Annotated in this window: 41 protein-coding genes, 7 pseudogenes and 1 riboswitch; of the genes and pseudogenes, 19 read left to right on the top strand and 29 right to left on the bottom strand. The window is 38.2% G+C overall.

The window, feature by feature from the left end; translation table 11 throughout:
* Positions 1-357: 357 nt before the first annotated feature.
* From M44_RS27465 to M44_RS02560, 5 genes are all read right to left on the bottom strand, one after another.
* A complete protein-coding gene (locus M44_RS27465; protein WP_010170640.1) occupies positions 358-591 on the bottom strand; it encodes a hypothetical protein in 234 nt (77 codons plus the stop codon).
* Between the two features lie 374 nt (positions 592-965).
* Positions 966-2519: a glutamine-hydrolyzing GMP synthase gene (gene guaA, locus M44_RS02575; RefSeq protein WP_010170639.1), complete on the bottom strand. Its 1554-nt coding sequence runs from the start codon at positions 2517-2519 to the stop codon at positions 966-968.
* A gap of 114 nt (positions 2520-2633) precedes the next feature.
* Positions 2634-2735, bottom strand: a riboswitch (purine riboswitch).
* 32 nt (positions 2736-2767) lie between these two features.
* Positions 2768-4972 carry a DUF4129 domain-containing transglutaminase family protein gene (locus M44_RS02570; RefSeq protein ID WP_010170638.1) on the bottom strand — a complete coding sequence of 735 codons (2205 nt, stop codon included), beginning with the start codon at positions 4970-4972 and terminating at the stop codon, positions 2768-2770.
* On the bottom strand, positions 4969-6186 hold the full coding sequence (locus tag M44_RS02565; protein WP_010170637.1) for a DUF58 domain-containing protein: 1218 nt from the start codon (positions 6184-6186) through the stop codon (positions 4969-4971). The genes M44_RS02570 and M44_RS02565 overlap by 4 nt, the downstream gene beginning before the upstream one ends.
* A complete protein-coding gene (locus M44_RS02560) occupies positions 6186-7136 on the bottom strand; it encodes an AAA family ATPase (RefSeq protein ID WP_010170636.1) in 951 nt (316 codons plus the stop codon). The genes M44_RS02565 and M44_RS02560 overlap by 1 nt, the downstream gene beginning before the upstream one ends.
* A 417-nt stretch (positions 7137-7553) precedes the next feature.
* Between M44_RS02560 and M44_RS02555 the strand changes: the two are divergent.
* A pseudogene (locus tag M44_RS02555) lies at positions 7554-8036 on the top strand (GyrI-like domain-containing protein); the annotation flags it as partial.
* 306 nt (positions 8037-8342) lie between these two features.
* Here the strand turns inward: M44_RS02555 and nadE are convergent.
* A complete protein-coding gene (gene nadE / locus M44_RS02550; RefSeq protein WP_010170634.1) occupies positions 8343-9167 on the bottom strand; it encodes an ammonia-dependent NAD(+) synthetase in 825 nt (274 codons plus the stop codon).
* Between the two features lie 201 nt (positions 9168-9368).
* On the opposite strand from nadE, the pseudogene M44_RS29745 reads away from it, so the two are divergent.
* Positions 9369-10593 (top strand): annotated as a pseudogene (locus M44_RS29745) (MFS transporter).
* 12 nt (positions 10594-10605) lie between these two features.
* Here the strand turns inward: M44_RS29745 and M44_RS02540 are convergent.
* The 3 genes and pseudogenes from M44_RS02540 to M44_RS02530 form a co-directional block, all read right to left on the bottom strand.
* Positions 10606-11796 (bottom strand): alanyl-tRNA editing protein, encoded by a 1191-nt coding sequence (locus M44_RS02540; RefSeq protein ID WP_010170633.1) that lies wholly within the window; start codon positions 11794-11796, stop codon positions 10606-10608.
* 199 nt (positions 11797-11995) lie between these two features.
* Positions 11996-12870 (bottom strand): annotated as a pseudogene (locus tag M44_RS19800) (DUF5692 family protein).
* Between the two features lie 156 nt (positions 12871-13026).
* A complete protein-coding gene (locus M44_RS02530) occupies positions 13027-13848 on the bottom strand; it encodes a hypothetical protein (RefSeq protein ID WP_010170630.1) in 822 nt (273 codons plus the stop codon).
* 172 nt (positions 13849-14020) lie between these two features.
* On the opposite strand from M44_RS02530, the gene M44_RS02525 reads away from it, so the two are divergent.
* On the top strand, positions 14021-14614 hold the full coding sequence (locus M44_RS02525) for a TetR/AcrR family transcriptional regulator (protein ID WP_010170629.1): 594 nt from the start codon (positions 14021-14023) through the stop codon (positions 14612-14614).
* A gap of 86 nt (positions 14615-14700) precedes the next feature.
* Here the strand turns inward: M44_RS02525 and M44_RS02520 are convergent, their stop codons facing one another.
* Together M44_RS02520 and M44_RS02515 are read right to left on the bottom strand one after the other, a co-directional pair.
* Complete coding sequence (locus tag M44_RS02520; protein WP_010170628.1) at positions 14701-15711, bottom strand: NADP-dependent oxidoreductase; 1011 nt, start codon at positions 15709-15711, stop codon at positions 14701-14703.
* Between the two features lie 256 nt (positions 15712-15967).
* The gene (locus M44_RS02515) at positions 15968-16225 is read right to left on the bottom strand and encodes a hypothetical protein (protein ID WP_010170627.1); all 258 of its coding nucleotides are present in this window, start codon (positions 16223-16225) and stop codon (positions 15968-15970) included.
* Between the two features lie 540 nt (positions 16226-16765).
* Here M44_RS02515 and M44_RS19790 point away from each other — a divergent pair.
* Entirely contained in the window at positions 16766-17113 is a 348-nt protein-coding gene (locus M44_RS19790; RefSeq protein ID WP_010170624.1) for a sporulation protein, read from the top strand.
* Positions 17097-17378: a YkvA family protein gene (locus M44_RS02500; RefSeq protein WP_010170622.1), complete on the top strand. Its 282-nt coding sequence runs from the start codon at positions 17097-17099 to the stop codon at positions 17376-17378. Before M44_RS19790 ends, M44_RS02500 begins: the two co-directional genes overlap by 17 nt.
* A 109-nt stretch (positions 17379-17487) precedes the next feature.
* On the opposite strand, the gene M44_RS02495 is transcribed toward M44_RS02500, so the two are convergent.
* From M44_RS02495 to M44_RS02480, 4 genes are all read right to left on the bottom strand, one after another.
* Positions 17488-18456: a calcium/sodium antiporter gene (locus M44_RS02495; protein ID WP_010170620.1), complete on the bottom strand. Its 969-nt coding sequence runs from the start codon at positions 18454-18456 to the stop codon at positions 17488-17490.
* Between the two features lie 48 nt (positions 18457-18504).
* The gene (locus M44_RS02490) at positions 18505-19539 is read right to left on the bottom strand and encodes an FUSC family protein (protein WP_272941168.1); all 1035 of its coding nucleotides are present in this window, start codon (positions 19537-19539) and stop codon (positions 18505-18507) included.
* Between the two features lie 162 nt (positions 19540-19701).
* Positions 19702-20163, bottom strand: coding sequence for a YcxB family protein (locus tag M44_RS02485; protein ID WP_010170618.1), 462 nt, complete (start codon positions 20161-20163; stop codon positions 19702-19704).
* Between the two features lie 24 nt (positions 20164-20187).
* Positions 20188-20490, bottom strand: a complete 303-nt coding sequence (locus M44_RS02480; RefSeq protein WP_010170617.1) for a nucleotide pyrophosphohydrolase — start codon at positions 20488-20490, stop codon at positions 20188-20190.
* A 384-nt stretch (positions 20491-20874) separates the two neighbouring features.
* Here M44_RS02480 and M44_RS02475 point away from each other — a divergent pair, with 384 nt between their 5' ends.
* Positions 20875-21741: an alpha/beta fold hydrolase gene (locus M44_RS02475; protein ID WP_010170616.1), complete on the top strand. Its 867-nt coding sequence runs from the start codon at positions 20875-20877 to the stop codon at positions 21739-21741.
* A gap of 396 nt (positions 21742-22137) precedes the next feature.
* Positions 22138-22238 (top strand): annotated as a pseudogene (locus M44_RS26705) (IS1595 family transposase); the annotation flags it as partial.
* Between the two features lie 229 nt (positions 22239-22467).
* On the opposite strand, the gene M44_RS19785 reads toward M44_RS26705, so the two are convergent.
* The 4 genes from M44_RS19785 to M44_RS02455 form a co-directional block, all read right to left on the bottom strand.
* Positions 22468-23241, bottom strand: a complete 774-nt coding sequence (locus tag M44_RS19785) for a CPBP family glutamic-type intramembrane protease (RefSeq protein ID WP_010170615.1) — start codon at positions 23239-23241, stop codon at positions 22468-22470.
* A gap of 101 nt (positions 23242-23342) precedes the next feature.
* Entirely contained in the window at positions 23343-24704 is a 1362-nt protein-coding gene (locus M44_RS02465; protein ID WP_010170614.1) for a S41 family peptidase, read from the bottom strand.
* Between the two features lie 64 nt (positions 24705-24768).
* Positions 24769-25716 (bottom strand): ABC transporter permease, encoded by a 948-nt coding sequence (locus M44_RS02460; protein WP_010170613.1) that lies wholly within the window; start codon positions 25714-25716, stop codon positions 24769-24771.
* Entirely contained in the window at positions 25709-26653 is a 945-nt protein-coding gene (locus M44_RS02455; protein ID WP_010170612.1) for an ABC transporter ATP-binding protein, read from the bottom strand. Before M44_RS02455 ends, M44_RS02460 begins: the two co-directional genes overlap by 8 nt.
* 229 nt (positions 26654-26882) lie before the next feature.
* Here M44_RS02455 and M44_RS02450 point away from each other — a divergent pair, with 229 nt between their 5' ends.
* The 9 genes and pseudogenes from M44_RS02450 to M44_RS19770 all read left to right on the top strand — a co-directional run bounded on the left by M44_RS02450 (position 26883) and on the right by M44_RS19770 (position 33845).
* On the top strand, positions 26883-28094 hold the full coding sequence (locus M44_RS02450; protein ID WP_010170610.1) for a sensor histidine kinase: 1212 nt from the start codon (positions 26883-26885) through the stop codon (positions 28092-28094).
* Positions 28069-28701 (top strand): response regulator, encoded by a 633-nt coding sequence (locus tag M44_RS02445; protein ID WP_010170607.1) that lies wholly within the window; start codon positions 28069-28071, stop codon positions 28699-28701. Before M44_RS02450 ends, M44_RS02445 begins: the two co-directional genes overlap by 26 nt.
* 186 nt (positions 28702-28887) lie before the next feature.
* Positions 28888-30324 carry an alpha/beta hydrolase family protein gene (locus M44_RS02440; protein ID WP_010170606.1) on the top strand — a complete coding sequence of 479 codons (1437 nt, stop codon included), beginning with the start codon at positions 28888-28890 and terminating at the stop codon, positions 30322-30324.
* A gap of 210 nt (positions 30325-30534) precedes the next feature.
* Positions 30535-30690 carry a hypothetical protein gene (locus tag M44_RS26700; protein ID WP_010170605.1) on the top strand — a complete coding sequence of 52 codons (156 nt, stop codon included), beginning with the start codon at positions 30535-30537 and terminating at the stop codon, positions 30688-30690.
* Between the two features lie 2 nt (positions 30691-30692).
* Positions 30693-31079: an alpha/beta fold hydrolase gene (locus M44_RS24600; protein WP_010170603.1), complete on the top strand. Its 387-nt coding sequence runs from the start codon at positions 30693-30695 to the stop codon at positions 31077-31079.
* A 20-nt stretch (positions 31080-31099) separates the two neighbouring features.
* The gene (locus tag M44_RS27730; RefSeq protein ID WP_237705187.1) at positions 31100-31531 is read left to right on the top strand and encodes a hypothetical protein; all 432 of its coding nucleotides are present in this window, start codon (positions 31100-31102) and stop codon (positions 31529-31531) included.
* 291 nt (positions 31532-31822) lie between these two features.
* The gene (locus M44_RS24590; protein ID WP_010170600.1) at positions 31823-32494 is read left to right on the top strand and encodes a cysteine hydrolase family protein; all 672 of its coding nucleotides are present in this window, start codon (positions 31823-31825) and stop codon (positions 32492-32494) included.
* A gap of 67 nt (positions 32495-32561) precedes the next feature.
* The gene (locus M44_RS25785) at positions 32562-32804 is read left to right on the top strand and encodes a 2TM domain-containing protein (protein ID WP_081447374.1); all 243 of its coding nucleotides are present in this window, start codon (positions 32562-32564) and stop codon (positions 32802-32804) included.
* Between the two features lie 434 nt (positions 32805-33238).
* Positions 33239-33845: pseudogene (locus tag M44_RS19770) on the top strand (GNAT family N-acetyltransferase).
* A gap of 349 nt (positions 33846-34194) precedes the next feature.
* On the opposite strand, the gene M44_RS02415 reads toward M44_RS19770, so the two are convergent.
* Complete coding sequence (locus M44_RS02415) at positions 34195-34833, bottom strand: response regulator transcription factor (protein WP_010170595.1); 639 nt, start codon at positions 34831-34833, stop codon at positions 34195-34197.
* A gap of 73 nt (positions 34834-34906) precedes the next feature.
* A complete protein-coding gene (locus M44_RS02410) occupies positions 34907-35893 on the bottom strand; it encodes a GAF domain-containing sensor histidine kinase (protein WP_010170594.1) in 987 nt (328 codons plus the stop codon).
* A gap of 215 nt (positions 35894-36108) precedes the next feature.
* Between M44_RS02410 and M44_RS25780 the strand changes: the two are divergent.
* A pseudogene (locus M44_RS25780) lies at positions 36109-37461 on the top strand (IS3 family transposase).
* Positions 37462-37494: 33 nt separating this feature from the next.
* Here the strand turns inward: M44_RS25780 and M44_RS02400 are convergent.
* From M44_RS02400 to M44_RS02365, 6 genes are all read right to left on the bottom strand, one after another.
* A complete protein-coding gene (locus M44_RS02400) occupies positions 37495-37917 on the bottom strand; it encodes a hypothetical protein (RefSeq protein WP_010170592.1) in 423 nt (140 codons plus the stop codon).
* Between the two features lie 58 nt (positions 37918-37975).
* A complete protein-coding gene (locus M44_RS02395; RefSeq protein WP_010170590.1) occupies positions 37976-38425 on the bottom strand; it encodes a hypothetical protein in 450 nt (149 codons plus the stop codon).
* An 84-nt stretch (positions 38426-38509) separates the two neighbouring features.
* Entirely contained in the window at positions 38510-39355 is an 846-nt protein-coding gene (locus M44_RS02390; RefSeq protein ID WP_010170587.1) for a hypothetical protein, read from the bottom strand.
* A gap of 1247 nt (positions 39356-40602) precedes the next feature.
* A complete protein-coding gene (locus M44_RS02375; RefSeq protein WP_010170580.1) occupies positions 40603-40803 on the bottom strand; it encodes a hypothetical protein in 201 nt (66 codons plus the stop codon).
* 601 nt (positions 40804-41404) lie between these two features.
* Entirely contained in the window at positions 41405-41647 is a 243-nt protein-coding gene (locus M44_RS19760; protein ID WP_010170578.1) for a type II toxin-antitoxin system PemK/MazF family toxin, read from the bottom strand.
* A complete protein-coding gene (locus M44_RS02365; protein WP_010170576.1) occupies positions 41637-41834 on the bottom strand; it encodes a DUF2281 domain-containing protein in 198 nt (65 codons plus the stop codon). Before M44_RS02365 ends, M44_RS19760 begins: the two co-directional genes overlap by 11 nt.
* 284 nt (positions 41835-42118) lie before the next feature.
* Here M44_RS02365 and M44_RS02360 point away from each other — a divergent pair, with 284 nt between their 5' ends.
* The gene (locus tag M44_RS02360; RefSeq protein ID WP_155814879.1) at positions 42119-42607 is read left to right on the top strand and encodes an RNA polymerase sigma factor; all 489 of its coding nucleotides are present in this window, start codon (positions 42119-42121) and stop codon (positions 42605-42607) included.
* Positions 42604-43497, top strand: coding sequence for a zf-HC2 domain-containing protein (locus M44_RS02355; RefSeq protein ID WP_010170572.1), 894 nt, complete (start codon positions 42604-42606; stop codon positions 43495-43497). The genes M44_RS02360 and M44_RS02355 overlap by 4 nt, the downstream gene beginning before the upstream one ends.
* A 374-nt stretch (positions 43498-43871) precedes the next feature.
* Here the strand turns inward: M44_RS02355 and groL are convergent.
* Positions 43872-45499: pseudogene (gene groL / locus M44_RS19755) on the bottom strand (chaperonin GroEL).
* 50 nt (positions 45500-45549) lie between these two features.
* Positions 45550-45837 (bottom strand): co-chaperone GroES, encoded by a 288-nt coding sequence (groES, locus tag M44_RS02345; RefSeq protein WP_010170566.1) that lies wholly within the window; start codon positions 45835-45837, stop codon positions 45550-45552.
* Between the last annotated feature and the right edge of the window lie 148 nt (positions 45838-45985).

Raw genomic sequence — 45985 nt, 5'->3', positions numbered from 1 at the left:
CCGCCTTAAACGATTTTAAAATCAGTTTAAAGCTTTTCTAATTATTATTTTCAGTGTTTAAATAAATCCTATTTCTCTATTTCTTGTCTGCTTAAAATTTCATTTTTCAACTCTTTAAATGTACTTTCAAAAAATTCCTTATTTATCGGCGCAATTAAGTCTATTAATCTTGTTTCATATTTAACTAAAATACTATCAATGTTTTTAGACAAATTATCAATAAAATTAGGGTTACTTCTAACTAAAATAGCTCCTTTAAAATATAATTTAAAGTTACGCCTAAGGTAATACTTCTAGTACCTGCGAACTGAGGCAAATAATACTTGTAATTTTCAATACTTTCTTGAGTTTGTGGACTCAATTGAACTCTAATTCGTAAATCTTTATCAGTAATTTCTTTTTAGGTTGTAGTTTGATTGTGTTGCCTTCCACCACTTTTTCCCATTGGCTTAAAGCTGAAACATCTTCCAATGCTTGAGAAATAATATTAGACTGTGTTAAACTATTTTCATTTTCTTGTTCATAAATTTCCTTTAAAATCTGAAAGTATTGTGCAGTTTCTCTAGATATTCTTGCTTGGAAATAATCCATTCCTTTGTCTCCTTTTTATTTTAGCGTACCATGGACATAAGAATATTACAATTCAAAATGAACTATCGTTGGTAACTTTACGGTAACCATCACGTTCAATTTATTCATTTTTAAATTACGTTATAATACGCAAATAACTTGAAACAGTTATATTTCCCCTTATATCTTCTTACAAAATTGTTTCAAAAAATAGGAAGTAGTCTTTTCTGATTCATTTATATTTTGGGGGTAAGGTACGAGACGTATAAAAATTGTAGGATTTATCTTGGTGGGGGTGGTGGGGGGTATTACTTTAAATCCAGCCTATTTCACACGTTTTATATTTCAATAAACCATGTAAAATAGGCTGTACCTTGTTAAATCAAGTTATGTCTTTATTCCCACTCAATGGTAGCAGGTGGCTTACTCGTAATGTCATACACAACGCGGTTAATGTGAGCAACCTCATTCACGATTCGCGTAGAGATGACCTGTAACACATCCCATGGAATACGAGCCCAGTCAGATGTCATACCGTCAATAGATGTAACGGCACGGATCGCAATCGTGTAATCATACGTTCTAGCATCTCCCATGACTCCAACACTTCTGATATCCGGTAGGACCGTAAAGTACTGCCAGATGTCACGGTCAAGCCCCGCCTTCTTAATCTCTTCACGTAAAATAGCGTCGGATTCTCGAACAATTTCAAGCTTTTCTTCTGAAATTGATCCAAGAACACGAATACCAAGTCCTGGACCTGGGAAAGGTTGACGCCAAACGATTTCATCAGGAATACCAAGCTCTGAACCTAACTTACGGACTTCATCTTTAAATAGCGTGTTTAATGGTTCAATCAACTGGAACTTCATATCTTCAGGCAGACCACCTACATTATGATGAGATTTAATTGTTTGAGCTGTGGCTGTTCCACTTTCAATGATGTCTGTATAAAGAGTACCTTGTGCAAGGTAGTCAATTCCTTCAAGCTTCGCTGCTTCATCATCAAATACGTAGATAAACTCATTTCCAATGATTTTACGCTTTTTCTCAGGATCGGATACGCCTTCAAGCTTAGAAAGGAAGCGGTCCTTTGCGTCTACTTTAATAACATTCATATTGAAGCCTTCAGAGAAGGTTTTCATTACACCTTCTGCTTCATCCTTACGAAGTAGGCCGTGGTCAACGAAAATACAAGTTAATTGATCACCAATCGCTTTGTGAATTAATACAGCTACAACTGAACTATCTACCCCGCCACTAAGAGCGCAAAGTACATTTTTATCGCCTACTAGGTTACGGATTTTCTCCATTTCCATTTCAATGAAGTTTTCCATAGACCAATCCGCTTTACATCCACACACTTCAAACACAAAGTTTTTCAGTAGAGCGTTTCCGTGCTCACTGTGCCGAACTTCTGGATGGAACTGAACCCCGTAGAACCCTTTTTCTTTATGGCTCATAGAAGTAATTGGACAAGAAGGGCTGATAGCATCAATCGTAAAGCCTTCCGGTGCTTCTGTTACAAGATCACCGTGACTCATCCACACCACTTGCTCCTTCGGAAGCTCGTGGAATAGCAAAGAGTTTTCTGTTTGTTGAATCCCTGCTTTTCCGTATTCCCTGTGACTAGCTCGCTCGACTTTTCCACCAAGCTGTACGGTCATAAGCTGCATACCATAGCAAATTCCTAGCACTGGAATTCCTAGATTAAAAATTTCAGGATCACATGCAAATGCTCCGTCGTCATATACACTATTCGGACCACCAGAGAAAATAATTCCCGTTGGATTTAAGTCCTTCACTTCTGATGCCGTCAGCGTGTGGGCATGTAGCTCACTATACACGCCGAACTCTCGAATTCTTCGCGTAATTAACTGATTGTACTGACTCCCAAAATCTAATACTAGAATAAAATCTTGATTCTTCCACTCTCTTTGCTCTACCATTTTGGACACCTCTCTTTGAAATTATTGACCTTATTACATTCTAAAAAAATCTTCAAAAAAACCAGAATCCACCCTTCTCTACAGAGAAAGGCAGAATTCTGGTTTGAATGTTACATACAAGAATTCTGCCTTCATAGTCAGGTCATTTACGGCGACCCGGTAGAGACTCTCGAACCTTATTATCGAGGATATACGAAGAACTTGTTAGGTATAATTTTGTCTCATTTTACCCCTTGTATGATAGTTGGTCAACCTCTCGTTCTATTAATTAAATTTTCCCACATTTTAAACAATTCATCATGATTGCCTTTTAAATCTTGGCCACCGTATAAGACTTGCTCGTATTGATCCGTTAAGCGAGCCATATCCCATGTCCCGAAGAAGCCGTCAATATATTTCGCGTACGCTCTTAGTGTTTGACCATCCTGAATATGTAGGCCATAACGCTCTAATTGCTTTAACAGAGAAAGATACGCTTTTTCAAACGCCTCTTTATTTTGGCGATTCCTTTTATACTGAAGCTTGTAAAAGATCGGTATCCAGCTACGTCGAGTCTTGACCATTGCAAAAATCAGCAGCGGCACTAGGATGGTCAAGCTGATAATCCATAACCAGTTTCGTTCAAAGAATAATCTTGCTTCGACTCGTAGTGGAAGGGTAGCGGTTTCTCCACTAGCCACTTCATCTTCTGGCATAACATCTTGGTTTCTATCTTGCTCTTCCACTTCATTAGGCTTCGTTTCTTCATTATTTGTAGTGGCAGAATCTTCTCTCGTGTCGTCATTTACGGCCGCTGATCCTGTGAAGCCAACGGTTGGTTCAAACATCACCCAACCAACTTCAGGAAAATAGGCTTCTACCCAGGAGTGTGCATGATCATTTTTCACATCATACAGTCTGACTCCATTTTCTAGTGATGAGTTATACTCCCCTTCTGTAAAACCCTTTACCCACCGAGACGGAATTCCAGCGGAGCGTAACAAGACGACCATAGAGGTAGAGTAGTTATCACAATAGCCTTGCAGAGACTCAAATAAAAATTGATCTACATAATCTTGCCCTTCTTCAGGTACAGGTACATCAGAGGTTTCATACACATAACCATTAAGCCTGAAATAATCTTCAATGGCATTCGCTTGATCCCACCAAGTTTCTTTCCCTTCTACAATACTCGCTGAAAGCTCTCTTACTCGTTCTGGGAGGGTATCTGGAAGCTGAGTGTATTGAGCGACAAACTCTTGTGATAAAGTTACCGATTCACTTGTTGCCGCCTGTAAGTCTGTTAGATTATAAACAGGTTCTCTGTACGACACTTCATACGAATCCACTGTCACCACCTCTTGATTTGGGGTGACTGGGGCAATTTTATCTTTTGGCAGCAAGTAATTAAACGCGATTTCATCTTGGTCAGGGATGGTAACAGATTCTGCACCGTACGGGTAGGCAATATGATTATATTTCAACACATTTTCAACCTTTTCTACTCTAGTTAAAGCCCCTTCATTAGGAGTCTCCCATTTAAACGGTATATCCTCTTCTTGCTCAAACGACAATAAAGAGGTTTCGCCGCTTGACTCCCACCCTTTACCAGTGTAGACTTCCTTCGTTTCCACCTTCCAGTAGTGCTCTTTTGTCACCTCTGCTGTGAAAACTAATGAAGCATCACCAATAAACGCTCCACCTAGCTGACTATCATTTTCACCGTACCCTACTTTCTTTACTCCAACGGGACCTTGTCCACTGTCTGGATTTAAGCTTTTTAAAAAAGGGACCGGATCTGGCCAAATAGGATCGGATTTTGGCGCTGCAAGAGCGAGAGATGAACTAAACACTACCATGAGAATCAGTGGTACAAGCCATCTGTTAAGAGATTGAAACGTAATCACAATTCCTTCTTTTCTTGACAGCTTTTGAAATGCTAGAATCCCTAGTAAAAGGAAACCTACTAGCAAAGTTCTCACAATAGGAAGAGCTCCGTCATACGTAGTGAAGGTATCTAAAACTCCAATATACACAACAGTCATGATAAAAAATAATAGCATACTACTTCGAATCATTAGCCAATATTGTATAAGATACGTCATCATCCATAAAAGCAGGAAGAATAATAGACTTCGGAAGCTAAAGCTTAAATCAGTTGCGTTCATCCCTACTAACAGCATGACGTTAGAAACTAGGTCTTCAATAAGACGAATGATCCAGTTCACTTCTGTATTATCTGCTTTAAAATAAAGAAGATACAGGCTTCCTACGACATACACGCTTTTCAACAGCCAAGAATACAGCAGCTTCACTTGGAAAACATGAAGCAACAGAGACATCCCCATAAAAATGACAAAATACTGAAGATTTGCCGTGTCTGTTAGCTCCCTTAGAGGCCTGAGCCACTCCCAAAGCAGAATAAAGGCAGCTCCGTATAGAAACCAAATTTTCCATTGTTTTAGACTATTCATGCTCGCTTCACCTCTAAAAATGCTTGTTCAAATCCATCCTCGTATACAACTTTTACTCGGATACCACGAGAGGAAGCAAAAGCTAGCATGTTTTTGTCTGCAGTAGACAAGCTTTGACTTCTCTTTTTCACAAGAAAAATAACAATGGACGGGTTATGTTTTGCGTACTTATAAAGGGCATCCACATCTCCACGACCAATCCGTGTGGTCAAAAATAGGATGGTTGCAGATTGCTGATAAACAACCCCTTCTTTCTCGAGGGCTTTCCCAAAGCTATGAATACTATCTCCTTCCACCTTTGCTAAATGGTAGAAAAGAGAATTTAAATGGTCCTGACCTTCTCGAATACCCGATAGAAAAGCTACCTTCCCTAGGGAAAGAAGTCCTACCTGAGCCCCTTTCTTGACGATCGCTCGAATAATAGAAGCGGTAAAGGAGACAAGCTCTTCAAATTGCTCAGAGGGACTACGGTCAAGGAGCACTAGAACATCGTGTGATTGCTTTTCTTCAAATTCCTTCGTCTTTAACTCATTCGTACGAGCAAACGTTTTCCAATGAATCCAAGAAAATCGGTCTCCACCTTGATAATCCCGAACTCCCGTCACCATTGTGGTGTCCTTTTGAAACTTGTTCTCAGTCTTAGCAGCGCCCTGGTCGTATTTGTTTTCAACAGGACGATACGGTATTTCCACAAATGATGGATACACAAGTACCTCATCCGTAACAGGAACAAAGCGTTCCTTTGAGAAAAGTCCGAATATGTCTCCCGTTTGGATGCGTATCCCTGCAAACACATGCTCCCCTCTGGCGATGGACTGAATGGTATATTCAAGTTGAATTTTCCGTTTGAACATAGGATAAATCACTGTTTTGACTACATCAGACGGAGAATGCTTAAACATGGACGGAGTCACCACATCTTCAATCAACAAATAAAAAAGCGGGAACGGAAACCTTCTTCGAATCGTTACTACGACCGTAAGCGGCTCTCCTGCCTTCCATGCTTTTGTCTTCAATTCTCTCGTCACGTCTAGAGAACTGAGTGGGTATAAAAAGAGTAACAGGGAATAGCCTGCAAATGGCAGAAAGCTATAAAATAAAAACCAACTCACAAATCCCCCTTGGAACATGGCATACGAGAATGTAATAACCATAAAGGCTAAAACTACAAAAAACTTACCAATAGCCTTTAACAGCAGAAACTGGTGCTTCATTACCTCACAACCTTTTGCACCGGAACCGGCATCGTAGCCACAATACGTGCAAGAATCTCTTCTGCTAGAATCCCTTCATAGCGTGCTTCTGGCTTCAATATCATACGGTGAGATAGAATAAACGGAGCTAAATATTGTACATCATCCGGTAAGACAAAGGATCTTCCTTTTAACAAAGCTAGTGCTTGTGAAGCTCTCATTAAAGCAATCGTTCCACGAGGACTCGCTCCTAAATAGACACTGTTATGCGTTCTTGTCTTATTCACAAGCTCTACCATATATTTCTTAATCGTCTCATCCACAAAGACTTCTCTTACTTCATCTTGAATCTCAATTAATTCCTCTACTGTCATAACACTTGTCAAATGTTCAATAGGAGGCGTACGCTGGGCGCGATTTAGTACTTCCATTTCTTCTAGAATATCTGGGTAACCCATCTTCATTTTTAATAGGAATCGGTCAAGCTGTGCTTCTGGTAATGGGTACGTTCCTTCGTATTCAATTGGATTTTGAGTCGCCATAACAAAAAAAGGAGACTCTAGACGTTTTGTTACTCCATCGATGGTGACGCTACCTTCCTCCATTGCCTCTAGTAAGGCAGACTGTGTTTTGGGTGATGTTCGATTGATTTCATCTGCTAGAATAATATTTCCCATGATGGGTCCGGGACGAAATTCAAATTGAAGTTCTTTTGGATTATAGATGGATACCCCAATTACATCTGAAGGTAGTAAGTCAGGAGTAAATTGAATTCGCTTAAATTCAGCACCAATCGACTTTGACAACGCCCGCACCATCATGGTCTTCCCCACGCCTGGAACGTCTTCTAATAGAACATGTCCTCCAGCAAGTAACGCGACTACGCTTAGCTCCGCTACTTCTTTCTTTCCAATCATTACTTTTTCTATATTTTCTATAACACGTTCAAGTTTTTGTTGTGTTGTATTCATCTCTTTCTCTTCCCCCCTACATTTCGTCAAAAAATGTGTATCATACAATAGTTCTAGAAAGATTTTAAAAATACCTTTTAAAATATTCTAAATTTTCATTCTGGAAAGTTTTATCAAGAAAATTTTTGCGTTACAAAAGCACACACCTCATAAGGTAAGTAGTTCAGTTTTTGTGAAGAAACATGATCTATCAACGTTTTATAAGAAATTAATAACAAAATATCATAACAAATTAGGGTGAAATTGCTAAATAATTATCAGTCAATTACGAGAAATATCAAGGATTTATACCATTATGTGATAAAATAAATTTAAAGATTAAGAAAATTCAGTTCTCCAACTAACAAAGAAGGTTAGAGTAGGAAGTAATTTAGTGGAAGAAATAAAAATTAATTTAGTTTAATTGAAATAAATTAAATAAAAGGGGCTACCAAAATGGAGTATCGGATTGAAAATCTTAATTTTGATTTAAAAGTTATAGGAAAAGGTAAAATAGTCAAAACAAATAGAGCCTTTAAAACAATTCCTACGCTTTGGAGCAGCGCTAAAAAAGATGGATTTATGCAACAATTGATTGATATGTCCTGGGACGCACAAAAATGCTCTCTTGAAAGTCTTTTGGGCGTTTGCGGAAAAGAAGCAGCCATTATTGGCGAAGGATTTACATACTTTATGGGTGTTAGATATGATGGAAAGGTACCAAGTGATATGGAAACGCTAATTATTACTCACCGCACATGGGCTGTCTTTCCAGGCATTAGGAATGCGTGGGAGCGATTATACACAGAATGGGTTCCAACCTCTGGATATGAACTTGCTGATATCCCATGTATCGAATGCTATTATCCACCAAAATATAGACCGAGAAATGAACTTTGGGTTCCTGTAATTGCAAAATGATTACATATTAAGAAATGATAACAAAGGTAGAGAAATAACACATTTAATAATGGCTCTGTTAAACAACGCTGTTGAATTCCGCCAAATGACTTCGCTTTCCGCGGGGCGTTGGTGGAGCCTCCTCGGCAAGCCTGCGGGGTCTCCACCAAACGCTATCTCCCGCAGGAGTCTTCGCCATTTAGCTCCAATCAACAGCTGGTAATCAGCAAAAATCAACATTATTCTTTAACAGAGCCTTAATAATAAAAAGCTTGGGATATCCCAAGCTTTTTTGTTGCGTTAATTGTATTGTTAATTTACTTCGATTTATTTCCAAAAATCATCAAAAATAGAGATCGGCATATGACGTTTGTGCTGTGTCTTTAGATAATGACCTTCAATGGTTTTAGCCGCTTCTGATAGAACTTCTTTGCCTTCTAAGTAATCATCGATTTGATCATATGTTACACCCAAGGCTACTTCGTCAGGTAGACCAGGTCGATTTTCTTCTAAGTCCGCAGTTGGTTTCTTTAAGTAGAGGTGCTCTGGTGCACCTAATTCTTTTAATAAATCTTTCCCTTGGCGCTTATTTAGTCGGAAGATTGGAACAAGATCCGCGCCACCGTCACCGTACTTTGTATAAAAGCCTGTTACGGCTTCCGCAGAATGATCTGTCCCAAGTACGACCGCCTGTCTCATCGCCGCAATACTATACTGAGCCTTCATTCGTTCGCGCGCTTTTTCATTTCCTTTTACAAAATCGCTTAGTTCTACCCCAATAGCCTCTAGTGTGGCTGCACTCGCATCGACAGCTGGTTTAATGTTAACCACTAGTACTTCACTTGGCTGGATAAACTCTATAGCATCCTGACAGTCATCTTCATCCGCTTGAACACCGTACGGCAAGCGAACAGCATAGAATTTAAATTCATCTGTATGATTCTCTTCGTTCATCTCGTTAATGGCCATTTGAGCCAGCTTCCCTGTAAGAGTTGAATCTTGGCCACCAGAGATTCCAAGAACAAATCCTTTTAAGAAAGAGTGTTTCTTCAGATAGGCTTTTAAGAAATCAACACTTTTTCGAATCTCTTCTTTTGGATTAATGGTTGGTTGGACCATCATTTCTTCAACAATTTGTTTTTGTAAGGACATTGTACTCTCTCCTTATATCTTGGAATATATGTATGTTTTAACTAGCTTCCCCAATGGGAGGATGTCTTATTATGTTAATCATATCACAAAGTGGAATTCGGAGTGTATTAGGAAAGGCGAAACATCCCAGTGATTCCCTTGAATAACACGGAAAGTAATTTGGAAACATACTTTCATCAACTATGGAAGAAGGATGTAACAGTGAGTAAGAAGAGACGCTTTGATTTAATTTCCGTTGCCTCTATTCCTTTAATTATGACCCTAGGAAATTCCATGTTAATCCCTGTGCTCCCAACGATTGAAAAAAAGCTTTCCATTTCTTCCTTTGAATCTAGCTTAGTTATTACAGTGTATTCTGTTGTCGCCATTATTCTAATCCCTATTGCAGGATACTTATCCGATCAGTACGGTCGAAAAAAAATCATCATTCCAAGCTTGTTCATCGCAGGGATTGGGGGGTTAGTATCAGGTTTTGCTTCCTGGCAGCTAACGGAACCGTTTTCTATTATTTTAATTGGGAGAGCCCTACAAGGAGTAGGCGCTGCGGGGGCTGCGCCTATCGTTCTGCCGCTGGTTGGGGATATGTACAAAAAAGAAAGTGAAGTGAGCGAGGGTCTTGGTCTCATTGAAACATCCAATACATTTGGAAAAGTCCTTAGTCCCATTCTAGGAGCAATACTTGCCAATTTGATTTGGTTTCTTCCTTTTTTCGCATTTCCGATTTTTTGCCTGCTTTCTATAGTACTTGTCATCTTTTTTGTTCACACACCTAAAAAGAAAAAATCTGAAAAGCAAACGGCAAAGGAATTTATAGGAAAAGTAAAAGATATCTTCCGGAAAGACGGTAAGTGGATCTCCGCTATTTTTATCATTGGTGGCATCCTCATGTTTATTTTTATTTGGCATTTTATTTTACTTATCTACCATGTTAGAGGAAGAGTACGGGGTAAGCAGCATTCTAAAGGGAGTGATTCTCGCCATCCCATTAGCCGCTCTCTGTATCACCTCTTTTGTGACAGGGAAACGGATCGAGCAAAACAAGATTGTCATGAAATGGGTAACGGTCGTTAGCTTACTGGTATTAACTCTTGGAGCAGGAGTAACCTCCTTCTTTGATGGCGTCTATTTTCTTGTATGCTCTTTACTCCTTACAGGAGTAGCGATTGGCGCTTCACTCCCATGCCTAGATGCCCTCATTACAGAAGGAATTGAAAAAGAAGAACGTGGAACCATTACTTCCTTGTATAGTAGCATGCGCTTTGTGGGGGTGGCATTAGGTCCGCCGGTCTTCTCTTACTTAATGGATAAGAGTCACTTTGTCATGTTTCTGGTTATTGCTGTACTTGCATTACTCTCCTTATGCGTGGCCTTTTTTCTGATTACACCTGAAACAAACAAATCCCCTAAGGGCCTCTTAAAAGCCTAGGGGATCTCTATTCTAGTCTAGTAATTCTTCAATTTGTATAAGAAACTCGGTTGGAGTCATAACCGCTTCTCCTCCACCTTGAACAAGGTATTCTTTTCCCCCACCTTTACCATTTATAAGGTGAAAAGCGAGTTTCGCTACACTTCTTATATCAACGGCTGGTTCACTGCCTTTCGCCATAACGAGTTGAAGTTTTTCATCATTTTGAACCGTTAATACCACTACCATCTGGTTATGATCCTCTGTAATGTTCTGCGCTAGGGTTTGCAGTTCTTTTATCGGACGATGGGTAAACGCGCCTTTTATATAAGCATAGGATTCCTTTGTAGCCGCATTCGCTACTAAATCCTTCAGTTCGAATGAAAGTAGCTGTTCCTTTAGGCTCTCTATCTCTTTCTCTTGATCCTTTTGATTGTGTAAAAGTTTTTCGGCAGCTTCAACCAGTTTTCCTTCTGGTGATTGAAGAGTACTCGTCAAATTCCTTATGGCTTCATGCTTCCCCTGTAATTGCTGCCTTACACGATCTCCACACACAAAATGGAGGCGAACATTGCCTCTATGCTTTTCCCAATCAAATACTTTAATAGTCCCTACCTCACTCGTTAAACGAGGGTGCGTTCCGCCGCACGCGTTGTAATCGAATTCAGGAATGATAACGAGGCGGATATCCTCTTCCACTGATATGTGCTTTCTTAATGGATAGTTTATTAGCTCTTCACGAGATACCCACTTCGTCTCAATTGGGCGTGCATCTTGAATGATCTTGTTCGCTAAATCTTCGGCTTGAAGAGCTTCTTCAGGGGTGAGGCTCGGTGTCTTTAGATCAATCGTCAAAAAGTCTGTTCCAAGATGAAAACTTACGGTTTCATATCCTAAGCTTTCCGCAAAAGCAGCCGATAAAATATGCTGTCCTGCATGCTGCTGCATATGGTCAAATCGTCTGTTCCAATCTAATTCTAACGTAACCTCACCCTCTGGAAGGGCTGTTTCAATATAGTGACGGATCTCTCCATCCTCCCTTTCCACTTGGGTGACGACCACACCATTCATGGTTCCCGTATCATGAGGCTGCCCTCCACCCGTTGGGTAAAAGATCGTTTCCTCTAGAACCACATAAAGCCCTATTTCATCCTTGTGCTGCTGAACAATATGAGTGTTACAGGTCCTCCTATATGAGTCTTCGTAATAAATCTTCCTCGTCATGCCTATTCCTCTCTCCTACAAGTAGTTACCGTAACTTTAGCACACGAAGGGCATTGAGGGACAGGGACTTTGTCTTGTTTATTAGCGAGAATTGCTATGAAGAAAAGTGAACGGGGTAGAACGGATTGAATGGATAGAGACAAAAACCCTAGAACAACTAGGGTTTTTCTTCTTACTTAAGAGTCTCACTTATGAAAGATTACACTGCAAGAAGATTTTCTTCTTGCACCTCCTTATAAGCTTTTGTTCCCACATAAATCTCATCCTTCAATGGGTTTAGCTTAAGCTTGCGAATTCGATAGAATTGATACGCAACAAGTGCCACATTCACAAGTAAAGACAATAAGCTCACGACAAAGAAAGCAGTCGGATTATGGGTAGTCGGAACAGGAGCTATCTGATCAGCAAATGATGGAACGGTCATGACGAACATAATCCATAACGCAAGAGTATGGGCACGATGTTGAAGCCATGCTCCTTTTTTTATAAAGAACGTTGGAATAGTACAGGCCAATAGTAACGCTAACCCGCAGTAGAAGGAATGGTCTGATATACAATTATACGTATACGCAAAATTCCACAAATCATATGCAATAATCCACGCCCAGATCATATCTGGCCAAATCATATCTTTTGAAGAATCCCTCGACACATAAATGCCCATCCATCCACAAATAGCAATAATATTTAGTAAACCGGCAACACCGTTCATAATATTCCACGGACCGGACATTACCCACAGATTATCGATATAGGCACCGTCCCAAGCCCCGTACATAAACACCTGGAAATCGCGGATACACGCTTCTAAAATATTTAAGACAAGAATCCCAGGTGGAAACAAAAGCACCCACTTTTCTTCGCAATTGAAGGGTAATACCTTATCAGCATAAATCCTAGACAGCCTGCTAAAGCGGAATACGTTTTAACCCAGTTAAACCAAGTACCCGTCCCGTATTCATTCCCTGGAGCAGCCGTTGTCGGCCAAACGAAGATGGTTAGTACCACCGGAACTACTAGAAATAGCGTAATACCTCCCCACTTCGTTGTTCGACTAAACTCATTAAACGCCATAAGAGCAAATAAGACGAAAAACCAAATGCCCCAACCAACAAAACCTGTTGACTCATATAACAAACCCATAACCCTTACCTCCCTTGATTTTAAAGATTGCTCAATAGTGAGCAAACAATCCTACACAAGAATAAAGGAAATCGAGAGACTATATTTCTATGCTGCTGATTTGATACGTCTGAAGCTATATTGCGCTTTGTCACTGTGAAGCTGCCACATATGCCAGAATACATAAGGAACAATTAAGATGAAGTTAATGATCCCCCAAACTTTTAACACCTCAGGATTGTACCAAGAGGAAGAATCCATCACGTTCGGGAAGATATCAAAGCATGCACGTAGTAAAAGATGTGCGGCTAATGTATAGACACGCGCTGTAATATAGAGCTCTGGGCGTTTCATTATAATGGGATATAATTCAGCCGCTAATAGAATACAAAGTGAGCTCGCAAAATAGGTTGGAGATTCAGCGAATACAAAGCATGCATTCCACGTTGTATAAAGGAAGTTCCAAGAAGCAGTCGTATAGGCAACTAAGTCTGCATGAGAATCCATAGTTATCTTCCAGAATTTCGGTGCGAACGGGATAGTTACACATAAAAGAAATCCAGTGGCTGCATTAAAATAGTTTCCAAGCGTAACATCCTTCATCGTAGCTTCTGCAATATTTAAAAATAGAATAGCGTAAAAGAACCACAAGAACTTTTCATTTTTAAGATAATCCCAGACTTTCCCTTTCTTGTCTTCATACACAGCAATCCGTGAAAACCCAACAATAATTGTTGGAATGATAACGCTTAATATTTTGACCCAGCGAAACCATCCCTCCACATTTCCCATCAACCAAAGTGGAAACGTTAGTAAAGAAGCAAGCCAAAAATAAGCTGCAAGCTTATAATGTTTTCGAAAAAAGACAATGATTCCCAGCAACAATAGGATATACATAGGCATAGTGATAACATGAGGCCAAATCGTCATAGCTTTCACCCTCTAATTTAGTTTTTAACACCAAACATACCGAACGTTCGTTATGTCTCTAGTATATTCCTGTCTACTAGGATAGTCAATGTGAATTATTTCACAATATATAGAGATTTTATGTCTTTTACTAGCTATGGTATTCTAAGAATACGTAAGGAGGATAAAACTCGTGGATGGAAAAGAAAAGATTCTTGCTGCAGCAAGAAAGGTAATTAGTAAGCATGGGTCAAACCGTGCGACAGTCCGAGCCATCGCAGAAGAGGCTGGACTGAGCACAGGTGCTATCTATCATTATTATAAAAACAAAGACGACATTCTCTATGATCTACTAGACGACAGTCTTTCTGATTCCACACGGATTGCTATAGGAATCCACCAACAGGAAGGAACCAAAACGAAAATTAAATTGGACGTTCTTCAGAAAACGGAGGAACGATTCTATAAAGAGGCTGAAAACCGACTACAATACCACTTCGCCCATGAAATCCTACTTGGCAACAAAGACTTACAAGGGAAATTTCAAGAAAAATATAAGGAATGGAACCTTCGAATAGAAGAAATTCTTGTGAATTTATATGGCCTTAAAGATACACGCCTAAATAAAGCCCTTACCTCCTGGTTACTAGGAGCCGTAGACGGCGTCATTTTACAGCATCTACTAGAAGTTAACGAAACAAGCGTCGATGACATGATGGAAGTTTTTCAATTACTCCTTGATAAGGGGTTGCCGCAGTTTGTGGCATTATTGAATGAGGAGGAGTGAGGATTAAGGGGACAGGGACCTTGTCTTATCTTTTAAAAAATGCCGCCCATCCATTCACTACCAAGGAATGGGCGGCTACATTTTTCTTAACGATCTGCCACTTTTACTAACAGCTTGCCTATATTATTGCCTTCAAACAGATCCAAAAAGGCATCTGGAATGTTCTCAAAACCTTCACGAATCGTTTCTCGGTGCGTTAACTTTCCTTCCTGCAGCCACTCTGCCAGCTGCTTCGCTCCTTCTTGGAAACGATCTGAGTAATTCCCCACCGTAAATCCTTGCATCAAGACACTTTTCTTAATGAGGAAGCCTTGCACGCGTGGACCAACATCCGCTTGTTCTAAATTGTACGCTGAAATCGCTCCGCAAACTGGAACACGAGCAAATCGGTTAAGCTGAGTGAACACTGCATCTGATATTTCACCACCGACGTTATCAAAGTACACATCCACTCCATTAGGACAGGTCTTCTCGATTTCAGTCTTCATATCTTCAGCCGTCTTGTAGTTGATCACTTCATCAAAGTGCAATACGTCCTTTAAGAAGGAAATCTTCTCTTCAGAGCCTGCTATTCCAACTACTCGATCCCCTTTGATTTTCGCAATTTGTCCAACGATAGAGCCAACCGCACCTGCTGCACCAGAGATGACAACAGTCTCTCCTTCTTTCGGCTTACCGATATCTAATAACCCAAAATACGCCGTCAGTCCCGTCATTCCAAGAACACCTAAGTGAGTGCTAATCGGTGCTAACTCTGGATCAATCTTTCGAACTTCCTGCTCGGTCGCCTTATAAAATGTTTGCCAGCCAAACCCACCAATGACGACATCTCCCACTTGATACTGCTCAGACTTAGATTCCACGACTTCACCAATGGATCCACCTTCAATAACTTTACCTAACTGGAACGGCTCAATGTACGATTTGCCTTCTCTCATTCTACCCCTCATGTACGGGTCTACCGATACATATAATGTTTTAAGTAAAATCTCCCCGTCTTTTACCTCTCCAATTTCTTGCTCCACAAATTGAAACGTACTCTCATCTGGCATCCCAGCAGGTCGACTCGCTAACACAATTTGTTGCGTTGTTTTCATTATTCTTACAGCTCCTTTATTGGATAAGTTCTATTCTCTTCAATCTCTATTGTGATGTAATTCCTAATCCGTTTCAAATGATTGGAACTAGGGGACAGGGACTTTGTCTTCTTTATAAACTTAGGAATATACTAGGTTCACAGTAAATAGGCTTCCCTCTTGAGTAGGGAAGCCTGGTTACTTTAACTTATGTTGTTTCATGATACTAACTCTCGACTGGAGGCCACTTCCACAAGGACAAAGTCCCTGTCCCCTATTAAGCGAAGAGGCCGAATACTGCGCCAATAATTCCAAAGATGAAAGCAAAAATAAACCATAGGATGGAGAGGATTACAATGATCCACCCAAGCCCTTTCCGACCTGTTTGGATGTAGTAAATACCTAATACGATGGGACCAAATAAAAATCCTAAAATCCCCCAAACCCAAGAATTCTTCTCGCGTTTTCTAGCGTCTACAAATAGATAGATAGCGATGATAACATTAATAATTAGACTGAGTGAAAATTCCAACACCTCATCTCCCTTCTGATTTGATTCATTTTTTTAGTATGCAACCATACCTCTTGATTACAAGTGGGAATTCTTAGGGGGGACAGGGACCTTGTCTTACAACATAAGACAAAGTCCCTGTCCCCTTGATTTCCCTTGATTTACACTCAAAATAAATACCAATTGACAACATATTAAAATGTGAATAAAATAAAGTTAATCAAATAGTTCGTTCTCCTAAAGGGGAGTAGCTTTTACAGCAAAGTCGTCATTCCAGGGGTAACCCTCGGCTTTGTTGACAACCATGGTTGTTAGCAAGACCTTTACCAAGCGGTAGGGGTCTTTCTTGATTCTAAGACCTTTGCCCATTCTGGCGGAGGTCTTTCTATTTGACCTAAACCTCATTATTCTAACCAGCTGGTTTACAGAATAATGAGGAGAGAAGCGTGAAAGAAATACGCTAAGCACTTTATTAGAGGAGAAGATCAAAATCATGCTATTTCAGAAAATAATGTCAATCTTCCATGTAGGTTCTGCAAGAATAGACCTGCTATTAGGTAAAATGTGTATTACCCAGGTGAGTGTGTCACAGGACATTTTTGTATAAAAGGTGGACTAGTTCATCAAGAAATTAAACGATTAGAAAGTGATCTGATTCAGATTGACCAACAAACGAAAGCCGAACAAGTCATTGGTCAGGTAACGATCTATACATCACAAACGATTAAACGTTCAGATCATAACGAAATACCGTTCCGTTTTACCCTGCCACAGGATGTAGGACCATCATCCGAACACTACTCGTATCGCTTTAAAACCAGAATGATTTGTCAACATGGGACCACAAGAAATGACCAAGATTTCATCCATATCGAACAAAAGGAAGGAGATTACTATGATAAAGCTCTTTAAACGACTAAAATTCATGACGAGAATCTCTAAGTTCCTACCGTTTTTAAAAGACTATTATCTATCAAAAGAAGTAACGGCAAAACAAAAAATCGTTCCCCTACTTCTTGTGGCTGGATATATTCTTCTGCCGATTGATATAATCCCTGACTTTTTATCTGTATTTGGAATTGTTGATGACTTGACGCTGCTTACGTTCTTGTTCCAGCGTGTGGTTGGCGGGGCACCTGCTTCTATTAGAGAAAAGTATGATCTTGAGAAAATGTAACGAAGTATTTACAAAATGAAGCTTTTGGATCGTGAGGCTTATATCACAGGAACGGCTCTCCTAAAGATGGCTGGAACCGTTCCCCAAAATCCACTACATGTAGACTCAATTAATTTCTGATAATAATATAAACCATATAGACAATATAGGAGAGTATTAGAACAATTCCTTCTCCCTTCCCTACCCTAAAGTTGGTTCTGGAGAAAACTAGTAACAAGACCGTCAGGAAGACCATTAATAGTATGTCAATAAATATTTTACCTGTTACAGCTAACGGAGAAATGACAGATGCCGCTCCTAATACAAACAAAATATTAAAGATATTACTTCCGACAATGTTTCCTATAGCGATCTCGCTCTCCCTTTTAAATGCAGCCGTAACAGAGGTGATGAGTTCTGGCAAGGATGTTCCAACCGCTACAATGGATAGGCCGACCAGCGTCTCACTCATCCCAAATGAAAGAGCAATTGTTGTTGCACTATTGACTACTAAATCCCCACCGAAGATAATGGCTGCTAGTCCACCAAGGGCTAGAAAGAGGCTCTTTCCCCATTTCACTGTTTCAGATTCTGATTCTGAAGACACCCTCTCACCTGTCATACTTTCTCTAGATTGTCTGGCTACTTCAAAAATATAGTAAAGAAAAATAGCAAAAATCAACAGAAGAATCAATCCATCGGCTCTCGTGACTAAATTTTGAGAAGCTCCTTGCAGAAGATTATCACTAATCAACACGTATAGAACTACACCTGCTAACAGGGTAAAAGGAATCTCTTTACGGATGGTGACATTTTCTACTTTTAACGGATTGATTAGAGCAGTTAATCCTACCACTAGTGTGATGTTAAAAATATTACTACCTACTACATTTCCTATGGCTACCCCTGCGTTTTGCTCAAGAGCAGCCAGGATACTGACGGTTGCCTCTGGTGAGCTAGTGCCAAAAGCAACAATCGTTAATCCAATTAATAGAGGTGACACTCGTAAACCACGTGCGATGTTAGAGGAACCGTCTACAAAAAAGTTCGCCCCAACTATTAGTAGTGCAAATCCTATGATTAAAAGTATGTATACCACTGTACCTCTCCTTTTCTGTATAGTACTCCTTTAAAAGCCTTCTATTGACTAGTATTGACCTTGAACGGTATTCCTTACTTCATTCCCTATATATTGATGGATGACCTTTTCTAGACGCTCCAAGTGAAAGGAATAATGAACGATGGACGAAGCAATGATAGTCTGACGGAGTTTCTGTTCTTTATCCTCTTCAGACTTTTCTAAAACGTTAGAATAAAACGCATCTTGATTATCTAATATTTTAAAACCAATCATGTTGTGATCTTCTTTGATGAGACCCAAATATTTTAATAGAAGATATTCATGATATTTTACTAACTCCTCAAGCTTCTCATCAAATAAGGTGGTTTCACTTTTTACCGGTTGACTTTGGAAATAGTGATCTTCAATGCATGCTAAAAGGTGATGAGCTTCCCGAAACGCCTTTATCATTTGTTTCAATACAATGAGCTCTCTTGCGTTTAATTTGGTGGACTTCCCTAACTTGGAACGTTCTTCATCTAACAGTTTGAATTGATCTTGCAGCTTCGTTAAGTCTGATTGAAATTTCTGATGAATGTCTTGATAAGAAGCTTCTCTCATTTCATCTGAAATAGCCGTTCTCATTAATAGAGACATATGTTGAAACGTTTTTTGAAGATCTTCAGTGAATTTCTTTTTATAATTTGGTGGAAAAATAGTGATATTGATCATGATAGCTGTAATCGTACCGATGAGAATGACAAGAAATCGTTCGATAGCAAATGAAACATCCTCACTCCCCGTCGCTCCCATGATCGCAATGACCGTTACAAGGGTTAAAGGTATAGTCGTTTCCATCTTGAGTTTAATACTAATGGATATCATTAAGATAATAACAAAACCAATAGTGATAGGATGTTCACCAAAGAAGTAAATAAAAAATAAAGAAATGGAGGCGCCCAGTGTGTTCGTGATAATTTGATCTAGCAATTGCTTCCATGTACGGTAAACGGAGGGTTGGATAGCTAATATGGCAGCTACACCTGCAAAAACCGCATGCTCCAAGTCAAATACCATACACATATAAATGGATAGCGTGACCGCTAACCCAGTTTTTAAAATTCTTGGACCAAAAGTTATAAGGATCTCTCCTTTCTGTTTAGTTAAGTTTATTTTACCTTATTACTAGAAGGAGATACTAAAAAAAGAATCAATGGACTCTTTCCATTGATATCTATATTTTCAACTTTACATTCAGATATTTTCTAAAACCTTCAACCTTGTCTATTTCCTGTTTAGGTAAATATAGGCCGAAACGGCACTGTTATAAATATAAAGGCTATGTTCATCTTCTTTTACTTCCACAACACCCGCCCAAGCCAATCTTGTTAATCCGTTCGCTGTTTCATCTACAAACCCTTCATCGTCTATTGTCAACCTATGCTGACCTAATAACCCCTCGTTATTTCCTTCTCTAAAAGCCTTTTTAACCGTACGAGTGATATGGTTATAGAAATATTTCGGGTAAAATAGCACCCACAATGCCCCTACAATAAAGAAGGGAAGGAATACTTCCAAAAACGGCTTATGTAATATAATCGAAAATACATAGGCAATAACAACAAAAAAGACCGGTGTAACATACCTCTGAATATTCAAGGCCTTCTTACCAGTTGCAGAGTTTTTAATATGAAATACATTGAACCTTAAATAATCTTCTTCCGTTAACGTGTAGGTTAGTTCCATTTGGTGGTTCCTCCGATTTGATCTTTACTTACCTGTTGCGACTGGGTATTTCAACGCATTCTTTTCCATTTTCTTAAAGGCTTCCTCTTCCAAATCTATATCCATCTTTTCGGCTAACTGCAAAAGATAGATGAGTACATCAGCCATTTCTTCTTTGATATTCTGATTGGACTCAGCAACGGCCTCTTCACTACTTCTCCACTGGAAATTTTCTAATAGTTCATTGGCTTCTAAAGAGATGGAAATTGCCAGATCTTTTTCATTGTGAGCAGAATTCCATCCCCGCTCATCTCGAAACTCGACGATTTTTTGGATTAGGTCTTTCATATTGATACCACCTAGTTCATATTTTTGGATAGATATAGTTTATTTTATCATTCGCCTCTATAAAGTAACTATAATTAATGGACTTACTGCAAAAAACACAAACCCCGTAGGAATAAATTCTAAGGTGTTCCGTTCAGGGAGGGAAAACCTTAAATCACATTAAAATTAACATATCAAATGGCACTAAATTCCTACAGTAAAAAACCCAGATCCAAGTAGATTCGAGTTTTTGCTTCAATTTGAACTCCTTGCTCCATTAAAGCCTGCCATTTTGGATAAAAAACACACCGGGATGCAGAGGAATTCAATCGTTCTAGAAATGACCAATCCTTTTTTGTCATATAGATAGATTGAGACTAATTTGAAAGTGTGGTGTGTGCCAAAGTGATTCGCTACAAACGAATGACCATAGATGGCGTAAGTGTATTCTATCGAGAAGCAGGGGATCCCACTTGTCCTACCATTGTCTTATTGCATGGTTTTCCCAGTTCCTCTCACATGTACCGCGATCTTATCCCATTGTTAGCCAAAGATTTTCATGTAATAGCACCCGATTATCCTGGGTACGGAAATAGCAGCATGCCCCTTGTAACCGAATTTTCTTATACGTTTCATCATCTCTCCCTTATCGTGGAAAAACTTCTCCATCAGCTTGGAGTTATGAGGTATATCCTCTATTTACAAGACTACGGAGGGCCTATTGGATTTAGAATAGCTGTGCGTAATCCTCATAAAATTCAAGGTCTAATCATTCAAAATGCTGTCGCTCATGAAGAAGGACTGGGAAAACCTTTTGACATATTTAAAGCTCTTTGGGCTGACAGAAATTCGAAAACGGAGGCCGCCTTTCTCGAGCTACTAACCCTTGATTTCACGAGAACACAATATGTAACAGGAGTATGCAATCCATTCGCTATTAGCCCCGACAGCTACTCCATGGACCAATTTTTCCTAGATCGTCCTGACAATAATCAAATTCAATTAGAACTTGCCTATGATTATCGAAAAAATGTTGAACAATATCCCCGCTGGCAACATTACTTACGGACCTTTCAACCGCCAATTCTTATCACTTGGGGAAAGAACGATTTTATCTTCACCCTACAAGGAGCGTATGCTTTTACAAGAGAAGTGCCATCAACTGAGACTCACTTTCTATGCGGAGGTCATTTTGTGTTAGAAGAAAAAGCGATTAAGATTGCTACACTTATTCGACACTTTGGTAGAAGAGTTGGCTTAATTTATGGATAGGGAAATCAGGGGGACAGGGACTTTGTCTTATATATAAACCTACTCACCTACTGGAGGTAGCATGGTAACAAAGACCTTTTATAAACATGGAGTGAAGTCTTTAAACTATTCACTCTCACTAACCTAGGAAGGATTAGGTGATATTGTACGAATTAAGGAACTAACATTTTTATGCATCAGGGTAATAAGACCAAGTCTCTTTCCCTTAATTCAGTGAAAAGATTAGCATAATAAAAAGTATGTCCTTTCTTGCATTGTTTGGTTGGGCGACTAAACAATACAAAAAAAGGCATACTTTTTTGTTTTTTATGAAAGGCACTTTTCTCATTGATTATGGCTAATTTGCCCCTTCCTGTAAGAGGTGATAAATATACTCTTTCAAGAGGCGGTTCCACAGTGCTTAAAGACATCTACACTACGTTTTTGGACAAACAAAAGACGAGCAAATTCAACTATTTAACCTTTTAAGAGAAGACTTTAACAACAATGAAGATGCTATAGCCACGAACGACAAGAAATTCGCTCAAACAATTTTTACGAAAAGATCCTTATGAAAATATGAAGACATCAGGATTTTGAGAGCCATCGCTTTCGTGATTTCGTTCTTTATTCATTCTAGAGATCGAATATTCTTAAAATAGTATCACTGGAACCATCCCTTTGATTCCCCTACATACGGAATACCATTCAAAAACGCCTACTCAAAAAAGAAGGCGTTACAGTGTATTAGAATATATGCATCCATATTATAAAATTTGCCACATGGTAAAAAACATGAGCGATCATAGCGTAAACAAGGCCTTTTTTCCAGAATAAATACCCAAAGAAAACTCCTAAAACTCCATTTAAAACAATGGCTCTAACCACAAGTACAGTTGTTAGCTCCCCGAAAAGACTGGCAGTTGCTGGTAAGTGCCCTATTCCAAATCCAACGCTAGCCACCATTATGCCTGCCCAATACATCCAGACTGGAATCTGAGGCGCAGTCTTTCTGAATAAGATACTTAAAAGCCAAATAATTAAAGTCATAAAGAATAAGCGAATGAAAATTTCCTCCCAGACACCACCATACAGGACGCTCATTAACAATGATTTCACCCATGATTCTGGAACGTTCATATCCTCTAATGAAGGAATCTGAAGAGAAAATACATATGTGTCCGCTAACGAAATAATCAATGACCCTACAGCCCCACCAAAAACCGCCGTCAAGATCGCACTTCGTGACCAGGAAAAAGAATATGTTTTATCAACTAGTGAACGAAAAAAAGGAACCTCTAACCCGACTCTTGGTAATAATGATAAACCAATGATACTAGCCAAAAAGGTTAATATAACCTGTTGTACTACGGTAATGACGTTTATAATAAATGGGGATGGTGCATTCTCTATGCCTTCTAACAATTCAGCTGTTGCAGATTCTTGCACCCATAAAAGCGCTAGAGTAGCCAAAAAACCTAAAAATGTAAAGAATAGTGATAATTTTAATTTTACTTTCATTAATTAACCTCTCCCAAATTCAATTTCTTATTCAATTATAGGATGTAATAGTCACACTGAATATTCACCACAGTCATACATGTAGTCACAATAATAATTCATTATTTAACAACTTGAATAGCTCGCTCTAGAACGGTGTCTAGTCCCTTCAGCACCGCTTCTTCTGTTAGAATTACCTTTTCATCTGGGAACAAGCCGATTTGCTCATATACGTTACCATCCGCAGCCGTATATTTCTCTGCACTTAAAGTTACAATCCAACCATTTGGAAGTATACTCATAATTATATCAGAGTGAACTCCCATCGTTGTTTCCCCGATGATTGTGACATGATTCATTTGATCGAACGCCATTGTAGCTACTTCAGCAGCACTACCGGTTACATTACTTGTCATCACTATAACTTTTTCAGCTTTGAGAGCGTGATCAGCAGGTGACATGTATATGTTAGTAGGTTCATTAAACTCGTCGTAATCACCTACACGAGTTTGCTTAGAAAAAACAAACACCTCTTCCTTTGCAAATAGCTCGGCAAATTGTAACGCAAAATAATCTGTTCCCCCAGGATTTAACCGTAAATCCACGATAATCGATGAAATGCCATCTAAATCTCTTTGCAGTTTAGTTAGCCCATCCTTAATGGCTTGTTTGTCTGTAGCATAAAAATCATTAACTCTTACATAATACAGGTCATCATTGATTGGAGCATACTCAATATGCTTGTTGATAATGCATTTCGTTTTTTGAGATAAATAGTTCTTACTATTTTTCTTGATTTTCTCTTGATTATCTAGATACAATTCGAAACCTGGTAACTTTTCACGTTTCGATCCTACCCCGCTTTGTAATCCAGTTAAAACATTCGTATGTCCGTCATTGAGCAGTTGAATCATTTCTTTAAAAGTAGCTAGAAGCTCTTCATCCGTTGTTTGCTCAGTAACCTTTGCTCTATATTCACTATATAAAGCATTCCAATCTACATTTGCTATTTTAAATAAACTATAGTTCTCTTCGAAGAGATTAAAAAACACCTCATAATTATGAACCGGATTCTTTGTAAAGGTTTTAATTTTAACATCAGGCAAATCTTCTATTCTTTCAAAATATTTCTTAAACCCGATTAAATCAATAACCACTCCGTCATGAAATGTGCCACTAGCGGTATCTGTCCAGAACAATAAATTTAAAAGCGGTGCACCATATAACTTCTCTATCACGATCTCCCCTGTATCATTTATGGTGCCAAACCCGAAAGGTAGTAAACTATCTTTCGTGTAGTTATAGACAATCACATCCTCATTGTCCATCTCCAAAATAATATGGTATCCGATTGATTTCCATACTTGCCTTTCAGTTTCGTCTATACTAGGTGGTCTACCGGTATTTATATACAAAACTAACGCTGTGCTTAGTGCTAACACGATAATTATACTCATACATATAATGATTATTATCTTTTGCATTTAACGTCCCTCCCACGTGACTAAGAAACGACTCTCGCACATATCATGAGAGAGTTACCAACGTCTAAGCCTCCACATCACGCTTCTGAAAGATTAAGCATGAGAGACTTAGTAAAAGTGCATAATATATGGCCAGGATAGTGATAGAGAATGGCAATGATGTCCCTTCAAACAAAGGTGTATTCGTCAAATACTGTGTTAAATCTGTGTTTGAAAATAAGAAATATTTACCCCAGTTTTGGTCCAATTCACTTAATAGCATAGCGATACTAGATCCCGTAAATAAAATAAATATTGATAACCCTATTGCTAAAGAGCTGCTCCTAAATATAGTAGATATCATAAAGGAAATTGTTACGATCATAACGAGCTGTATAGACTGTAATCCATATGTTTTTAACGCATATCCTACTATGTTCCCTTCTTGAACGACTCCATTCTGATCAACGTACAGAAATGGAGCAGCTGCACCTTCGAACCCAAACAATATGCCACCTAATACAAACGAAGTTGAGAATAGTAGAATCATTAATAGCACAGCAAACATGAGGGTACTAATATATTTTGAAACTATAATCTTCATTCTGATGAAGGGTCTAATGAGAAGCATTTTTACAGTTCCTGTTGAAAATTCCTCCGCCACAATACTCCCTGCTACAATAGCCGTAAACAATGTTACAAGTTGGATAAAATACAAACTCATTTGCAGAGATATACCCCAAACTGTAGCCGTCATTGGCATGCTGTTATGATCTAATCTATATTGACTTAATTGAATCTCTCTTTCCATATCTATAAGTGCTTCTGCTGGCAATGTGTTTCTGGCTGACTCTAAATCTACTTGTTGCATAGCAATTTGTTTTTGCAAATCTTGCTTCCAGTCTGTAGGATTAGAGACTACTTTTGTTACGACAATAGCCATTAAGACCCCAATAAGCAATATGGACAGCATCACCCACGTACTTATCTTTGAATACAGTTTCATATTTTCATTTCTTACTAGTTTAAACAATGCCATCACCTCTTGTAATTTCTAAAAATCTTTCTTCTAATGTCTTAACAACCGGTCGTATCCCATAAACTGGAACATCATATAGCGTCAACATTCGATTAATAATCGCAACTTCTTCATAGCTAACATCAATTTCTATCCCTTCATTTTGAACAACGACTTCATAATCCACTAGAGTTTTCTTAGCTTTAGACACATCTTGCACTAAAAATAAATATGGTTGGGACTTTTTAAATTTACGTATTTCTACCCCCTCGCCATCCAAATTTAGATCTTCTCTCGAAATATCTTGAATGGATATTAACGAGCCATTTTGGATGATTGCCACTCGGTCACACATAAGCTCCATTTCTGATAAAAGATGACTCGATACCAGAATGGAGATATCCTCTGTTTTTGCGATTGTTCGTAAATAGTCTCTCAGTTCACTAATACCTGCTGGATCAAGTCCGTTTGTTGGTTCATCTAATATAAGCAACGAAGGTTTGTGTAATAAAGCTTGCGCAACACCAAGTCTTTGCCTCATACCTAAGGAGTACGTTTTTACTTTGTCATGAATACGCTGTTCTAAGCCAACTAGCTTTACAACCTCATCAATTCGAGCCTTAGTAACTCCTTTATACATATTGGCAAAATGAACTAGATTTTTATAACCAGATAGATACTTATACATCTCTGGGTTTTCTACTATAGCTCCGACCTTTTTCATCGCCTCTTCAAAATGTGATTGTATACTTATTCCATCAATTAATATCTGGCCTGTTGAAAATTTCATAAGACCTACCATCATGCGAATCGTTGTGGTTTTCCCTGCACCGTTTGGACCTAAAAAACCGAACACTTCCCCTTTTGGTACTTCAAATGATAAATCGTGTATGATTGTTTTCCCCTTAATCGTTTTTGTTACATGTTTCAATTGCAAAACAAAGTTTGCCATGTGATCCCCTCACTTTCATTTGATGCTTACATCATAACCAGCAAATGGACATTTCAATAAGTAACCTCAGTCATAACATAAGTCATATATATCTCTCGTAGGAATATCACATCTAAGACCTATCCTACAAGATTAACCGTTTTTCAAAAAAATTTAGTTCCTGTCAATTGATTCGTCTGTTAAAATTATGAAGAAAATAATTCATTCTATTTCTAAAGGAAGGGACTACATGAATTCAATAAGAAAATGGATGTGGATTGATTACGTTTTATCATTCGTTCGACTGTTTTTCTATGCTACTGGTATCATTTACTTTATTAGTAACCCTGCAGAAATGGGGATGAACGAAACCTTATTCTTTTTATGGTTCTTCTTATGTATAGCGGCTCCTCACTTATTCTGGAATCCACGCTACATTCATGATGTCCTGTTTGCAATCACAGAATTTATTTTAATTGGGAGTTTTTACATATATTTTACATTCTTCTTAAAAACCCCAACTGGATTTACTCTCCTAATGATGTCGGCGCTTGTGATTGGATTCATCGCAAGAAAGCATACCCTCATATTTAGTCCGATTGTTTTAATTATGCTAACCGCTTGTGTAGTGTACTTAGATGGTGCTTTTGTTGATATCTTAAACAACTTATTTGTTTTAGTTATGCTTTTTACGTTTGGATATATGTTTAATCAATTACTGAGTACTCAAAGTGCGATGAAGAAACTATTAGAGGAGAATGAAAAACAAACAACCATCATACATACACAAAACAAAGCATTAGAACAATATGTAAGTAAAGTAGAAGAACTTACTTTAGAATCCGAGAGAAGCAGAATTGCCGGTGAATTGCACGATACGATTGGGCATATATTTACATCCGTAATAGTAGGGATGGATGCGGTCATATACTTAATTGACTCTTCACCGGAAACGGCAAAGAGTAGGTTGGAAAAGTTACGGAGCGCTGCCAAAACAAGTTTACAAGAGGTTCGGTCTCAAATTCACAATATGGCACGTGAGGAAGAACACGTATCTCTTTCTACTAAACTGAAGAATTTAACAACAGAATTCTCAGAGTATACGAATACTGACGTATCTATTCAGACGACAGGACAGGAATACCCTATCACTCGTTCCATTTCAATCATCCTCATTCGTTGTTTACAAGAGGCGTTAACAAATGCGAAAAGGCATGGTGAGGCAAATAAAATCATAGTAGTACTCCATTTTAATCCTTCAGAAGTACGCTTAAGTGTTCATGACAACGGAAAAGGACAGGAAGATTTGCAGTTTGGCTTCGGACTACAAACAATGAATGATCGATTATCGTTAGTGAACGGTGTATTAACTGTTAAATCAGACGAGAGGACAGGGACGCAGCTTACATGCATCGTCCCTATAAAGGAGGACGTTTATGAAAATAAAACTAATGTTAGTTGAAGATCAAGAATTAATTAGAGAAAGCTTAAATATTGTCTTAGGTATGGAAGAGGATTTTGATTTAATTGGGGCCGTAGTGAACGGTGAGGAAGCCATTAAAATTTGTGAAAAACAACTACCTAATGTCATATTAATGGATATTAATATGCCTATAATGGATGGAATTGAAGCAACAAAAGTGATAAAAAATAAATGGCCAAGTGTCCAAATTATTATCTTAACAACCTTTGAGGAAGTACAATATGTCAAAGCCGCTCTTAGTTATGGAGCTGAAGGATACTTATTAAAAGCCATACATCCAAAAGATTTGGCTGCCAGTATACGTCTCGTTCATCGCGGAGAAACATTAATTAATCAAGGTTTAGCTAAACAATTGTTAGCGAGTATTCCTCAAGAAAACAAAGAAGATTCTATATATACAAAATTCGGATTATCTGAACGTGAAGGGCAGATCCTTCAAGCCATTGCTAATGGTTTAAGTAATAAACAAATATCTCAGAAACTTTTTTTAACAGAGGGTACAGTGAAAAATTATGTTTCCAAGATATATGCAAAGCTCGATGTCCAAGACCGTATAGGTGCGCTTAATAAATTTAATGAGATTTAAATTTGAGATTGGGAGCTTCCCAATCTTTTTAATAGAGATTACTTTATTGATGACATACCTCACTATGCAGTATGACTTACCAAACGATATATTAGTTGCAAGACCACACTTTTAATTGGCAGATAGAGCCTGAACGAATGTGGATCGTTCAATTTAACCTTTTATATCGAAAGGAATGCATACAGGATGAAAACGTTAGAGTTAGCTTTTATTGCACTTGCCATTTTAGTTGCATTATCCCTTTTTGTCTTACCGATAACAAGACCTTATGTTCGCCACTTAGGTGGTGTATGTTTATTAATCCTAGCTATTTGCCAAATTGTAGTGGAAGGGTATCGTTGGCAGATGATTCCTTCGTATATACTTGGTGCTACTATCCTTTTACTCATGACTGCCAAACCAACATTCACTTCATCCCGGTCTAAAGTTTTCTTCATTCTGTTCTTAGTGTTATGGGTACCCGTATCAATTATTTTACCAATCGCTGTTCCAGTTTTTACATTACCATATCCTACCGGTCCGTATGATACTGCGAAAACAATGTATCATCTAACAGATAGTAATCGTGACGAGCGAGTAACATTGGACGAATCAGATAAGCGAGAATTGATGGTTTCTATATGGTATCCAACAACTGAGCAAAAACAGCAAGCTGGTAGATACATCGACATGACATCAACTGTTCAAAAGTCCATTGCGGAGCACTTGGAAGTACCTTCATTTTTACTAGAATATATAAATCATATACGAACACATAGTGTTAAAGATAGCACAGTTGCTGAATCCCAAGAGAAGTTTCCAATTATCATACTTTCTCACGGATTACCTGGCAATAGTATGATGTACACTAGTATCGCAGAGAATCTTGCAAGTCATGGATTCGTTGTCGCTGCCATAGATCATACGTATTATTCTAATTTAACTATTTTCCCAGATGATAATGTTACGTTCTCCAAAGCGATACTCCCTGAACCATTTAAACTTGAAAAATGGGATGATATCATTTCTTCTGTATGGGTAAAAGATCAACAGTACATCGTGGACTTTGTACACTCTCTAGATAATGACCCTTCTTTTGCAGGCAAGCTTGACTTTAATAGTATCGGTGTACTAGGTCATTCGTTTGGTGGGGCCGCATCTTATCAAACACTTTTAGCAGACGAGAGGATACGTGCTGCGGTGAATATGGACGGTACTTTTTTCGGTAAAATTCAAGATATCCCTACCTCGACGAAGCCATATTTATATATGAAAGTGAAAGAACGTGAAAAGGTCGGTGACCAAGTATCGATTGAAGAAGAACTCACTAGTTTAGGATTAACAGTGCAGCAATTCAATGAATTAACCACTTCGTTACATAATAGACAACAGATATACACTAATTACGGAGCATACGAAGCCACCTTTACCGGTCTAAAGCACATGAGCTTCAACGATTTTTATTTGTACAGCCCCATCCTATCGATTGCAGATAAAGTGAATGTTCGTGAAGATCACAACATGATTAATTGGCTGCTTGTACAATTTTTTAATAAAACACTATACAACAATGACACAACCATCTTTGATAATGGGGAAAATCCATATACCCGAATTACAATTACACACCCCAATACCAACTGATAAAAGCCTAAGCACTCATAAGACAGGGTGTTTAGGCTCTTTTTTTGGTCTTTTTGTTTTCTATCAATATACAGAGCTATTATTTAATTGCCACAAGAGTTAGTGTATTTGGTTTTACTTTTGTTTACTTTTTTAATGATTATAGTTACTACGCCTTTATGACTTCCATTTTTTATAGTAATTGTAGCGACAAAAGCAGGAGGAATGAATATGGAGTTACAAACAAAAAAGCAAATGAACATTTTTAAGAAAATATGGTTAGGGGGAATTAGTGTTGTATTTCTTTTACTTGCCTTAGGTGTTGTGTATGAATCTATCTCAAGCTATATAGGTGTAAAAATTCTCCACCACCTGGTCAGCTTGTAGATGTGGGTGACTTTAAGCTTCATATTCATAAACAAGGAACAGGCTCCCCTACTATTATATTAGAGTCAGCAAGTGGCTCAGCATCTAACGTATGGCATGACATTCCTAACGAATTAGCAACATTCGCCACTGTTGTCACATATGATCGTGGCGGCTATGGTTGGAGTGAGAAAGCATCCTCAGACCGAACTGGTGTAAATATTGCGAAAGAGCTATATAGCGCTCTGAAAAAGGAAGACATAGAAGGGCCCTATATTTTAGTTGGTCATTCCTTAGGTGGGATGTATTCTCGGTTGTTTGCGAAGTTATATAGTGATGAAGTAGAGGGCGTTGTCTTAATAGATTCAAGACATGAAGGCTATTCAGAAAAACTAACCCGCTTTTGCTAGAAGCTGGCTTTAACCCTGTGTTGTCGGGGTATCCCCCAAAACATATACTAAATCTATTAAAACAAACCGGCATAATTCGAATCTTAAATATTGGTAATCCCGACACGGAAACATCTGTAAACATAGAAATGCGCCCTAAGTTCTTCGATGCAAGGGAAGATGAATTAAGGAATTTGGCCGCAACAGAAGCTGCTCTAAGTGACCAATCATTAGGTCAAATACCGTTACGAGTCTTAACACATGGGAAACCAATCGATTTTGTATCGTTTGGCCTTACTGAAGAGCAATCACGTTTCATGGAGGACGTTTGGCAACAACAGCAAGAACAGTCTCTTCAATTATCTTCAAATAGTCAATTGATTGTAGCGAAAAGCAGTGGACATTTTATTATTCATGATCAACCTGAATTAGTCATAAACACCATTAAAAACTTGGTAAACGAAATTAGGTAGCACTTAAAGCTTTCTAAGGGAAGCCTTCTCTTCTTTTAAGAGGCATAAACTTTTCACCTTTGACAATTTATACAAAAAAGCTCCAAGCTTATCGCAATACAGGTTTATTTGTATCAAAAATAGTACTAATTGAAGGAGAGTTCCCCAAAAGTGGCGAGTTCCTGTTTGGAGACGTACTATCTAAGTAAGATGAAAGTCACATGAGTTGATGTCTTATTTGATTACCTTATTCACGTTTAGTCTTGTTATTTATTACGAATAAATTAAATAGTAAGAAGGAGGTGTTGAAACATGAAGACAAGGTTAACCGTAATATCTGTAATTTTATTAATCACCATCGTCGCATTGTATGTAATAAATCATTTTCTGATTGCGAATAAACCTGTTATGGCCACAGATTCCATGACAAATGAAGCTCTTATAGTTATGGATATACAGAAGGACTTTTTTGAAGAGGATGGAAGATTACCGATCCATTCCTCATTTGTGTCACCTGTATTATCAACAGCCAATACATTAATTAAACAGTATGAGTATTCTGAGGCTGCCACTATTTTATATGTTACGAATGAATATGAGCAATTGCAGTTCTTAGCTAATAGAGGAAGAAACTTTGCTGCAATTAAGGGAACAGAAGGGGCAGAATTAGATGAGAGATTATTAGTCTTTGGCGATAATTTTATAAGTAAAAACAAGCCGAATGCTTTTTCTAGCCCTAAATTCACAGATACTTTAACAGAATATGAAGTTGGTCACCTAGTGATCATAGGCGTTTATGCGGAAGCATGCGTTATGGAAACAGCAAAAGAAGCGCTAAAACAAGGTTATTCGGTTACTTTAGTAGAGGATGCGATAGGTAGTGAGTCACAAAAAGCAAAAGAGGAAGCACTCAAAGTGTTAAAAAGTAAGGGTGCTAAAATTATGACGGCAGAAGAGTATCTAAAAAATAATGACAATGATTAAAAGGTTTTGCTGTTACGCATCTAAATGGAAACATACGAGGAGGAATACTAATGGACAATAATGCAAAATAACGAAAAAGACAAAACGAAGAGTACTACAACTTAAAGGATTTTATTACAATTTCACAGCTTTTCTAGTTATTATCCCTATGCTCTTTGTTATTAATTTGATGGGTGATGCAGGCAATTGGTGGTTCGTCTATCCCCTAACAGGCTGGGGAGTGTTAGTGATTATTCATGGGATATCTTTAAAAATCGGATCAGGTTGGGAAGAAAAAAAGATTAAAGAATTTATGAATAAAGATGTTTAATTGATGGAAGGTAGCTGACTTCAGCCACAACATCTAAAGAGATCATAACTTTAATTATTCGTCCACACACCTATAAGAATTTAGAATCGAAAAGAACATGCGGTTGTGTCTTATGGGAGTGATAACTAAATCAAGTATAGATTTAGAATTATGAAAGAATTTTCTTGAGAAAGCAACTGTAAACAACATTATAGGGAAGAGATGACACCGATGAAAGGTTACTCGTAATGAGTATACAAAGGAAAGAAAACTGTCATGTGTACTCAAAAGCTTTGGTAGGATGCTCAGTCTGAGAACAAAGTGTTATCAGTGATGTATTCATTGTTTTAAAAAAAGAGCAAGACATGATTTGAACTCAAGACAAGAAGAGGTAGAGTTTCAAAAAAATTATTACCCTTACTAAAAAATATGAAACGCATTGAATTATTGGGGGAATGGATATGGATAACTTATTTACAATAGACTGCGGTGAAATCCTATTAAGAGAATTTAGAATAGAAGATGTAGATGCTATTTATGAAATCACATCACAACCCGAAATTTATGAATTTTTACCAGATTGGCGTTCGACAAGAGAACAACGCTTGGACTGGGTGACAAATTATGAGATACCCGATAATAAAAAGTTTTTAGCCAATGTCCCAAATATTGGTGATGGGTGGCTGAAGTTGGGAATATTTATAAATGAAACTGACAAATTGATTGGCTTCTGTAATACGGGTATAAAAGACGAACTAAGTGAACAAAATCGAGAAATTGCTTATGCTATTTCTAAACAATATAGAAATAAAGGGTACACAACACAAGCAGTAAGAGGATTAGTAAAATACTTATTTGATAAGACAGATGTTGAAAAATTGAATGCTGTGGTACTACCAAGAAATGTAGCTTACAAAAAAAGTAATAGAAAAATGCGGTTTTCAGTTTAGTGGGAATGTTGAGATTGAAAATCAACTACATGACCATTACATCCTTAAAAGAAAACAAGGGGAAAACAAGGGGACAGGGACTTTGTCTTATAGAAAGCTACTCACCTACTAGAGGTAGCATGCTAACAAAGACCGTTTATAATCCTTGAGTGAAGGCATTAACCGATTCACACAATAATCTTAGAAAGATGAATGACTTTAGCCTATCCTGAGTAGAGGAACTAACTACATTCACCAGGGTAGTTAGACAAAGTCTCTTTCCCATAATTCAGAGATATAATTGCGTATGAAAAAGTATGTCCTTTCTTGCATTGTTTGGTTTGGCGATTAAACAATACCATAGAAAAGGCATACTTTTTTCTTTTTTCATGAGAAAATGTGGTGTTGGGCTTTTTAAAGCCCTGGCTTTCGCAATTTCGTTTTTTGACTGATTCTTAATATTACACTTTCTTAAAATAGCATCAATGGAACCGTCCCCTTGATTCCTGGCGATCAGATACCTGAAGTTTGTTCAGGATATTCGCAACATAATTATATACCGTTTTATTACTCAATCCCAGTGTTTCGGCCACCTCACTGTTAGAGGCTCCTTTAGACAACAGAAATAATACTTCGCTTTCGCGGGAGGTAAGTTCAGGAAATAGAGTGCTCGCAACCACAGTCTGGGTGACTTCTCCCTGTGCAAAGTAATCAATCATCCGGCTTGCAACTCCTGAACTAAAAAGGACTTCACCTTTAGCGATAGCTCGTACAGCACGTAAGATGTCCTCTTTTTCCGCATCTTTTAAGACATAACCTCTTGCTCCAGCCTGCATGGCTGAGAACACAGAAGTGTCATCCTCAAACATCGTAATAATTATGATATATATATCACGACATTTGGAAAGGATCTTCCGGGTAGCTTCGATTCCGTTCAAGTCAGGCATCTGGATATCCATCAGAACCAAATCAGGGAGCAAATTACACGCCATTTGAACTGCTTCTTCTCCTGATCCCGCTTCAGCAATGACTTCGTTGTCAGGCGTATTTGCTAATACACTAGAGACACCCTGCCTGAAAAGAGGATGATCATCGGCGATCAACACACGAATTGATTTCATGAACAACTTCCTTTCTAGAAAACTATTAAACTTAGAATAGAAAGTCACTTTTTTGAAATAGGTATAGAGGCTCTTACATCTGTACGCTAATTTCATTCGCAGTAATGGAAAATTCCCCGCCCAGTTCTTCCACTCGCTCTTTCATAACTTTCAAGCCGATTCCACTGCTTTTAGGATTCTGCTTCTGTTGCAGTATGCCGATTCCATTATCCTTAACATGTAATTGGAGAGTCGAAGCGACATTTGTTTCCTCTACACGCAAACTGACGGTGCAATATTCTGCCTGAGAATGCCTGACAACGTTTAAAAGTGCCTCTTGTACTATCCAAAAGGTTGCCACTTCAACGGCCGCTGGTAAAGGAGGCAACGCAGAGGGCACTATAACTTCTACCTTTAGAGCATAGTCACGTTGAACACCGAATCCCAGGATAAAATTGTTTACTTGTAGCGCACGTTCTCGTATCGCACCTACAAGTCCGAGTTCATCAATAGCCGGGGGACGCAGGTCATAAGCAATTTTACGAATATCTTTTACTTTATCCCTTATTGATGTTCGAATTTCCTTCACGAGCAATTTCGCTCCACTTGTATCTGAAATCAGCAAGTCTTCTGCTGTTGAAGCTTTTAATGCTAATGCAGCTAACGTGGGGGCAAGATCATCATGTAAGTTTCTTCGGATACGGCGCCTTTCTTCTTCTCTTGCTAGCACAATCCGTTCCCTGGACTCTTTTAACTCTTCCGCGAGTCGCTGCAGATCATCTGTCATTCGAACACTTTGTGCTAATGCTCCAACCTGCCTTGCTAATCCTTCCAGAAGTTGTAGCTCTGCAGATGTAAATGGCTCATCGTGACTTCTCCTGGCAATCATAAGGCATCCGACTTCCTGACCTCCGTGGATGAGCGGTATTACTTCTTTCGCATTACCAGAAGCTCCTGCAATGGCTTCGATATAAGGCAGTCCACCCTTCTTCAATTCAATCGCGACATAGGGCAGCCGAAGTGTTTGTTTTATCGTATGTGCTGCTTCTGAAAGGATTTCATCGTGAGGGGTTGGTATCACAAACAATTTTCCTAACTGGTCGATTACCCGGTATGGGTCTTCACGGTCCCCGTGTAAAGCGGTTTATAATCCGCTTTAGCCGGTCACGTAATGGTACAAACAATACGGTTATAAACGCAGTAGCAAATAAAGAGATGTAAATATTCCCGCTCTGGAGCCCTGAACTGCACCCCAATTGTTAGACACAATCTAATAATTGGAGGTGCAGTTTTTCTATGGCATTAAAGTTTACTTTAGAAGACAAGTTAGAGGCTGTTAATGGATATTTACAAGGGATTAAAAGTTATACTACATTAGCTCAAGAATTTGATACAAGTACCTCTGTTATAATGAATTGGGTTAAGCAATATGAACTACATGGTATAGAAGCATTTAATAAATCGTATACAAGTTATTCTGTGGAGTATAAACTAGACGTACTAAGATACATGAACGATAATGGGACGTCTCCTAATGAAACTGCAGTTATTTTTAACATACCTGATCCTAGTACTATTAGAAAATGGAGAAGGGTATATGAAAAAGAAGGGATTGACGGCCTACAATCGCGAAAAAAGGGGCGTCCATCCATGAAAAAAGAAAACAAAGAAATCTATACCACCAAAAGGATCTGTAGAGGAATTACAAGAAGAAATAGATCGTTTACGTATGGAGAATGCCTACCTAAAAAAGTTGAATGCCTTAGTTCAAAACAAGGAAAAATCACCAAACAAGACAAAGCGCAAGTAGTCTATGAACTAAGGAACGAATTTCCGGTGAAATCACTTATTAAATTGGCAGAGATCCCTAGAAGTACCTATTATTACTGGGTGAAACAACTTGGACGTCCAGATAAAGATGCTGAACTAAAATCAGTCGTAAAAGAGATATATGATGAGCATCAAGGATGTTATGGCTACCGTCGTATTCGTGATGAACTTGCGAATCGCGAATACAAAGTTAATCATAAGAAAGTGCAGCGTATTATGAAGGAATTAGGCTTAAAAAGCCTTGTTAGAATAAAAAAATATCGTTCTTATAAAGGTAAAGTAGGAAAGATTGCACCAAATATATTAGAACGTAATTTTAAGGCAGAAAAGCCGAACGAAAAATGGGTAACAGATATTACTGAGTTTAAATTATTTGGAGAGAAACTCTATCTATCTCCTATTCTTGATTTATATAATGGAGAAATCATTACGTAAACAATTGGTTCCAGACCAACATACTCGCTTGTTTCAGACATGTTAGAAAAGTCATTAGAACGGTTAACAGGAGATGAGGACCTAATCATTCATTCTGACCAAGGATGGCATTATCAAATGAGACAATATTGTCAAGTCTTAAAGGAACAGGGAATTACAAAAAGTATGTCTCGTAAGGGAAATTGTTACGATAATGCTGTAATAGAGAACTTTTTTGGGATTATGAAGTCTGAATTTCTTTATTTAAACGAATTTGAAAATATAAATCACTTTAAACAAGAACTAGAGAAATATATGGATTACTATAATAACAAACGTATAAAGGCAAAATTAAAAGGCAAGAGTCCGATACAATATCGAACTCTTGCCCAACAAGCCGCTTAATAAAAATAACCTGTCTAACTTCTTGGGGTCACTTCACACCTGGTCATTCCATAATCCTAGCAACAATATATAGATACTAAAAACCGCGATAGTAAGTGAGCCGTATAGCATCGTCTGGTTTATAATAATATTGATATCCCAAAGCCGATAGCGAAACACCGCAATCCCCAGTGTGACCGGTATAACAAGCAAAGAGCCGCGGATCCCAATATTTGTCATGAAATGCCTTAGTGGACTTCCAACTTCATGATAGTCTGGTGAGAATAAAAGAGGACCGACAGTAAATAACAGAAAGCCAAATAAGGCAACTGTACAGCCAAACACGACCCATTTTGTTTGATGCCGCTCCACAGTATTAAATACGGTTCTATAGCGATACGTTTGAAAGGTTACTAGAGTGGCTACACAAGTCAGCAGCCATATTGCTAAAAATAACTCATTCCTTCCAAAAACCATATTAAATAATAAAGGAACTCCTACCAGGAGCGGAGGAATAACTATTGTCCAGGCCGGTCTAAATCTTCCCATGGGAAATAAAAAAGAAAAATAAAATAAAAGCAGCCAATCCTATAAAAGTTGCCAAATCAATGAATGGTTTTAATATTGCATATTGGGAATATAAGCTGACCATACTGTCTGTAAAAGTTATTCCGAAGATCGCGAGCATTAGTGAGCTAAATAGGCCCATCGCTTCTTTTGATCTTGTAAAAAAAAGGACAGCGGCTACAGCTACAAATATAAATGCGAAGATAATGTCTATGGCAGTATAAAAAGAGGCAAAAAACAATTCTAATATTCCGAGCTCTTTCAGTGCTGAATGACCTGGCGAAGGGGCAGGGCATTCCGATAATTTTTGTTCTATACAACTTGTTTTCAGCAGCTCGTAATACATTGGTAAACTGACAATAAACAAGAGGAGAAGCCCCACCGCGATGCTCACTCCAAAAATCTTGAAGAAAGCCATCCACAGGAGCTGCTTCTGTGTTAAGATCGGTTCTTCAACATTTGCAAGTCTCAGCTTCGTTTCCTCCTTTATAAAAAGAATTGCCTAGTTGGCAGGGGGAACATGGGTAGGATTGTTTTTATGGAAGGATAAATTTTTATCTAAAACAGCAACCGCAAAATAGCTTGCTCCTGCAAGTATTGCTGACGCCCCGCCGTAGTAGCCCCAGCTTCCGATAGAATAAGGTACAGTAATCGCCCCCAGGCCCAAGTATATATAAGCAATACCAATAACAATGGTTAACTGTTTCCAGCCTGAACGTCTTGTTGCAGCCAGCAAACTTCCTAGTAATAACTGTAGGGAAACAAGAATACTCTCACTATAGCGGAAAAATTGGGCATGCTCATCAAGACCTGCTAACTGAAGCTGCAAGTTTTGCCACATAAGAGGTGCTAAGATAATCGCCGCTATCCCCGTTAAGATTAACAAAGTTCGGTTACATGGCTCTGTTCTTTTGAAGTTCAGCAAAGCTTTACGGTCTGGATAAGTGAAGAATAAAATCATAACATTAGCAAGAAAAACAACTATTACGAAAGGTTTTTGTAAAACATCACCTAGAGCAGGATGAGTCCAAAAAGCCAGTAGAAGCAAATGCCCTGCTATATAAAACTGAAGTAAAAGCGGCTTTTTCCATGGCTTCCACAGTAATGCGATTAATGAACCCGCAAATAACACCCCTAAAAGCGCCCCATGTTCAGCCCCATGCCATAGATGTAGGGAAACTGTTGTCGTACTTTCACAACCCGGACATCCTAACACCACCCACGGCATAAGACCTTCTGTAAAACCTTCAAGTAAAAACAGGGATCCAGCAGCAAAGAGTACAGCAAAAAAGGTAAAGACTCCAACCCTTATCTTAGAAACTTTACCACTTTCTGGTTTACTTGTCATCGTCCTATCTACTCCTTATATATGGGATTTGGATCTCCAGGAGAACCATTAATGATAGCGTATCAGCATTGCTTCCCAATAAAATAGAGTGACGAATCCCGAAATCAAGGAATATTGTTTGGGAAGTTTTGTGGGACGGAGGGACAGGTTCCTCGCCCCACCAAAGACATATCTCTCTGCTAAGAAAAGAAAATCGAGTTGTAGGAATTGCCTTCTTGAAGGCTCATCTTCTCATTTCATCTATTCGGCTGGCGGTAGGAATCATCTCCATATAGGAAATATGGGATAGTTCACCTGTCCCTCTGCCCGTATAGGCTAATATTAAGATGAAATATCTTACTTTTTCGTAGTATTTATGCAATTATGCATTAGACTTCACTAATAGACTATAGAACAAAATAAAGAGTCATTAATAGAGAAGAATTACCTCTGAACACTTTATAACATTCCTTAAAATATTTGGAGTGAAAATATTGAGTTATTACATTAAATGGCCCGTTTGTTGAATACCTACATTTTGTTGCGTAGTATAAAGTCTAAAAGCTTTGAGGGTGTAACATCTTTAACGGGGATTTACCGTTTTCATTTCATTGCGTTAGCAAAATCTTAGCATTTCCAAACGAATTTTACCTCCCGATACGTTAACATATTGAAGATTGCATAGAGAAATCTTGAAACCCTATTAACTTAAAAATCCTAATTTAATTCACCAGATTTTATTTTCTGTATTATTCTGTTTTGTTCCTCTTTATCAGTACTTAGAGCAATTACACGTTTTCCTCTAGCAAGAACCATAGGGACGGTTCTAACTGATTCCATCTTTGAACCCATGTTTAATGCTTGAGGTCAAGAGCATTTAATTTTCGGAAATGTGGCCTGAACCCTAGTGCGTTAATTCTTTACTTTACTGGTTGTCAGGCCCATATTTTCATTGTCCTTTTTTTTCAATATGCTACAAATTTAAATAGAGGCTTATCAAAAGTTTCAAAAACTAATGAGAAGCCTATCAACATTAAGTACCTACCGTTTTCAACTTTAATATTTAATTCATAATATGGCTCTTCCTGATTAGTATCATCAAACCATTTCATGCCTTTATCTTCAAACCCAATTTCTCTAAAATTTTTAGAGAACCTGCATATTTTGAATCGGCAGATGCGTAAATGAGCTTTACAGTAGGATTTTTAATAGCAAAATCAACACATACTTATGCTGCCTCAGTAGCGTATCCCTTACCTCAGGAAGTTTTAGACAAATGGGTAAAGTAATTCTACTGATTCAATCGAAGTTCTTACGTTAAATCCAGCTGCAACAATCACCCTACTTGACTCCTTTTCTATAACTGCATACATAAAAAGACCGTTTTCCTGGTGGCAAGCTGCATATCCTGCTAAAGCTTTATGTAATAGGAATTTCTCAATATTTTTAGTAATAGAACACCCCATCATGTTCGATTATATTTTGATTAACACAAGCCAAGTCTCAAACATTTATATGTATCTCATACTCTTCTATCATTTCTCTTTGGGAATCAAGAAGACGGTTCCATTGACTCTATTAGAAAACTTAATTTTTAGAATCAAATGAATAACGAAATCGCTAAAGCGATGACTCTTAAAAGGCCGACATCCCATTATTTTTATAATAAAACAAAAAAGTATTCCTTTTCTATCGTATTGTTTAATCACCAAACCAAACAATGCAAGAAAGGACATACTTTTTCTTGTGTAATTATTTCACACGATCCCTTTTCCTGTCGTGCTACGCCAAAGATACTAGATTGTTCCATTCGCTTAGTTAATTATCATGAGGAGTGTGCATTCAATATATTGACAAGTTGTCCTACGAGCATCTGTCATTTTGCCTAAAATATTATAGATCTCAGACACTTCTATCAGTTGTTGGGGAAATATTTTTCCATAGGAAAAACCCGAATAATGACGTTCCACTTTTATGGGTGATCATTACTCTGGTTACAGTTCAATAGTTCACTGCCCCCTTGTCCCTCTTATTAATGCATTTAGTTTCGATTGGACATCATATATTACCTCAGCGTTCACTCGTCCAAACTTTTTTCTGACTATTATTTTTTGAAAGTGTGTAAACTTTATCTGCTCTAACTACAGAATAGTCAAGATCTCTCAACTGAGATGTAATCGCGACAACAACAATATCTTCGGTAATTTTGTTATAATCATCATTTGATATTATTAAAACAGGGCGTTGTTTTCTATTTGTTAGGTCACTAAACGGGACTGGAATTAAAACAATATCACCTTGATTATATATCATTCCAAACCTCATCATCTATTTCATTGTTCCAAAAATCTAAGCTGGTTTCACTAGCCTTAGTTAAATCCTTAGACAAGCTTCTTTCTTTCTTTTCCTTTAAATATTCAGCAAAGTCTAAGATTTTATCTACCTCTTGTTCAGGAATCTCATCAATAATTTTGAGTAGTCTCTCTTTGGCAGTATTCATTGTGGTCACCCACCTCTTCATGAATAATTTCTTTTAGTATATCACTAATAATTTTTAGAAACTATATACACACATGACAATCACTTCTATCGTAAGCAAAATAAAAAAGCTTCTCAAAAGTTTTATCAACTAAGATTCATGAGATTCATGGGGACGGTTCTTCTGATTCTATACGCTGAATATTCTTTAAATAGAATCACTGGAACCGTCCCCTTGATTTCCCTTTTTTTTATTATTTTTGTAAGATATTTGAGTTTATCGCGTCTTATATGTAAGGAGGTGAGATGGTGACACAGCTTGAGGATATTTATCATACATACTTTAAAGATGTATTTTTATATGTGTATAGTTTATCTGGCGATAAGCATATCTCTGAAGATATCACTTCGGAAACTTTTATGAAAGTATTAACATCGCTAGACAGTTTTAGAGGGAATAGTGATATCCGTGTTTGGTTATGCCAAATTGCCAAAAACAGTTATTACTCATATTTGCGTAAAAATAAAAGATTCGTGGATCTTGAGTCGGTTCCAGAATCAGCTAGTGGAGACAATGTAGAACAAGACATAGCCATTTCAGAAGCGTCTATAAAAGTACATGAAGTGATCCAAAGTTTGAAAGAGCCATACAAAAAGGTCTTTACTCTCCGTGCATTTGGAGAACTGTCATTTAATCAAATTGGCAAATTGTTTGGAAAAAGTGAAAACTGGGCTTGTGTTACATATCACCGTGCTAGAGAAAAAATTAAAGCACAATCGGAGGATTATCGATGAAAATTAGCTGTAATATGATTAGGGATTTACTGCCGTTATATGTCGAGGATTTGGCAAGTCAAGATACTAGAGATCTAGTTGAAGAACATATAGCTTCTTGTGAGAACTGTAAAAAACGACTGGAAGAAATGAGAACTTTTGAAGAACCGCCAGTAGATACCGATATAGCTCCCTTAAGAAACTTACAAAATACATTGCGAAAGAAAAAGCTGCAAACGATTATTCTTTCAGTCATGGTAACACTGGTTTTTGCAGTGGTTACCATCGCTTATCTGACAACCCCAGCATACATCCCTTATAATGAATATGCGGTTTCCATTATTGAAAAGGATGACGGAACTGTACTTTTGAATTTTAGTGAAGAAGTCTCTGGATTTAATGTAAATCAATATCCAGCCGCAGACAATTCAGGTTATGTCTATGATATAACGACATGGGAAACGATTTGGCAACAGAAAATAAACAAAAACGACCTGGACAATACGGTCTTAAACCCGAATGGGGAAACGGTGGCTTCAATCTACTATTACAATACCGATGGAATGGAAAATACTTTAATTTATGGAGAACCAATAACGGATGGTTCTATCGTGACGTTACCTCGGCTTGTTTTAAGCTACTATGTATTGTTGGCTATAGGACTATTATTTATTTGTGGAATTGGATTAGTCATATTCCGTAAAAACGAAAAAATAAGATATGGCCTAGAAAAAATAATTCTATTGCCTATCTCGTACCTCCTTGCTCATTTACTTATAAAAGGTCTTCACTCTTCCACTTACCTTGCTGGACGAGACCTTTATTTAATAGTACTTGTCTCAATTTCTTTATATGGTGCGTTGTTAGCTGGAAAGAGCATATTAATTAAAAAGCCGAAAAGCACTTTATAATAGTTGTTGCTTTCACTGGTGAATAAAAGGCTCACCAATTAGCGATTGTTGAATAACTCAGGGAACTCCATTGTTGCGGAGTTCCCTTTTTTTAGTTTTAATGATCAGCAATAAGGAATCAAATCAAAGGGACGGTTCTTTTGATTCCAAAGATTAAATCTTTTAATTCGCATCAACGGAACTGTCCCCTTGATTCTCACTAATAATATTTAGGAAATATATACATACATGAAAATCACTTATATCATAATCAAAAGAAAAAAAGCTTCTCAAAAGTTTGATCAACTAATGAGAAGCCTTTTTATATACCTAATGTTAGCATTTTGTTAGCAAATCACTTCAAAACCCTTGTAATTTAAGGGGCTGACGAGTGATTACATCATGCCGCCCATTCCACCCATAGCGCCCATATCCGGCATACCACCAGCGTTTTCTTCTGGTAGGTCTGCTACGACTGCTTCAGTCGTTAGGAACATAGCTGCTACTGATGCTGCGTTTTGAAGTGCAGAACGAGTTACTTTCGTTGGGTCGACGATACCTTTTTCGATCATGTTAACCCACTCGCCGTTTGCTGCGTTGAAGCCTACGCCCACTTCTTCGCGTTTTAGACGGTCTACGATGATAGATCCTTCTAAACCAGCGTTGTGTGCGATTTGACGTACTGGCTCTTCTAGAGCACGTAGTACGATGTTGATTCCTGTTTGTACGTCGCCTTCTTGCTCAAGAGACGCTACTTTGTTGTATACGTTCACTAGGGCAGTACCACCACCTGAAACGATACCTTCTTCTACTGCTGCGCGAGTAGAGTTTAGGGCGTCTTCGATACGAAGTTTGCGCTCTTTTAACTCAGTTTCAGTAGCTGCACCGACTTTGATTACCGCTACACCACCAGCTAATTTCGCTAGGCGCTCTTGTAATTTTTCTTTATCGAACTCAGAAGTTGTTTCTTCTAATTGAGCACGGATTTGGTTAACGCGACCTGCAATTAGGTCTGCTTGACCGTTACCTTCAACGATTGTTGTGTTTTCTTTTGTTACGACAACTTTCGCTGCGCGTCCAAGTTGAGTGATGTTAGCAGATTTAAGGTCTAAACCTAAATCTTCTGTAATCACTTCACCACCAGTTAGAACTGCGATGTCTTCAAGCATTGCTTTTCGACGGTCACCGAATCCAGGAGCTTTCACCGCTACTGCATTGAATGTACCGCGAAGTTTGTTCACTACTAAAGTAGCAAGAGCTTCACCTTCAACGTCTTCAGCGATCATTAATAGTGGTTTACCTTGTTGAACTACTTGCTCAAGAACTGGTAGAATTTCTTGAATGTTTGTGATTTTTTATCTGTGATTAAAATGTAAGGATTCTCAAGAACCGCTTCCATTTTGTCAGAGTCAGTTACCATGTATGGAGATGCATATCCGCGGTCGAATTGCATACCTTCTACTACATCAAGCTCTGTTGTGAATCCTTTAGATTCTTCGATTGTGATAACGCCGTCGTTTCCAACGCGCTCCATTGCTTCAGCAATTAATTGACCAACTTCTTCGTCAGCTGCAGAAATAGCCGCTACTTGTGCGATGCTTTCTTTGCCTTCGATTGGTTTAGAGATTGCTTTTAGCTCTTCAATCGCAGTAATTACCGCTTTTTCGATACCTTTACGTACGCCAACAGGGTTTGCACCAGCTGTTACGTTTTTAAGACCTTCACGAATCATTGCTTGCGCAAGAACCGTTGCAGTCGTTGTACCGTCACCAGCGATTTCGTTTGTTTTGCTTGCTACTTCTGCTACTAGCTTCGCACCCATGTTTTCGAATGCATCTTCTAGTTCGATTTCTTTCGCAATCGTTACACCGTCATTTGTGATTAACGGAGAACCAAACTTTTTCTCTAGTACCACGTTACGTCCTTTTGGTCCAAGCGTTACTTTTACCGCATCTGCTAATTGATCTACACCGCGTAGCATTGCGCGACGAGCTTCTTCACTAAATTTAATTTCTTTAGCCATGTTTAAGAAACCTCCTTAGATTTTATAATTAAGATATTTTTAACGTTCGATTATTCGCCGATTACTGCTAAAATGTCGCTGTCGCGAAGAATTAGGTATTCTGCACCTTGGTACTTCACTTCTGTACCAGCGTACTTAGAGAAGATAATTTTGTCACCTACTGAAACTTCAAGAGCTACACGCTCGCCGTTGTCTAGTACTTTACCAGTTCCAACTGCTACAACCTTACCTTCTTGCGGCTTTTCCTTCGCAGAGTCTGGAAGAACAATTCCGCTAGCTGTTTTTTCTTCTGATTCAACTAGCTCAATCACTACACGATCTCCTAGTGGTTTTAACAAGTGAAACAACCTCCTCAAAAATATGTAAGTAGTTTGATTATTTAGCACTCCCATTTAAAGAGTGCTAACACGATTATTATGATATATAAATGCACTCACTTTTGCAAGCAAGATGTACAACTTTTTTAGAGAAATTATCGACAAACTC

Origin of the sequence: Bacillus coahuilensis m4-4, from assembly GCF_000171615.1 — a bacterium.
GTDB classification, from domain to species: Bacteria; Bacillota; Bacilli; order Bacillales; family Bacillaceae_K; genus Bacillus_T; species Bacillus_T coahuilensis.
Note: the sequence above shows the minus strand (reverse complement) of the source record. Positions and strands in the feature narration are given on the sequence as shown.

What these genes read in the sequence shown, in the direction of transcription:
- M44_RS27465 (WP_010170640.1), bottom strand. Translation starts at nt 591, where the DNA reads ATGGATTATTTCCAAGCAAGAATATCTAGAGAAACTGCACAATACTTT.
- guaA (WP_010170639.1), bottom strand. Translation starts at nt 2,519, where the DNA reads ATGGTAGAGCAAAGAGAGTGGAAGAATCAAGATTTTATTCTAGTATTA.
- M44_RS02570 (WP_010170638.1), bottom strand. Translation starts at nt 4,972, where the DNA reads ATGAATAGTCTAAAACAATGGAAAATTTGGTTTCTATACGGAGCTGCC.
- M44_RS02565 (WP_010170637.1), bottom strand. Translation starts at nt 6,186, where the DNA reads ATGAAGCACCAGTTTCTGCTGTTAAAGGCTATTGGTAAGTTTTTTGTA.
- M44_RS02560 (WP_010170636.1), bottom strand. Translation starts at nt 7,136, where the DNA reads ATGAATACAACACAACAAAAACTTGAACGTGTTATAGAAAATATAGAA.
- nadE (WP_010170634.1), bottom strand. Translation starts at nt 9,167, where the DNA reads ATGTCCTTACAAAAACAAATTGTTGAAGAAATGATGGTCCAACCAACC.
- M44_RS02540 (WP_010170633.1), bottom strand. Translation starts at nt 11,796, where the DNA reads ATGACGAGGAAGATTTATTACGAAGACTCATATAGGAGGACCTGTAAC.
- M44_RS02530 (WP_010170630.1), bottom strand. Translation starts at nt 13,848, where the DNA reads ATGACGATTTGGCCTCATGTTATCACTATGCCTATGTATATCCTATTG.
- M44_RS02520 (WP_010170628.1), bottom strand. Translation starts at nt 15,711, where the DNA reads ATGAAAACAACGCAACAAATTGTGTTAGCGAGTCGACCTGCTGGGATG.
- M44_RS02500 (WP_010170622.1), top strand. Translation starts at nt 17,097, where the DNA reads ATGATAAAGCTCTTTAAACGACTAAAATTCATGACGAGAATCTCTAAG.
- M44_RS02485 (WP_010170618.1), bottom strand. Translation starts at nt 20,163, where the DNA reads ATGGAACTAACCTACACGTTAACGGAAGAAGATTATTTAAGGTTCAAT.
- M44_RS02480 (WP_010170617.1), bottom strand. Translation starts at nt 20,490, where the DNA reads ATGAAAGACCTAATCCAAAAAATCGTCGAGTTTCGAGATGAGCGGGGA.
- M44_RS19785 (WP_010170615.1), bottom strand. Translation starts at nt 23,241, where the DNA reads ATGAAAGTAAAATTAAAATTATCACTATTCTTTACATTTTTAGGTTTT.
- M44_RS02465 (WP_010170614.1), bottom strand. Translation starts at nt 24,704, where the DNA reads ATGCAAAAGATAATAATCATTATATGTATGAGTATAATTATCGTGTTA.
- M44_RS02455 (WP_010170612.1), bottom strand. Translation starts at nt 26,653, where the DNA reads ATGGCAAACTTTGTTTTGCAATTGAAACATGTAACAAAAACGATTAAG.
- M44_RS02450 (WP_010170610.1), top strand. Translation starts at nt 26,883, where the DNA reads ATGAATTCAATAAGAAAATGGATGTGGATTGATTACGTTTTATCATTC.
- M44_RS02445 (WP_010170607.1), top strand. Translation starts at nt 28,069, where the DNA reads ATGAAAATAAAACTAATGTTAGTTGAAGATCAAGAATTAATTAGAGAA.
- M44_RS02440 (WP_010170606.1), top strand. Translation starts at nt 28,888, where the DNA reads ATGAAAACGTTAGAGTTAGCTTTTATTGCACTTGCCATTTTAGTTGCA.
- M44_RS26700 (WP_010170605.1), top strand. Translation starts at nt 30,535, where the DNA reads ATGGAGTTACAAACAAAAAAGCAAATGAACATTTTTAAGAAAATATGG.
- M44_RS24590 (WP_010170600.1), top strand. Translation starts at nt 31,823, where the DNA reads ATGAAGACAAGGTTAACCGTAATATCTGTAATTTTATTAATCACCATC.
- M44_RS02415 (WP_010170595.1), bottom strand. Translation starts at nt 34,833, where the DNA reads ATGAAATCAATTCGTGTGTTGATCGCCGATGATCATCCTCTTTTCAGG.
- M44_RS02400 (WP_010170592.1), bottom strand. Translation starts at nt 37,917, where the DNA reads ATGGTTTTTGGAAGGAATGAGTTATTTTTAGCAATATGGCTGCTGACT.
- M44_RS02395 (WP_010170590.1), bottom strand. Translation starts at nt 38,425, where the DNA reads ATGGCTTTCTTCAAGATTTTTGGAGTGAGCATCGCGGTGGGGCTTCTC.
- M44_RS02390 (WP_010170587.1), bottom strand. Translation starts at nt 39,355, where the DNA reads ATGACAAGTAAACCAGAAAGTGGTAAAGTTTCTAAGATAAGGGTTGGA.
- M44_RS02375 (WP_010170580.1), bottom strand. Translation starts at nt 40,803, where the DNA reads ATGATGGGGTGTTCTATTACTAAAAATATTGAGAAATTCCTATTACAT.
- M44_RS19760 (WP_010170578.1), bottom strand. Translation starts at nt 41,647, where the DNA reads ATGATATATAATCAAGGTGATATTGTTTTAATTCCAGTCCCGTTTAGT.
- M44_RS02365 (WP_010170576.1), bottom strand. Translation starts at nt 41,834, where the DNA reads ATGAATACTGCCAAAGAGAGACTACTCAAAATTATTGATGAGATTCCT.
- M44_RS02360 (WP_155814879.1), top strand. Translation starts at nt 42,119, where the DNA reads ATGGTGACACAGCTTGAGGATATTTATCATACATACTTTAAAGATGTA.
- M44_RS02355 (WP_010170572.1), top strand. Translation starts at nt 42,604, where the DNA reads ATGAAAATTAGCTGTAATATGATTAGGGATTTACTGCCGTTATATGTC.